A 56027-nucleotide genomic window follows, 5' to 3' on the forward strand; every position below is an offset into this window, starting at 1 on the left:
CGCGCCGGCCGCTGGCCTCGAGCGCCTGCACCACCGAGCGCAGCCAGATGCGGTTGCAGGCCGCGACCCACACCGGATCGCCGGCGCGCGCCTCGGGTTCGAGCGCGAAGTGCAGCGCCTCGGGGTCGTCGAGCAGGTGTTCCTCGAGCAGGCCGTCGAGCACGGCGCGCAGCTTGGAGGCGCTGCCCATGCTGCCCTTGGGCAGCGTGACGCGGTGCCACGAGAGCGCGGTCGACGGCACGCCGAGCGTGACCTCGCTGCCCGAGGGCAGCAGCGCGAGCAGTGCGCGGCCATGGTCGCGCAGCACGATGCCGTCGTCGCCGGCCTGGGCCCAGTCGTACTCGCCCGCGGCGTCGGCCGGAGGCAGGGGAGCGATGAGCAGCAGCGGGGTCATGGGGGTGTGGGGAAAAGCCGGTGATTGTAGGTGGGCGTCTTACAAAGGCGCACTACGTTTTTCATAGCGTACCTGACAGATATGACGGGCGTTGGAAGGCTTTTATGCTCGGAAAAATGTAACGGGCCTCAGGGTTTGACCGAGGTGTAGGTGGCGCCGGTGCCACGCGTGCGCCAGATGGTCTTGACGGTGACGCCGTCGCGCTGCAGCAGCGAGCGCTCGTCGACCCAGGTGCGGTCGATGCGCAGGCGGCCATAGACCTCGAAGAATTGCGTGCCGACGCTGTGCTGCTCGGCGTTGAACAGGATGCCGTCGGGCAGGCCGGCATTGGCGGCCGCGATGTCCTTGAAGTACGAGCGCGTGCGCCGCTCCACGAGCTGGCGCGCATCGGCGATGGTGAGCCGGGGCAGGCTGGCGGCGAGGACTTCGGCACTGGCGGTGTTGACGTTGATCGGCGTGCGGATCGGCAGCACCGTGACGTAGGGTTCGAGCGCCGCCGCGGTCGAGGGCGAGAGGCCGAGCCACACGAGCTGCGACACCTCCTGCGGCATCAGCGGCGCGCTGGCGCCGTCGTCGGCCGGCGCGCCGGCGGAGGCATCGGTGGTGGTGGCCAGCGTGCGCGCCAGCGAGGCGGTCATCGCGTTGAGCTCGGCGCCCGGCAGGTTCAGCAGCCCGAACAGCTTGGTGAAGGCGGCGAGCGCCGCCGGCACCGGCTTGCCGGCATTCACCAGCGACAGCACGTTGAGCTTGGACTGCGCATCGACGATTCGGCCCGAGAGGAAGGCATCGGGCAGGCCCTCGAGCTGGTCGCTCGAGACGTTCTTGTCGGCCGCCAAGAAGCTGGTGAGCCGCGCTTCCTCGAGCGGCACGGCCCAGGGCTCGGCCAGGTTGTCGGAGCCGCCGGCGCGGCCGTCCTCGCGCAGGATCAGGCGCGACCAGTCGAGCGCGCCGACCAGCACCCAGGCCGCCTGCACGCGCGCGCGCTCGGCCGATTCGACCTCGGACGCGCGCCACTGCTGCCACAGCGCGGCGGCGGCGAAGGTGGCGACCAGGGTCACGGTGAGCATCGCGGCCAGCAGCGCGGCGCCGGCCTGCCGATGGCGATAGCGGTGGCGTGGCGTCATGAGCGTTGCGATCCCACGGTGGGCCGCACCCAGTCGCGCGTGAGCGTGCCCGAGAGGCCGTCGCCCGGCGGCAGGGTGAGCACCAGCCGCACGCCGTCGGGCATGCTGACGATGGAGCCGATCGGGGCCTGCGGATTGGCCGGCGTGGCCTGCAGCTCGCCCGCGGGCACCCAGACGTCGTTGCGGAAGTAGTAGAGCTGCCAGTTCTGCACCGGGATCAGCACCGTGTCGCTGAAGCCGTTGGGGCCGCCGTAGCTGCCCTGCGCGCCGCCGTTCTCCTGCGCCCACGCGGCGGCCTGGGTCCAGGCCTGCTGCCAGGCGCCGCGCGTGCTGAAGGGCGGCGACTGCCAGCGGCGCCAGCGCACGCCGTCGGGGCCGGCGCGCAGCGTCCAGGCCACCACCAGCACGCTGGGGTTGGCGGCGTCGCCGCCGCTGCGCGTGAGGCGCAGCACGCGGCCGTCCCAGTCGATCGGGCGGGTCTGTGCGAGCGCGACCACCGCGTCGAGGTCGGCGCTCCATTGCGCCAGCGTGGTCTGCAGCGTGAGCACCGCGTCGGCGCGCAGCTGGTTCTGCGTGGTGGCGCGCGACATGCCGTCGAGCCCGCGCCAACTGACCAGCGCGAGCAGCGCCATCACGGCGAGCGCGACCAGCAGCTCGATCAGCGTGAAGCCACGCGCGGGCCGGGCGCGGGAGGGCGTGCGGTCCATCAGTAGCGCCCCACCACCGTCGACAGGCGCAGGATCGGCGCATCGACCGTGTCGCGCACCTGCACGTCGATGCGGTTGAAGTTGGGGTTCAGCGTGGGGGAGACGGTGGTCGTCACGTTGAAGCTCGTGCCGGCCTGGGCACAGATGGAGCCCGAGATGCCCACGCCCGGCATCTGGCGCGCGAGCCGGGCCTTGGCCAGTTCGTTCTCGGCGCACAGGTCGGCCAGCAGCAGGTCGGACTGGCGCTGCGCGTTGCGCGTGAGCGCCATCGTCGCCTCGGAACCGGCGGCCAGCGCGAGCGCGACGATGCCGAGCGCGATCAGCACCTCGATCAGCGTGAAGCCGCGACGGCGCCGCGCGGCGGCCGCGGCGCGGGGAGCGCGCTGCCTCATGGATTGCTGACCGAGAAGGGACGCAGGCCATCGGTCGCGATGCGCAGGGTGCGCGCGGGCGGGCCGTCGGAGGACAGCAGCACCTGCTGGGGCGCGATGATCGGATCGGGGCCGAGCAGCAGCGTGGCGACCGGAATGCCATTGGCGAAGAAGGCCTGCGCCGTCATGCCTTGCGAGGCCCAGCCATTGGGCAAGGTGCCGGGCGGCAGGCCGTCGAACACGAAGCTGCCGCCCTCGACCAGGCGCCAGCGCACCGCGATGCCGCTGGCGCGCGACTGGGCGCGGGCCGATTCGAGCAGCGCGGCGAGGCGGTCGGCTTCGCGGTCGAGGCGGGCCTGGCCGCTGTCGCGCATCGCGAAGCTCACGCCGGCCGTCGCGATCGCGATGATCGCGATCACCACGATCAGTTCGATCAGCGTGAAGCCGGCAGCCTGGCGGCCGCCGCGGCTACTGCCAGCTGCCGATGTCGGCATTCTTGCCCTCGCCGCCGGCCTGTCCATCGGCGCCGAGCGAGAGCACGTCGATTTCGCCCTTGATGCCCGGGTTCATGTACTGGTAGGGATGACCCCAGGGGTCGTTCGGGAGCTTCTCGACGTAGGGCTTCCAGTTGGGCGCGGCCGGGCCGGTGGTCGGGCGCACCAGCAGCGCCTGCAGGCCCTGCTCGCCCGTGGGGTAGCGCTGGTTGTCGAGGCGGTAGAGCTTGAGGGCCTGCATCAGGTTGTTGATGTCGGTCTTGGCGGCCGTCACACGGGCGTCATCGGCCCGTTCGATCACGTTCGGCACGATCAGCGCGGCCAGCACGCCGATGATGACGAGCACCACCATCAGCTCGATCAGCGTGAAGCCGCGCTGGGCGGAACGGGTGGCGGCGCGAAGGAGTTTGGTCATGGGTTTCGGTGACATGGTTCGGAAAGCGCGCTGCATGATAATCCGCGGCCATGACAAGTCCCTATACCGCCGCGCGCTGGCATGCGCCCCTCGCAACCACAGGCCTGTGGGCGCTCGCGGCCGGCGCGGCCGTGTTCTGGGGGCTGCGGCTGGCTTCGCCGGTGCAGACCGTGGCCGCCGCCGCTGCCGCCGGACGGCCCGCCGCGGCCGCCGACACCGACGCGGTGGCGCGGATCTTCGGCGTGCTGCCGGCCTCGAGCAACGCGCCGGTGGCGCCCGAGGCGGCCAGCCGCTTCGCGCTCGCGGGCGTGGTGGCCGACCCCTCGAGCCAGGGCGCGGCGCTGATCGCCGTCGACGGCAAGCCGCCCCGACCCTTCCGCGTGGGGGCGCGCGTCGGCGAAGGCTATGTGCTGCAGTCGGTCGGGCTGCGCTCGGCGACGCTGGGCACGCGGATGGACGCGCCGGCCGCCTTCACCTTGCAACTGCCGGTGAAGGCACCGATCAACGTGAGCGTGCCGCCGCCGATCGGTACGGCGCCCGTCATGCAGGCGCCGGCGAATGTGGGGGGCCTGCCCGCGACCATGCCTGCAATGGCGCCCGCCGCCAGCGCGCTGCAGCCGGATGGCGGGGCGCCGATGCCGCAGCCCGGGCAGGGCGGGGCGACCGCGCAGTAGCCTTCGCGCCGTCGCGCGTTCGGCAGGAAGAAAAAAAACCGGCATCGCGCCGGTTTTCTTTTTGGGGGGGCACCGCCGCGGCGCCTTCGGGCCTTCGGATCAGGCCTGGAGGAACAGGCGGTACGCGGGGTTCGCGGTTTCTTCCACGTAGGGATAGCCCAGCGTCTCGAGGAAGGCATCGAAGGCCTCGCCGTCGCCGGCCGGCACCTGCAGGCCGACCAGGATGCGGCCGTAATCCGCACCCTGGTTGCGATAGTGGAACAGGCTGATGTTCCAGTTCGGCCGCATCAGGCTCAGGAACTTGAGCAGCGCGCCGGGGCGCTCGGGGAAGATGAAGCGCAGCAGGCGCTCGTCGTGCGCGAGGCCGGTGCGGCCACCCACCAGGTGGCGCAGATGTTCCTTGGCGAGCTCGTCGTGCGTGAGGTCGAGCGCGTCGAAGCCGTTCTCGCCGAAGGCCTTGGCGATGACCGCCGACTCGCCGCGCGTCGAGGTCGTGAGGCCGACGAAGACGTGGGCCTGGGCCGCGTCGCTGATGCGGTAGTTGAACTCGGTCACGTTGCGCAAGCCGCCGCCCGGCGAGGCCGCGTTCGTGTCGGCATCGCCGATCGGCATCTGGCCGACCAGCTCGCACAGCCGGCGGAAGCTGCCGCGCTCCTCGGGGATCGTGACCGCGAACAGTGCCTCGCGCTCCTCGCCGACTTCCGCGCGTTCGGCCACGAAGCGCAGGCGGTCGAAGTTCATGTTCGCGCCGCTGAGGATCGCCGCGTAGGTCTCGCCATGGCGGCCGTGCCGCGCGGCGTACTGCTTGATCGCCGCCACCGCCAGCGCGCCCGAGGGCTCGACGATGCTGCGCGTGTCGACGAACACGTCCTTGATCGCGGCGCAGACCGCGTCGGTGTCGACCGAGACGTAGTCGTCGACGAGCTCGCTCGCGACGCGGAAGGTTTCCTCGCCCACCAGCTTGACCGCGGTGCCGTCGGCGAACAGGCCCACGTCGGTGAGCGTCACGCGCTGGCGCGCGGCGACCGATCGCATCATCGCGTCGGAGTCGTTCATCTGCACGCCGATCACCTTGATCTCGGGACGCACGGCCTTGATGTAGTTGGCCACGCCCGAGATCAGGCCACCGCCGCCGATCGCGACGAAGACCGCGTCGAGCCGGCCCTGGTGCTGCCGCAGGATCTCCATCGCGATCGTGCCCTGGCCCGCGATCACCTCGGGATCGTCGAAGGGATGGACGAAGGTCAGGTTCTGTTCGGCCTGCAGCTCGAGCGCGCGCGTGTAGGCATCGGAATAGCTGTCGCCGTGCAGCACGACCTCGCCGCCGAAACCGCGCACCGCATCGATCTTGAGCTTGGGCGTGGTCACCGGCATCACCACCACCGCGCGCGCGCCGAGCTTGCGCGCGCCGAGCGCCACGCCTTGCGCGTGGTTGCCGGCCGATGCGCAGATCACGCCGTTGGCGAGTTGCTCGGCGCTCAGGTGCGCCATCTTGTTGTAGGCCCCGCGCAATTTGAAGCTGAAGACCGGCTGTTGATCCTCGCGCTTGAGCAGCACGGTGTTGCCGATTCGCTCGCTCAGCGCGCGTGCTTTTTCGAGCGCCGATTCGACCGCCACGTCGTACACGCGGGCGTTAAGAATTTTTCGGAGATAGTCAGCAGGTGTCAGTGCCGACGGAGGTGCATGGCGCACGATTGTTCCTGGGGAGAATTTTGTTAACAACGAATGATAAGAGGCATCGGGATTGCATACGGGAGACGACATGGACACAAATGTCATAACTCTCTTTCCGAACGCGCCTGCCGCCAATGATTCCGGTTTTTTTGGACGCACCTATCCCGCAGTCCAACCGGCCGCCGAAAAGTTCAAAGACGGACAGAATCTGTTATCAATTTCTGTCAGTGATCTTTCCGAAAAGTTGATGCGCGCCGAGGCGGCGCGCGTTCAACGTGGGGAGATCGGACGGCCCACTTGGCAGGTGATGGGCAACAGATTGCGCGCGCATGTCCTTCCATTGCTGGGGGATTTGCCCGCGCAGGCCTTCACCACGCGCGATGCGCAACGGCTCATCGATCGGCTCGGCGACGAGGGCTTCACGAGCACGACCATCGCGCAGTACCTCGTGCTGCTGCGCAAGGTCGTGATGCATGGCGTGCACATCGGCGTGCTGCGCGAAGCGCCGCTGTTTCCGAAGGTGAAGGTGCGCAGCCGGCCGCGCGGCAGCTTCAGCGTGGCCGAGTACCGCGCGCTGATCGCCGCGGCGCGCAGGCTGCGCGGACGGTCGCATCCCGTGCTCGATGCACTGGCGCCCGGCGAGCGCTTCTGGATCGCGCGCGAACTGCTGGTGATGCCCGACGAGATGCCGTGGCTGATCCGCTGGATGGTCAACACCTTCGTGCGGCCGAGCGACATCAAGCTCATGAAGCACAAGCACATCGAGGTCGTGCGTGCGAAGCATGTCTACCTGCGCATGAACCTGCCGGAGACGAAGCGCCACAGCCAGCCCATCGTGAGCCTGCAGCCCGCGGTGCGCGTCTACGAGCGCCTGGTCGCGCACCGTGCGCGGCACGGCTTCGATGGCGCGGACGACTACATCTTCCTGCCGCAGCTCAAGAACCGCGAGCACGCGCTCGCGGTGCTCAACTTCCTCTTTCACTGGGTGCTCGAGGTCGAGGGCATCGAGAAGGGGCCGCTGGGGCAGGATCGCACGCTCTATTGCCTGCGCCATACCGCCATCACGTTGCGTTTGCTCTATGGACAGGGCATCGACATGCTGACCCTGGCGCGCAATGCGCGAACGAGCGTCAACATGGTCGAGCGCTTCTATGCGTCGGTGCTCAATGGAGAAATGAATGTGGGGCTGCTGCAAAGCCGTCGGGGGCGCACGGTGTAAGAGGGCTGCAATGAGCGCGCCGGTCCTCGAGGCTCGAGGCCGGTGCCGCAGGCACGTGAAGGGCGGGTTCGGGAAGAGGAAGAGCGTCGACGGAACGCTCGGCACATACGACCAAAAAGCCGCCCGGCGCGAACCGGGCGGCTTGGCATGAGAAGGATTCGATCTGGCGAGAGCCAGCATCGGAATCGGCTTCTTTCAGGTCAGCTTAGAACGCGTGGCGGATGCCGATGTCGTAGCCGGTGGCCGTGCGCGGAGCCCAGCCGAGGTTCTTGGTGGCATCCAGATAAGCCGGGGAACCGCCCGCGGTTGCGCCCATCACGCCGGGGTTGTTCTGGCCGTCCTTGATGCGGATGCGAGCCACCGTGGCGTACAGCGCCGTGCGCTTCGACAGGTTGTGCACGTAGCCGATCGCGAGCTTGTTCGCCGAGGCATCGCGGTTGCCGCCGAAGAGCGCTTCCGTGACGCTGAGCGGTGCGCCGTTCTTGAACTTGACGGTCGAGTACGAAGCGCGAATCAGGCCCGGGCCGACCGGCACCGTCACGCCCAGCAGGTAGCCGTTGTACTTGTCGCTCTGTGAGGTGGTGGCGAAGTAGGGGACCGACTGCAGCGTGAGGGGGTTCACGAAGCTCGAGCTCGCGCCCGTTTCGTTCTTGTCCTTCACGCGGGACACCTCGCCGAAGAGCTTGACCGGACCGAAGTCGTACGAAGCGCCGAGGTTGAAGGTGCTGATCTTGCGATCCTGCGAGCCGGTGATGAACGACAGGTTGCTGAGGGTCACGCTGTCGGCCGCGGTGCTCTGCCCATAGGCAGCAGCCACGTCGATCGGGCCGTTGGCGTAGCCGAAGCGACCACCGACGTAGCGACCCTTGGTCGACGGGCTTTCGGGCAGGCCGCTCGACTTCACGTTCTCGTGCAGCGCGTACTGGACCTGGCCGTAGAAGCCGCCCAGGTTCGGGGGCAGGAAGTAGCCGATGCTGTTGCTGGCGCGGTAGTAGTTGTCGGTCTTGTCCACGGCAGAGCCGGGGCCGGACGAGGTCGACAGGTTGCTGTTGATCGTGGCGATGAGGTTGGTGCCGACGCCATTGGTGCCGAACGGATCGAACACGGTGTCGTTCCAGAACGTCGAGGTGTAGTCGCGACCCAGGCGGACTTCACCGAAGCCACCCGACAGGCTCACGGTCGAGCGGCGGCTGAAGTCGGCGACGCCCTTGGAGCCGTCGTCGTTGCTGATGGGCGCTTCGAGCCAGAAGCTGGCGGCCAGGCCGCCACCGAGGTCTTCGGTGCCGCGGAAGCCCAGGCGACTGGAGTTGTAGCCCGAACGCGAGAGCGCGGTCTGGCTTTGCTTCACGCCGACGGGCGCCACGAGGAAGGGGTTCGCGAGCGGGCTGTAGTAGGTGCTCTTCGTCGAATAGTTGCTGATTGCGGCATCGACCACACCGAACAACGTGACGGAAGACTGGGCCGAGGCAACACCGGCAACAGCCAGGGCAGCCAGAGCAGCTGCCCTTCGGGGCGGTTGGCTAGAGTGGCCGGCCTCGGATGACTGGAGTGGGGGGAGCCGCCAAGAAAAAAGCCCCAAGCCTTGCGGCTCGGGGCTAAATCCACCAATTGGAAGGGTGGAGGAGACAACTTGCACGCACCGGGGTGCGCAATGAAATAAAGTATATCGGTTGTTTGTTGCGATGCAACAAGCGAGTGATGCTTTTCCCACACAGATAACGATGTCGGGTGTGATTTTTGCCAGACATCCGGAACCGGAGTTCAGAAAAAGATGGAATGCACTGTAAGTTGGACCGGCAATGCGGGTGCGCGCTCGTCCATGGGATTCGTGGCCGAGACGGGCAGCGGCCACGTCCTGATGATGGACGGTGCGCCCGACGCGGCGAAACCCGAGAACGGCGGCCAGAACCTGGCGGCGCGCCCCATGGAAACGGTGCTGGCGGGCACCGGCGGCTGCACGGCCTACGACGTGGTGCTGATCCTCAAGCGCGGCCGTCACCAGGTCGAGCGCTGCAGCGTCAAGCTGACCAGCGAGCGGGCCGAGAAGGATCCCAAGGTGTTCACCAAGATCCACATGCACTTCACGGTGGCCGGCAAGGGAATTCCGGCCTCCGCGGTGGAGCGAGCGATCGCTCTCAGTCACGAGACCTACTGCTCCGCCAGCATCATGCTGGCCAAGACCGCCGAGATCACGACCAGCTTCGACCTGATCGAAGCCTGATCCTTTCCGGGGTCAGATCCGGTGCGCCACGGTCGTCATCACCCGTGAGGCGACGCGCATCAGGGCCTTGGCGGGCGGCGGCAGCTCCGCGGCACCCGCCGCCACGGCATTCTCGGCATGCCGGGCCTCGTCGGCCTTCATCTGTTCGACCACGGCGCGCGAGGCGCTGTCCGCCGAGGGCAGCCGGTCCAGGTGGCTGTCGAGGTGCGCCTCGACCTGGCGCTCGGTTTCCGCCACGAAGCCCAGGCTCAGCGGGTCGCCGAGCCGCCCGGCGACCAGTCCCAGGCCGAATGCGCCCGCGTACCAGAGCGGATTGAGTACCGAAGGCCGCGCGCCGAGCACGTCCAGGCGCTCGCGCGTCCAGGCCAGGTGGTCCGTTTCCTCGTGTGCCGCCTCGAGCAACTGCGCACGCAGCACGGGGTCGCGCGCCACGGCGGCCTGCGCCGTGTAGAGCGCCTGCGCACAGACTTCCCCGACATGGTTGACGCGCATCAGCGCACCGGCTTCCCGTCGCTCCACATCGCTCAATTCCCCCGGAGCCAGGCTCGGGACGGGGGTGGCGCGGGTGGCATGCGGACGGGCAAAGAGCGTCCGGAGCGCGGAATCGGCGGCGGTCAGCAGGGGGTCGAGCGAAGTCGTCATGAAGGGATTGGAACGCAACTTGCCAAAGCACCAATCCTGGTGAGTTTGTTTCATATCGTGAGATCGAAAGACCCTAAGCCCTCTGTTGCATCACTGCAACGAAACGCGGCGGGGGTAGGAGATTTCGGCTGAATTGTTTTGCCCTGCCGCAGCGGCTCTGGTGCAATAGCGACAACTTCCCAAAAGGAGGTTGGCCCGGGGTCCGGTGGGAGCACAGAAGTGCCAGTCACGGTGAGCCCTTCGCGCCGGAGCCCTATGTTTAACCTTGGAGAAACTTGCAATGAAAAAATCTCTAGTTGCTCTGGCTGCCCTGGCTGTTGCCGGTGTTGCCTCGGCTCAATCGTCCGTGACGCTGTTCGGCGTGGTTGACGCTGCAGTCAGCGGCTATTCGACCAAGAGCAATCTGATCGTCGCCAACCCGTTCGCGATCCCCCCGTTCGGCGTTCCCGGCTCGCTGAAGCGCAGCCAGACCGCCCTGTCGAACTCGGGCTACAACTCCAGCCGCATCGGCTTCCGTGGTACGGAAGACCTCGGTGGTGGCCTGGCAGCCAGCTTCTGGCTCGAAGCCCCGATCACGAACGACGACGGCAAGGGTGGTATCTCCAACTTCGCTCGCCGCTCGACCGTGAGCCTGTCGGGTGGTTTCGGTGAAATTCGTCTGGGTCGTGACTACACCGCCACGTTCTGGAACGACACCGTGTTCGACCCCTTCGGCACCAACGGCGTGGGCTCCAGCGCGATCTTCCGTACCAACGTGAACCTGGCTTCGGTCCACGGTGGCGCACCGAACGGTGCAGCCGGCTCGGACAGCTATGTCCGTACCAGCAACGCGATCGCCTACTTCCTGCCCCCGAACCTGGGCGGTTTCTACGGTCAGTTCCAGTACGCTCTGCATGAGAACGTCAAGTCGGACGAAGTCCTGAACAGCCCGAGCAAGCGCGGTCGTTACGTCGGCGGTCGCTTCGGCTACGCCAACGGTCCCCTGGACGTTGCTGCCGCCTACGGCATCGACACCAAGGACGGCGCTCCTCTGCCTGGCCTGGCTTCGGGCTACTCGAAGGACCAGCTGAAGACCTTCAACCTGGGCGCTTCGTACGACTTCGGTCCGGTCAAGCTGTTCGGCGAAATCTCGCAAGTCAAGGATGCGTATGACCGCAGCCAGTCGCTGACGCTGCTGGGCCTGCCGTTCATCTACACCCAAGGCCTGTCGGACAAGTACAACGGCGTTCTGCTCGGCGCGACGGTCCCCGTCGGTCCTGGCCTGATCCGCGCTTCGTACTCGCAAGTCAAGTTCAAGCCTGACAGCGCTCTGGTTCCGCTGAACTTCTACAACGACGGCAGCGCTCGCGCCAGCCAGTTCGCTGTGGGCTACGTGCACAACCTGTCGAAGCGTACGGCTCTGTACGCTACGCTGTCGCGCATCAGCATCAAGAACGGTCAGAACAACAGCATCCTGGGCATCACCACCGGTGGCTCGCCTGGCTTCGGCACGATCGCTGGCCAAACGTACGCTCCGAAGAGCGCTACCGGCTACGACTTCGGTATCCGTCACGCTTTCTAATTTGACGCTGGCGCAAGCCAGCTTCGAATCGAAAGATCAAGAAGCCGCTCGACGCAAGTCGAGCGGCTTTTTTTCATGGGCTTTCCATCGGCACCGGGTCCGTCGAGTTACCCTCGCGCCGCTCTCGAAAGAGTACACGCACCAAGCGCGTGCACCCCGGGGGAACCCCCGTGCGGGCACGCAGTTTGCACTGCTAGCATGCCTGCTCTTTTTCAGAACTGAATGATTGCCTTCGTACTGCGCCGCCTGATCCAGGCCGTGATCGTGATGGTCGCGGTCGCGTTCATTGCCTTCCTTCTCTTCCAATACGTGGGTGACCCGGTCGTGTTCCTGCTGGGCCAGGACGCCCGGCCCGAGCAGATCCGCGAAATGCGCTCCGCGCTGGGGCTCGACCGTCCCTTCTTCGTGCAGTTCTGGCATTTCCTGGTGAATGCCGCGCAGGGCGAATTCGGCCTGAGCCTGCGCCAGGGCGCCAAGGTCTCGCGCCTGATCGGCGAGCGCTTCCCGGCCACGCTCGAGCTGGCCCTGGTCGCCGCGCTGCTCGCGTTGCTGGTCGGCATCCCGATGGGCGTGTACACCGCGCTGCGCCGCGGCACCTTCATGAGCCAGGTCTTCATGACCGTCTCGCTGCTCGGCGTGTCGCTGCCCACCTTCCTGATCGGCATCCTGCTGATCCTGGTCTTCGCCGTCACGCTCGGCTGGTTCCCGAGCTTCGGCCGCGGCGACACCGTGCAGCTCGGCTGGTGGTCCACCGGCCTGCTCAAGTCCGACGGCTGGATGCACATCGTGCTGCCGGCGATCACGCTCGCGATCTTCCAGCTCACGCTGATCATGCGGCTGGTGCGCGCCGAGATGCTCGAAGTGCTGCGCACCGACTACATCAAGTTCGCGCGCGCACGCGGCCTGTCGAACCGGGCCATCCACTTCGGCCACGCGCTCAAGAACACGCTGGTGCCCGTGATGACCATCACCGGCCTGCAGCTCGGCGGCCTCATCGCCTTCGCGATCATCACCGAGTCGGTGTTCCAGTGGCCCGGCATGGGCCTGCTGTTCATCCAGGCCGTGACCTTCGCCGACATCCCCGTGATGGCCGCCTACCTGTGCCTGATCGCGCTGATCTTCGTCACCATCAACCTCATCGTGGACCTGCTGTATTTCGTGGTCGATCCGCGGCTGCGCATCGGCAAGGCGGGAGGACACTGACATGAGCGCCACCTCGAAGACGAGCGCAACGCGACCCGCACCCGCGCCGCCTCCCGCGCCCGCCGCGCGCCTGCAGGCCAACGGCCGCGCCTTCGCCCACATCGCGAGCTTCTATCCCGAGATCGAGGCCTTCCGGCGCGACCTGCATGCGCATCCCGAACTGGGCTTCGAGGAGGTCTACACCTCGGGCCGCGTGCGCGAGGCGCTGCGCGCCTGCGGCGTCGACGAGATCCACGAGGGCATCGGCAAGACCGGCCTGGTCGGCGTGATCCGCGGCCGCTCCACCGCCAGCGGCCGCATGATCGGCCTGCGCGCCGACATGGATGCGCTGCCGATGCGCGAGGACAACGACTTCGGCTGGCGCTCCGCCACCGAGGGCCTGATGCACGGCTGCGGCCACGACGGCCACACGGCCATGCTCGTGGGCGCGGCGCGTTACCTCGCCGAAACGCGCAACTTCGACGGCACCGCGGTGCTGATCTTCCAGCCCGGCGAGGAAGGCTACGCCGGTGCGCGCGTGATGATCGAGGACGGCCTGTTCGACCGCTTCCCGGTGCAGTCGGTCTATGCCATGCACAACTGGCCCGCGATGCCGGCCGGCACCGTCGGCATCAACCGCGGCGCGATGATGGCCGCGGCCGACCGCATCACGATCGAGATCAAGGGCAAGGGCGGCCATGGCGCGCATGCCTACCTCACGGTCGATCCGGTGATCGCCGCCGCCCACATCATCACGGCCGCGCAGACCATCGTGTCGCGCAACGTGCGACCGATCGACGCCGCCGTCGTCAGCATCTGCGCGATGCAGGCCGGCGACCTCGGCGCGATGAGCGTGGTGCCCGGCGAGGCCACGCTGGTCGGCACCGTGCGCACCTTCAGCGCGCGCGTGCAGGCGCAGGTCGAGCAGCGCCTGGGCGAGCTGTGCACTTCGATCGCCGCGGGCTTCGGCGCCACCGCCAGCATCAAGTACGAGCGCATCTACCCGGCCACCATCAACACCACGCCCGAGGCCATGTTCGCGGCCGACGTGGCCGAGTCGCTGGTCGGCGCCTCCAACGTCGACCGCAACATGGAGCCCAGCATGGGCGCCGAGGACTTCTCCTTCATGCTGCAGAAGAAGGCCGGCGCCTACCTGCGCATCGGCCAGGACGCGCGCCGCGGCGCCTTCCTGCACAACAGCCGCTACGACTTCAACGATGAGATCCTGCCGCTCGGCGCCGCGTTGCACGCCGGCCTGATCGAGCAGGGCATGCCGCTCGCCGCGACCCGCGGCGAGCAGCCCGAGAGAGCTGCCGCCACCGCGGCGCCTTGATTGTTTTGATCCCAACCCGAGGAGTGTTTCCCATGAGTCTCAGAAGAAATGTGGCCGCGGCCGCGGTCGTGTGCGCCCTGGGCGCCGTCAGCATGGTCGCCGGCGCGCAGACCATTCGCATCGCCAACCAGGGCGACGCGCTGTCGCTCGATCCGCACTCGCTCAACGAATCGCTGCAGCTCAGCGTGACGGCGAACGTCTACGAAACCCTCGTGGGCCGCAACAAGGACCTGAGCCTCGCGCCGCTCTTGGCCACCAGCTGGAAACAGACCTCGCCCGACGTCTGGCGCTTCGAGCTGCGCAAGGGCGTGGTGTTCCACGACGGCACGCCGTTCACCGCCGACGACGTGGTGTTCAGCTTCGCGCGCGCGCAGGGCGACGGCTCCGACATGAAGGCCACCCTCAGCGAGATCAAGGCCGTGCGCAAGGTCGGCGAGCTCGCCGTCGAGATCGAGACCAACGGCCCGTTCCCGATCCTGCCCGACGTGATCTCGCTGACGATGATCATGAGCAAGAAGTGGTGCGAGGAGAACCAGGCCACCAAGCCGGTCGACCGCCGCAAGGGCATCGAGAACACGGCCTCGTTCAAGGCCAACGGCACCGGCCCGTTCCGCGTGCGCGAACGCCAGCCGAACGTGCGCACCGTGTTCACGCGCAACGGCACCTACTGGGGCAAGATCGAAGGCAACGCGCAGGAGATCGTCTTCACGCCGATCGCCAACCCCGCCACCCGCGTGGCGGCGCTGGTCTCGGGTGAGGTCGACGTGATGGAGCCGGTGCCCGTGCAGGACATCGCGCGCATCAACGCCGCGCCCAACGCGCGCGTCATCACCGGCCCCGAGCTGCGCACCATCTTCCTGGGCATGGACCAGAAGCGCGACGAGCTGCAGTACTCGAACATCAAGGGCAAGAACCCGTTCAAGGACAAGCGCGTGCGCCAGGCCTTCTACCAGGCCATCGACATCGCCGGCATCCAGCGCACCGTGATGCGCGGCGCCTCGCGGCCCACCGGCCTGCTGGTCGGCCCCGGCATCAACGGCTGGACCGCCGAGCAGGACAAGCGCCTGCCCTTCGACGTCGAGGCCGCCAAGAAGCTGCTGACCGAGGCCGGCTATCCGAACGGCTTCGAGGTCTCGCTCAACTGCCCGAACGACCGCTACGTCAACGACGGCCAGATCTGCCAGAGCGTGGCCGCCAACCTCGCGAAGATCGGCGTCAAGATCAACCTCGTGGCCGAGACCAAGGGCACCTACTTCCCGAAGATCCTGCGCCGCGACACCAGCTTCTACATGCTGGGCTGGACCCCGACCACCTACGACTCGCACAACGCGCTGAGCTCGCTGACCTCCTGCCCCGACGACAAGGGCACGGGCCAGTTCAACCTGGGCGCCTACTGCAATCCCAAGCTCGACGAGGTCACGAAGAAGATCCAGTCCGAGAGCGACAAGGCCAAGCGCAACGAGCTGATCAAGGAAGCCTTCAAGATCCATGCGGACGACGTCGGCACGCTGCCGCTGCATCAGCAGTCGCTGGCCTGGGGCGTGAGCAAGAAGGTCGAGCTGGTGCAGCTGGCCGACAACTTCATGTATTTCAAGTGGATGAGCGTCAAGCCCTGATGGGGCCCTTCGCTGCTCTTGCGGCCTGACCATGGGCCCGCTTCTTGCGGGCCCATTCCTTTTGCTTTCACGATGAAAAACAACCCCCACGCTCTCCTTGCTGCGCAAGGTCCGCTGCCCCCCGAGGGGGCCGCTTTTCCTCTTGGGGCGGCCCGGCGATGAAAAGAACCATAGCCCGCTGGTTCGACAGCGATGTCGGCTACAGCTTCCGCACCTCGCCGGTGGCGATCGTCGCGGCGCTGATCGCGCTGACCTGCCTGTTCTGCGCGGCCTTCGCCGGCTGGGTGTCGCCGCACAACCCCTTCGATCTCGCATCGCTCGAACTCGGCGATGCGCGCCTGCCGCCGGCCTGGACCACCGACGGTTCGGCCAAATACCTGCTGGGCACCGACGACCAGGGCCGCGACATCCTCTCGGCCGTGATCTACGGCGCACGCATCTCGCTGATCGTCGGCGTGGTGTCGGTGGTGCTGTCGGTCTTCGTCGGCGTCGTGCTGGGCCTGTTGGCCGGCTTCTTCGGCGGCTGGCTCGACACCTTCCTCATGCGCCTGTGCGACGTGATGCTCTCGTTCCCGCCGATCCTGGTCGCGCTGCTGATCGCCGGCGTGGGCCGCGCGCTGTTCCCGCATGCCAACGATTCGCTGGCCTTCGGCGTGCTCATCATCTCCATCTCGCTGACCGGCTGGGTGCAGTACGCACGCACCGTGCGCGGCTCCACGCTGGTGGAGCGCAGCAAGGAGTACGTGCAGGCCGCGCGCGTCACCGGCGTCGCGCCGATCCGCATCATGCTGCGCCACGTGCTGCCCAACGTGCTCGGGCCGGTGATGGTGCTGGCCACGATCCAGGTCGCGACCGCGATCATCACCGAGGCCACGCTGTCCTTCCTCGGCGTCGGCGTGCCGCCGACCTCGCCCTCGCTGGGCACGCTCATCAGCATCGGCAACCAGTACCTGTTCTCGGGCGAATGGTGGATCACCGTGTTCCCCGGCGCGATGCTGGTGCTGATCGCACTCAGCGTGAACCTGCTGGGCGACTGGCTGCGCGATGCGCTCAACCCGCGGCTGCGCTGAAGAAGCGGGAGACACGCCATGACACTGCTCCAGGTCAAGAACCTCGTCGTCGAATTTCCGAACCGCCGCGGCACGCTACGCGCGCTCGACGACATCTCCTTCGACATCGCGCCCGGCGAGATCCTCGGTGTGGTCGGCGAATCGGGTGCCGGTAAGTCGCTCACGGGCGCCTCGATCATCGGCCTGCTCGAACCGCCGGGCCGCGTGGCCGGCGGCCAGATCCTGCTCGAGGGCCAGCGCATCGACAACCTCGGCTTCGATGCGATGCGGCCGATCCGCGGCCGCAAGATCGGCGCGATCTTCCAGGACCCGCTGACCTCGCTGAACCCGCTCTACACGGTGGGCCGGCAGCTCATCGAAACCATCCGCACCCACCTGCCGGTAACCGAATCGGAAGCGCGCAAGCGCGCCATCGGCCTGCTGCAGGACACCGGCATTCCCGCCGCCGAGCAGCGCATCGACCACTTCCCGCACCAGTTCTCGGGCGGCATGCGCCAGCGCGTGGTGATCGCGCTCGCGCTCGCGGCCGAGCCCAAGCTGATCGTGGCCGACGAGCCGACCACCGCGCTCGACGTGTCGATCCAGGCGCAGATCATCCAGTTGCTCAAGCGCATCTGCAAGGACCGCGGCGCGGCCGTGATGCTGATCACGCACGACATGGGCGTGATCGCCGAGACCTGCGACCGCGTGGCCGTGATGTATGCGGGCCGCATCGCCGAGATCGGCCCGGTGCACGAGGTCATCCACCAGGCGGCGCATCCCTACACCGCGGGCCTGATGGCTTCCATCCCCGACATGGCGAGCGACCGCGAGCGCCTGAACCAGATCGACGGCGCGATGCCGCGGCTCAATGCGATCCCCAAGGGCTGCGCCTACAACCCGCGCTGCCCGCGCACCTTCGCGCGCTGCCTCGAGGAGCGGCCCGAGCTGATGCACGCGGGCGCCACGCGTGCCGCCTGCTGGCTGCACGACGCGACCGATCCGCACACCGGCCAGGCCGAGATCGCGGCGAAGCATCACGATGCGCTCGTGGCCGGCGAACGCGCCACGCCCGAGGCGGCCGAACCGATCGTGGAGGTGACGCGATGAGTGCCGTGATCGAACCCGGCGAGGCCACCGGCGGCGAGCCGCTCGTGGTGGCCCACGACCTCGCACGCACCTTCGACGTCTCGCCGCCCTGGCTCAACCGCGTGCTCGAGCGCAAGCCGCGCGTGCTGCTGCATGCGGTCGATGGCGTGAGCTTCTCGATCGAGCGCGGCAAGACGCTCGCGCTGGTCGGCGAATCGGGCTGTGGCAAGAGCACGGTCGCGCGCCTGCTCGTGGGCCTGTATGCGCCCACGCGCGGCGGGCTGCAGTTCGACGGCCAGGACGCGCACGCGGCCTTCAAGACCGCCGAGGGCCGCAAGCTGCGCCGCCGCATCCAGATGATCTTCCAGGACCCCTACGCGAGCCTCAACCCGCGCTGGATCGTCGAGGACATCATCGGCGAGCCGCTGCGCGAGCACGGCATCCTCAGCGACAAGGCCCAGCTGCGCGAGCGCGTGGGCCAACTGCTGCAGTCGGTGGGCCTGTCGCCGCTGGACATGAGCAAGTACCCGCACCAGTTCTCGGGCGGCCAGCGCCAGCGCATCTCGATCGCGCGCGCGCTGGCCACGCAGCCCGAGTTCCTGGTCTGCGACGAGCCCACCTCGGCGCTCGACGTGAGCGTGCAGGCGCAGGTGCTCAACATCATGAAGGACCTGCAGCGCGAACAGGGCCTGACCTACCTGTTCATCTCGCACAACCTCGCGGTGGTGCGCCACGTGGCCGACCAGGTGGGCGTGATGTACCTGGGGCGGCTGGTGGAGGTGGCGGACAAGCAGAAGCTGTTCGCGACGCCGCAGCATCCGTACACGCGCATGCTGCTCGACGCGATTCCGCAGATGAAGCACACGGGGCGAGCGCGCACGCCGGTGCAGGGCGAGGTGCCGAATCCGCTGAACCCGCCCGCGGGTTGCGCTTTTCATCCGCGCTGCCCGCATGCCAATGCGCGCTGCTCGGCCGAGCGGCCGAAGCTCCAGAGCATCCGTGGCGTGCAGGTGGCCTGCCATGCGGCGGAGGAGGGGCGAATCTGAAGATCGGGTCGGGCGCACGAAGATGTGCGCAAAGGCACAGCCGGGCGCGCCGCATCGCGGCACAGTGGCGCGGCCTCTTTTGCACCGCGCCATGCCCCTTCCGATGACACCTCTTCCTTCCGACGCCGGCGCGCTGCGTGCGCTTGGCCGCCGCGGCTTCCTCATGGGCTCGGCGCTCGGCGCGACCGCCGTGCTGGGCACGCTGGCCTCGGTCTCTCAGGCGGTGTCGGCCGCCGGTGGTACGCCCGCGCGGCGCATGCCGGTGATCTTCATCGGCCACGGTTCGCCGATGAATGCGCTGGCCGACAACGCCTTCACGCGCCGGCTCGTCGCCTGGGGCCACGAACTGCCGCGGCCCACGGCCATCCTCAGCGTCTCGGCGCACTGGCTCAGCAGCGGCGCGACCGGCGTCGGCGTGCAGGCCCGGCCCCGGACCATCCACGACTTCGGCGGCTTTCCGCAGGCGCTGCACGACATCGACTACCCCGCACCCGGCCATCCCGCGCTCGCGCGCGACGCGGCCGCGGCGGTGAAGCAGTCACCGGTGGTCGCCACCGAGCAATGGGGCCTGGACCACGGCACCTGGACCGTGCTCAGGCATCTCTATCCGAAGGCCGACGTGCCGGTGTTCCAGCTCAGCATCGACTACGACAAGCCCGCGGCCTTCCATTACGCGGTGGGGCGCGACCTCGCCGCGCTGCGCGACAAGGGCGTGCTGGTGATGGGCAGCGGCAACGTGGTGCACAACCTGCGCGCCACCGACCGCGGCACGCCCGACGGCCCGGCAGCGAGCCGGCCCTGGGCCCAGTCCTTCGACGATGCGGTGAAGGCCGCGCTGGCCGGCCGCGACGACCGCGCGCTGATCGGCTATGAAAGGCTTACGGGCGCATCGACCGCGGTGGCCACGCCCGATCACTACTTTCCGTTTCTCTACGCGCTCGGCGCCGCGGGGGCGGGCGAGCGCGCGAAGACGGTCTACGAGGGCTTCCAGTCGGGCACGCTCGGCATGCGCTGCGTGCAGTTCGGCTGAGCTACTGCTCCTCGCCCCACGAGAACCCGTCGCGCGCGATCATCGCGCTCGATGCGCTCGGGCCCCAGGTGCCGGCCGCATAGGGGCGTGGTCCGCCGTCGCTGGCCCAGCTGTCGATCAGCGGCTCGACCCAGCGCCATGCCTCTTCCTGCTCGTCGCTGCGCACGAACAGGTTGAGCCGGCCGTCGATCACGTCGAGCAGCAGCCGTTCGTAGGCACCCACGCGCTCGGAACCGAAGCGCTTGTCGAAGTCGAGGTCGAGCTGCACCGGTGCGAGCTGGGGCGCGCTGTCCTGGCGGCCGTTGCTGCGGCGGTTGTCCTGCGCCTGCGCGAGCATGTGCAGCTCGAGCCCGTCCTTGGGCTGCAGGTTGATCACGAACTTGTTCGCGCTGCCGGACGGCGCGCGGAAGATCGCGTGCGGCGTCGGGCGGAAGTTGACCTCGATGCGCGCGTCGCGCGAGGCCAGCCGCTTGCCGGTGCGGATGTAGAAGGGCACGCCGGCCCAGCGCCAGTTGGCGATCTCGGTGCGCAGCGCGACGAAGGTCTCGGTGCGGCTCTCGCGGTCGACGCCGGGTTCGTCGCGGTAGCCCGGCACGCGCTCGCCGTAGGCCGTGCCGGCCGTGTACTGGCCGCGCACCGTGTGCAGGCCCAGCGTCTCGGGCGTCCAGGGCTTGAGGGCGCGCAGCACCTTGAGCTTCTCGTCGCGGATCGCGTCGGCGTGCGAGTTGATCGGCGGCTCCATGCCGATCGCGCACAGCAGCTGCAGCGCATGGTTCTGCACCATGTCGCGCAGCGCGCCGGTCTGGTCGTAGAAGGCGCCGCGCTTTTCCACGCCCAGGTCCTCGGCGATGGTGATCTGGATGTTGGCGATGTGCTCGCGGCGCCAGATGGGTTCGAACAGCGCGTTGCCGAAGCGCATCGCGAACAGGTTCTGCACCGAGGGCTTGCCGAGGTAGTGGTCGATGCGGAAGACCTGCTTCTCCTCGAGCACCTTGCCCACCGCGGCGTTGATCGCGCGGTTGGAGGCCAGGTCGTGGCCCAGCGGCTTCTCGAGCACGATGCGGGTGCGCGCGCCGTTGAGGCCGGCGGCCGCGATCTGCTCGACCACCTGCGTGAACAGGCCCGGCGCGGTGGCGACATACATCACGACCGTGTCGGCATCGCGCTGCTTGAGCAGGTCGGACAGGCGCGCATAGTCGTCGGGCTTCGACAGGTCCATGCGCAGGTAGTGCAGCATCGAGGCGAACTTCTCGAACTCCTCGGGCGAGGGCCGCTTGGCGCCTTCGACGGCATTGAAGCGCGACTGGATCAGCTCGCGGTACTGGTCGTCCGACAGGTTGTCCCGCGCCACGCCGACGATGCGCCCGTCCTTCGGTAGGCTCCCGTGCCGGAAGGCCTGGAACAGAGCGGGCATCAGCTTGCGCCATGCGAGATCGCCGGTGCCGCCGAACAGAACGAGATCGAAGCTCATGGGGAACACTTTCCTTGGGTCTGTGGGGCGAGCAGGCAATGTGCCGGCCCGCCAATCGCGATGGTACTTGTACCAATTCCATGCACTTGTACTAAAGCTACGCTGAACCCATGGCCGGGAGGCCTTTTTTTATTGAACGAAGCGGAGAACTCCATGAAGAAGCTTTTTGTTGCGGCAGCGCTGCTGGGTGGATCGGCGATGGCATCGGCCCAGGGCACGGTCAACGTGATCTGCTCGGTGCAGGCCGAGTGGTGCAGCGTGATCTCGACCGTGTATGCGCGCACCACCGGCACCCGCATCAACATGGCGCTCAAGGGCTCGGGCGAGGCACTGGCCCAGCTCATCGCCGAGAAGGACAACCCCAAGACCGACGTCTGGTTCGGCGGCACCGGCGACCCGCACCTGCAGGCGGCCGAGCAGGGCCTGACGCTCGAGTACAAGTCGCCCTCGCTGTCGCAGCTGCATGCCTGGGCCCAGCAGCAGGCGAAGCAGTCGGGCTACAGGACCGTGGGCATCTACTCGGGCCCGCTGGGCTTCGGCTACAACCCCGAGCTGTTGGCCAAGAAGAAGCTGCCCGTGCCCAGGACCTGGGCCGACCTGCTCAAGCCCGAGTACAAGGGCGACATCCAGGTGGCCAACCCCGCCTCGAGCGGCACGGCCTACACCATGATCGCCACGCTGGTGCAGCTCATGGGCGAGGACAAGGCCTTCGACTACCTCAAGGCGCTGCACAGGAACGTTGGCCAGTACACGCGCTCGGGCACCGGCCCGATCAAGGCCGTGGCGCGCGGCGAGACCGCGGTGTCGATCAGCTTCGTGCACGACGGCCCGGGCGAGAAGATGCAGGGCTTCCCGGTCGAGACCATCACGCCGAGCGACGGCACCGGCGCCGAGATCGGCTCCATGAGCATCATCAAGGGCGCGCGCAACCTCGAGGCCGCGAAGAAGTTCTACGAATGGGCGCTCACGCCGGCCGCGCAGGAGCTCGGCGCCGCCAACAAGCAGTTCCAGCTGCCGAGCAATGCCGCCGCCAAGCTCGATCCGCGCATCCCCGACTTCAAGAAGATCAAGTTCATCGACTACGACTACGCCAAGTACGGCGCCAGCGCCGAGCGCCGCCGCCTGATCGCGCGCTGGGAGAAGGACGTCAACTCGCTGCCGCGCTAAGTGGAAGCGCGTTCCATCGGGGCCTCGCCCCGCGCGGCGGTCCCGCGCAATCCGGCGTCGGAGGCCGCGGCGCGGCGCACCCAGCGCTGGATCCGCGCCTGGGTGCTGCTGGGCCTCGCGGCCTACCTGCTGCTGCCCTGGTATGCGATCCAGGATGCGACCTGGTACGAGGCCGTTCCGCAGGTCTTCGGCAACGCCGAGGGCGCCAATGGCCTGATGCAGGCCGCCACGCAGGGGCGCGTGTGGCTGTTCGTCGGGCTGGCGGGCCTGCTGGTCTGCGCCGTCGGCGCCTGGCTGCCGCCAGGCCGCGCGCAGGGCCGCTGGCTGCTGGCCGGCGGCGCGGGCGGTGCCCTGGGGCTCGCGCTCGCGGGCTTCGCGATCGGCGCGCGCGGCTGGGCCTTCGCGGCGCTCGAGGCGCGCTTCGGTGAGCTCGGGGTCAACCAGTTCGGCATCGGCGCCGGCGGCTTCGTGGCGCTCGTTGCGCTGGTGCTGCTCGCGGCCTTCGGCGTCGCGCGGCTCGGCCGCTTCAAGGGCGACCTGTTCGTGGCCGCCTCGGTGCTCGGCTGCGGCGTGTTGATGGCGCTGTTCATCGCCTACCCGGTGAGCCGCGCGCTGTCGGGCGCCTTCCTCGACGAGGACGGCCGCGTGTCGATCGCCGCCTTCCTCGCGCGCGTCTTCACCGAGCGCATCTGGGGCCTGGGCTGCCTCGCGGGCGGGGTGCGCTGCGGCGTGGCCTGGAACACGCTGGTGCTGGCGCTGCTGACGGCCGCGGGCACCACCTTCCTCGGCACGCTGATGGCGCTGATGGCCGAGCGCGGCAGCCGGCGCGGACAGGGCGCGTTGCGGGTGCTGGCGCTGCTGCCGATCATCACGCCGCCCTTCGTGGTGGGCCTCGGCCTGATCCTGCTGTTCGGCCGCGCGGGCATCGTCAACCAGGGGCTCGAAAGCGTGTTCGGCATCGAGCCCACGCGCTGGTTCTACGGCATGCCCGGCGTGCTGGTGGCGCAGCTGTTCGCCTTCACGCCGATCGCCTTCATGATCATGCGCGGCGTGGTGCAGGGCATCGCGCCCAGCCTCGAGGAGGCCGCGCAGATGCTGCGCGCCGACCGGCGCCGCGCCTTCTTCACCATCACGCTGCCGCTGCTCAAGCCCGGGCTGGCCAATGCCTTCCTGGTGGGCTTCATCGAGAGCATCGCCGACTTCGGCAACCCGGTGGTGGTGGGCGGCCAGTTCTCGGTGCTGTCGACCGACATCTTCTTCGCCATCGTCGGCGCGCAGTACGACCAGGGCCGCGCGGCCTCGCTGGCCTGGGTGCTGACCTTGTTCGCGCTCGGCGTGTTCGCGCTGCAGCGCGGCCTGCTCGGCAGGCAGAACTACACCACCGTCAGCGGCAAGGGCGACGCCGGCATCCCGATGGCGCTGCCCGATGGCGTGCGCCGCACCATCCACTGCATCGCGCTGCCGTGGATCGCCTTCACGGCCGTGGTCTACCTGTTCGCCTTCGCGGGCGGCTTCGTGCAGACCTGGGGGCGCGACTACAGCTTCACCTTGCAGCATTTCAAGACCGCGTTCGCGCTCGAGTGGGGCCAGTTCGGGCTGGTGTGGGCCGGCACGGCCTGGAACTCGCTGCTCACCACGCTCAAGCTCGCGGGCATCTCGGCGCCGATCACCGCGGCACTGGGCCTGCTGATCGCCTGGCTGCTGGCGCGCAACGAGTTCAAGGGGCAGGGCGCCTTCGAGTTCGGCGCGCTGCTGGCCTTCGCGATCCCGGGCACGGTGCTCGGCGTGAGCTACATCCTGGCCTTCAACGTGCCGCCGTTCGAGCTCACGGGCACCGGGCTCATCATCGTGCTGTGCTTCATGTTCCGCAACCTGCCGGTGGGCGTGCGCGCGGGCACCGCGGCCTTCAAGCAGCTCGACCGCTCGCTCGACGAGGCCTCGCTGATGCTGCGCGCCTCGACCTCGCAGACGCTGTTCAAGGTGGTGCTGCCGCTGCTCAAGCCGGCGCTGGTGGCGGCGCTGGTCTACAGCTTCGTGCGCGCGATGACGACCGTGAGCGCGGTGATCTTCCTGGTCACGGCCGAGAACGAACTGGCCACCACCTACATCATCGGCCGCGTCGGCAATGGCGACTACGGCATCGCGCTGGCCTACTGCACGGTGCTGATGATCCTGATGTCGCTCGCGATCGCGCTGGTGCAATGGGTGGTGGGCGAACGCAGGCTGGGACGGCGCGGCACGGCGCCCGGGCACCAGGGGCATCACAAGATGGAGGGGCTGGCATGAACACGGGGATCGAATTTCGCGATGTCACCAAGCGCTATGGCGCCGACCGCAACGCGCCGCTGGCGGTCAAGGGCATCAGCTTCGAGGTGCCCGAGGGCACGCTGACCACCATCCTCGGCCCCTCGGGCTGCGGCAAGACCACCACCCTGCGCATGATCGCGGGGCTCGAGTCGCCGACCTCGGGCGCGATCTTCATGGGCGGGCGCGACGTCACCACGCTCGGGCCGGCCGAGCGCAACGTCAGCATGATGTTCCAGAGCTATGCGCTGTTCCCGCATATGGACGTGATCGGCAACGTGGGCTATGGCCTGCGCATGAGCGGCGTGAAGAAGGACGAGGCCACGGCGCGTGCGCGCGAGGCGCTGCGCGGCGTGGGCCTGGTGGGCTTCGACCAGCGGCTGCCGAGCGAGCTCTCGGGCGGCCAGCAGCAGCGCGTGGCGCTGGCGCGCGCGCTGGTGCTCGAGCCCGCGGTGCTGCTGTTCGACGAGCCGCTGTCGAACCTCGACGCGCGGCTGCGGCGCGAGATGCGCGAGGAGATCCGCTCACTGCAGCAGCGGCTCAAGCTCACGGTGGCCTATGTCACGCACGACCAGAGCGAGGCGCTGGCCGTGAGCGACCAGATCATCGTGATGGACCACGGCGTGATCGCCCAGCGCGGCACGCCCGAGCAGCTCTACGGCCGGCCCGAGAGCGAGTTCGTCGCGGGCTTCATGGGCGAGGCGATGGTGTTCCCGGCCGTGGCCGGCGCCGACGGCGACGTCACGCTCGGGCCGCTGCGGCTGCGGCCGCGCCATGCGGTGGCGCCGGGCGCGGTCAAGGTGGCGGTGCGGCCCGAGGCCTGGCGCATCGGCGAAGCCTCGGCGGCCGACACCGGCCTGCCGGCCACGCTGCGGAAAGTGGCCTACCTCGGCAGCTTCTACGAGTACGGCTTCGACACGCCGCTGGGCGCGGTCTTCGTGGTCTCGACCGACCTGTCGAACCCGCTGGCCGCGGGCGCGCAGACCCGGCTCTCCCTGGGGACGCACGGCGTCAGCGTGGTGTAGCGCGCGCATGGAACAATGGCGCCATGAACGTGGTTTTCGATCTTGGCGCCGTGCTCTTCACCTGGGAGCCCACCCGGCTGGTCCAGGCCCATCTGGCGGAGCATGCGCCCACTGAATCCGCCGCAGCGGCCCTGGGCCGCGCGCTTTTCCATCACGACGACTGGACCAGCTTCGACTGCGGCACCCGCACGCTCGAGGAAGCCGTCGCCCGCATGGCGGCCCGGCTCTCGCTGCCGGCCGACCGGCTGCTGGCCATGCTCGACGGACTCGGCGAACGGCTGGCGCCCATCGATGTCACGGTGGCGCTGCTCGAGGATCTGTTCGAGCGCCGCGAGGCCGGCGAGCCGCTGAAGCTCTACTACCTCTCGAACATGCCCGCGCCCTATGCACGCGCGATCATGGCGCGCCATGGCTTCATGCGGCGTTTCGACGGCGGCGTGTTCTCGGGCGACGTGAAGTTCCTGAAGCCGCATCGCGAGATCTACGAACTGCTCGCGGTGCGCCATGCGCTGGCGGCGGAGCAGACGGTGTTCATCGACGATTCGGCCCCCAACGTGGAAGCCGCGCGCGCCTTCGGCTGGCACGCGATCCACTGCACCGCGCCGGCCACGCTCGCGACCCAGCTCTCGCGCTACCTGCCGGTGCGCTCGACCTTGTCGATGTCGAAGCCCAGGCTGCCCGCGTAGTCGAGTTCGGCCTGCAGCGTTGCGTCGTCCAGGCAGGGGGCGCGCGACAGCACCCACAGGTACTCGCGATTCGGCGTGCCGACCAGCGCCACCTGGTAGTCGCGGTCCAGCTTCAGGATCCAGTAGTCGCCCCACACCACCGGCAGCCAGGCCAGCCACGAGGGCGCGAAGCGCACCTCGAGCCGGCCCGCGCCGGGCTGGCCCGCCACCGGCACCACGCGCGCGGTGCCCAGCGATTCCTCGAAATTGCCGTCGGCGCGTTCGCAGCGGTTGAGCACCTCGATCGTGCCGTCGGGCCGCGGCGTGTAATTGGCCGTGACCGGGCCGGCGCAGGATTTCTGGAAGCGGTTCGGAAGCCGCGCCTGTTCGTGCCAGAGGCCGGCATAGCGGTGCAGGTCCACCGGCGCCACCACCTGCAGCGGCGCGCGCATCAGCGGGGCGCCGTCGGCCGGGCCGGCCAACTTGACGCGCGAGCGGCGCGCGGCATCCAGCGCGAGCCAGGCCGCCGCGCCGCCGATCACGAAGGCCGTGGCCAGCGTGCCGATGGCGGCACTGGTGCGGCGGTCGTCGAAGGTGGCGAGGTCGGTGGAGGCTGCGGGAGGAAGTCTGCGCTGCATGTAGGGGGCTCCTGGGGGTCGGGACGGCGAATCCGGCGATTCGCAAAGGAAAGGATTCTTCAGCCTAGGCGGGTCCGCGGGCCGGCGCCGTCAGCCGTGGACCACAGCGCCTGTAGGGCGGCATGGGGCCGAAACCCTGCTGGCCGCATGTTGTTCGCGCCGTCATGGAACAGGGTGCCAAGCCGTGCTACGGTGCGCATGAAAGCATCGGCCCGCATGCAACAGCGTGCAGGCCCCGTCGCCATCACCGCAACATAATCATTGCCATGAACCAACTCGATGCACTCCGTCAATGGACCACCGTGGTCGCCGACACCGGCGACTTCAAGCAGCTCAGCGCCTCCAAGCCGCAGGACGCGACCACCAATCCGTCGCTGATCCTCAAGGCGGTCCAGAAGCCCGAGTACCGTCCGCTGCTCGACGAGGGCGTGAAGAAGCATGCGGGCAAGCCGCTCGACGAGGTCATCGACCGCCTGCTGGTGCGCTTCGGCACCGAGATCCTCTCGATCATCCCGGGCCGCGTTTCCACCGAGGTCGATGCGCGCCTGTCCTTCGACACCGCCGCCACCGTGGCGCGCGGCGAGCGCATCACGGAGCTCTACAAGGCCGAGGGCATCGACACCGAGAAGCGCCTGCTGATCAAGGTCGCCTCCACCTGGGAAGGCATCGAGGCCGCGCGCCAGCTCGAGAGCAAGGGCATCCGCACCAACCTCACGCTGCTGTTCTCGTTCGCGCAGGCCGTGGCCTGCGGCGCGGCCGGCGTGCAGCTGATCTCGCCCTTCGTCGGCCGCATCTACGACTGGTACAAGAAGTCCGCGGGCGCCAAGTGGGACGAGGCCGCCAACGCCGGCGCCAACGACCCCGGCGTGAAGTCGGTGCGCCAGATCTTCGAGTACTACAAGGCCAACGGCATCAAGACCGAGGTGATGGGCGCGAGCTTCCGCAACGTGGGCCAGATCCAGGCGCTCGCCGGCTGCGACCTGCTGACCATCAGCCCCGAGCTGCTGGCCGAGCTGGCCGCGAGCAACGAGCCGCTCGAGCATGCGCTCGATGCCAAGGCCGCCGCGCAGGGCAAGGCCGAGAAAATCGCCTACGACGAGGCCGGCTTCCGCTTCGCGCTCAACGAGGACGCGATGGCCACCGAGAAGCTCGCCGAGGGCATCCGCGCCTTCGCGGCCGATGCGATCAAGCTCGAGAAGCTGATGCAGGAAAGCGGCCGCTGATCATGACGACCCCGCTTCGCTGCGACCGCGCACCGGCCTGGGCGCAGCTGCAGTCGTACTTCGAGACCGCGGGCCGCCAGTTCGACCTGCGCCATGCCTTCGTCGACGACGCCGGCCGCTTCGCGCACTTCAGCCAGGAGGCGCCGTACCTGTTCGCCGACCTGTCGAAGAACCTGATCGATGCGCGCGTGGAAGCGCTGCTGTTCGCGCTCGCGCGCGAGTGCGGCCTCGAGGCGCACCGCGACGCGATGTTCGCGGGCGAGCACATCAACAACACGGAAGACCGCGCGGTGCTGCACACGCTGCTGCGCGCGCCGGCCGATGCCAAGGTCGGCAAGACAGCGCCGCAATTGCGCGAGGTCCACGAAACGCTCGACGCCATGCTCGCCTACGCCGAGAAGGTGCGCGGCGACCACACCATCACCGACGTGGTCAACATCGGCATCGGCGGTTCCGACCTCGGCCCGCAGATGGCGGTGCTCGCGCTCGCGGAATTCGCGGCGCCGGGCAAGCACTTCCATTTCGTCTCGAACGTCGACGGCCACGAGCTCGACGGCGTGCTCGAGGGCCTCGCGCCCGAGCACACGCTGTTCCTGATCGCCTCGAAGACCTTCACCACGGCCGAGACGATGACCAACGCGCAGTCCGCCAGGCGCTGGTACGAGCAGTCGGGCGGCAACGACATCGCGGGCCACTTCGCGGCGCTCACCACCAACGTGGAAGCGGCCAACAAGTTCGGCATCGAGACCACCTTCGGCTTCTGGGACTGGGTGGGCGGGCGCTATTCGCTGTGGTCGGCCATCGGCCTGCCGATCGCGCTGGCCATCGGCGCCGAGGGCTTCCGCCGGCTGCTGGCGGGCGCGCATGCGATGGACGAGCACTTCCGCACCGCGCCGCTGGCGCAGAACCTGCCGATGCGCCTCGGCCTGCTCGACGTCTGGTATCGCAACTTCCACCGCTTCACCAGCCGCAGCATCGCGCCCTATCACAGCGCATTGAAGCGGCTGCCGGCCTACCTGCAGCAGCTCGAGATGGAGAGCAACGGCAAGCAGGTCGACGCGACCGGTGCCGCGCTGCCGCCGGGCCTGGGCACCTCGCCCGTGCTGTGGGGCGAGCCGGGCACCAACGGCCAGCATGCCTACTTCCAGATGCTGCACCAGGGCACCGACGTGATCCCGCTGGAGTTCCTCGCGGTGCGCGATGCCTCGCACGACCTCGAGGGCCACCACCCGAAGCTGCTGGCCAACGCGCTCGCGCAGGCGCAGGCGCTGATGGTGGGCAAGCTCGACGCGGGCGGGCACAAGAACTTCCCGGGCAACCGGCCCAGCAGCTTCTTCGTGTTCGAGAAGCTCACGCCCGAGGCGCTCGGCGCCTTCATCGCGCTGTACGAACACCGCGTGTTCACCAGCGGCGCGCTGTGGGGCATCAACAGCTTCGACCAGTGGGGCGTGGAGCTCGGCAAGGTGCTCGCGCGGGACATCGAGCCGCGGCTTTCCTCGGGCGACGTCACGGGCCTCGATGCCTCGACCGCGGGCCTGCTGCAGCGGCTGAGCCCGCCCGCGCAGTGAGCGCTTGGCCATTCGAAGTACGCCATTCGTTGCCATTGCCGTTGAAGAAGGCGCCGATATGATGGCCCCGGGAAATTTCCCGGGGACCTCAAGAGGAGCCGATCAAATGGATTTTCAAACAGCGGTCAAGACCTGCTTTCAGAAGTACACGGATTTCAGTGGGCGCGCCTCGCGCTCCGAGTTCTGGTGGTTCATATTGGCCGAGGTGGTCGTTCTGATCGTCGCCAGCTTCATCCACCAGATCGTCTACCTGGTCGCCGCGCTGGGCTTCCTGCTGCCCGTGCTGGCCGCGGGCTCGCGCCGCCTGCACGACATCGGCAAGAGCGGCTGGTTCCAGCTGCTGATGATCATTCCGCTGATCAACCTGGTGCTGATCTATTTCTTCGTCCAGCCCAGCCAGCCCGAGGCCAACGCCTACGGCCAGCCGCCGGGCGTCTGAAGACCCGGGACTCGCAGAACAACGATTCGACAGGGCCGCGCATGCGGCCCTTTTTTCTGGCCACCGCCGATTCAGGCCTCGGCCGTCGCGGCCGCGCGCACCGGCGCACCGCTGGCCATGCGCAGGCACAGGTCGAAGGCCTGCTGCAAGCCCTCGATCTGCGCGATGCCCTGGCCCGCGATGTCGAAGGCGCTGCCGCTGGCCGAGGTGGCCACCGGCACGGGCAGGCCGCCGTGCAGGGTCACGCCCTGCTCGAAGCCCATGAGCTTCATCGCGATCTGGCCCTGGTCGTGGTACATCGAAACCACCGCATCGACGTCGCCGCGCCGCGCGCCGATGAACACCGTGTCGGGCGAGAACGGGCCGCGCGCGTCGTAGCCCTCGGCGCGCAGCCGTTCGATGGCCGGGCCGATGATCTCGATCTCCTCCATGCCGATCGAGCCGCCGTCGCCGGCATGCGGGTTGAGCCCCGAGACCGCGATGCGCGGCTGCGCCACGCCCGACTGTCGCAGTGCCGCGGCGATGATCTTCACCGCGTCGCGCACGCCTTCGCCCGTGATGTGGCTCGCCACGTCCTTGAGCGGAATGTGCGAGGTCACGCGCGAGGTCCACAGCGCGCCCGTGAGGTTGAACTCGCAGACGAAGCCCGGCACCGCGAAGCGCGCCTGCATGTAGCGCAGCTCGTCCTCGTGCACCAGGCCGCCCAGGCGCAGCGAATGCTTGTTGAGCGGCGCGAACAGGATCGCGTCGACCTGGCCGCGGCGCACGGCCGCGGTCGCGAGCTCGAGCGCCTCGAAGGAGGCACGGCCCGAGGCCTCGTTCGATTCGCCGAGCACCGGCTCGGCGCCCTCCATCCAGTCGCAGGCCAGCAGCGAGGGCCGGCCGTCCTCGAAGCGCAGCGTGTCGAGGCTCTCGGCCGCGAGCGGATCGAGCCTGGCGCCGGCGATGCGCTCGCCCGCGGCCAGCACCACCGGGTCGGCGATCAGCAGCACGCGCGCGGCGTCGAGGTTGCGCTGGCGCGCGAGCAGCTTGACCGCCATCTCGGGGCCGACCCCGCTGGGGTCGCCGAGCAGCACGGCGATGCGGGGCTTGGCGGAGGTCACGGTCGGAATCTTCGAAGGAGTGGACATGGCGATCGTCGGTGGAGAAAAAGCGGGGGACGGCCTCATTCGGCCTTGATGTTGGCGGCGCGCACGAGCTGGCCGTAGTGCTCGAACTCCTGCCGGTTCATGGCGGCGAAGGGTTCGCCGATCAGGTTGCCGGGCTCGCCGCCCAGGGCCTTGATGCGGGCCTGCACGTCGGGCAGCTGCAGGCTGCGCGCGAGCTCGGCGCTCAGGCGCTCGACGGCCGGGCGCGGCGTGCCGGCGGTCACGTAGAGGCCGTACCAGGTCGAGACGTCGGCGCCCTTGACGCCCTGTTCGGCCAGCGTGGGCACGTCGGGCAGTTCGGGCGAGCGCTGCGGCGCGCTCACGGCCAGCGCGCGGAACTTGCCGGCCTTGATCTGGCCCATGGCCGAGGAGGTGCTGTCGAACATCATCTCGACCTCGCCCGAGATGATGTCGATGTGCGCCTGCGAGCTGCCCTTGTAGGGCACGTGCACCGACTTCATGCCGGTGGCCAGGTTGAAGGCCTCGCCGCCCACGTGCTGCGTGCTGCCGATGCCCGAGGAGGCGTACTTGAAGCCGCCGGGCCGGGCCGCCATCGCGGCCAGTAGGTCCTTCACCGACTTGTAGGGCGAGCTGGCCGACACCACCAGCACGTTGGGCATCACGGCCACCAGGCCCAGCGGCTGCAGGTCCTTGAGCGGGTCGTACTTGAGCTTGAGGATGTGCGGCGCCACCGCCTGCGCGGTGTTGGTGGCCAGGAGCAGCGTGGCGCCGTCGGCCGGCGCGCGCGCCGTGAGCTCGCCCGCGATGGTGTTGGAGGCGCCGGGCCGGTTCTCGACCACCACCGGCTGCTTGAGCGCGGGCGAGAGCTTGTCGGCCAGCACGCGCGCCAGGATGTCGGTGCCGCCGCCCGGCGAGGCGCCGACCATGATGCGCAGCGGCTTGTCGGGGTAGGCGGGCGCAGTCTGGGCTGAGGCGAGGCCGGTGGCCAGCGCGAACGCGGCGGCGAAGAAGGCGGCGCGTCGGTGCCGGAAGGCCAGGGAAAAGGGGCGCATCGGGGTTGTCTCCTGCTTGTTGGTCTTGAGCGCCATTGCTTTCCATGCATGGCGAAGCCGCAGGGTAGGCCGTTCGCTCCTCGCGATCCAATCGAAATTGCCGCGGGCTTCATATACTTTTAGTGATGACCGTCCAGAAAACCTCGCCCGATGCCTCGCTGATGCTGCAGGTGCGACCGCGCCAGCTGCTGCTGCTGGTGCGCCTCGACGCCCACCGCCACCTGGGCCGCGCGGCCGAGGCCATGAACATCAGCCAGCCCGCGGCCACCAAGCTGTTGCAGCAGCTCGAGGATTCGCTCGGCGAGAAGCTGTTCGAGCGGCTGGCGCGCGGCATGGAGCCCACCGCCTACGGCGAGATCCTGGTGCGCTACGCCCACCGCGTGGTCAGCGACTTCGGCAGCGCGCGCGAGGAGATGCTGGCGCTGCGCTCCGGCCTCAGCGGCGCGCTGCGCGTGGGCAGCGTGCCGGGCGCCGTGCCCGAGCTGCTGGCGCCGGCGCTGGTCGAATACCGCCGGCGCCATCCGCAGGTGGCGGTGTCGGTGGTGGTCGAGACCAGCGACGTGATGCAGGCCCAGCTCGAGCAGGGCGACGTCGACCTGGTGCTGGGCCGGCTCACCGACGGGCACGACGAATCGCGCTACGCCAGCGTGCCGCTGCTCGGCGAATCGCAGGTGGTGGTGGTGCGCGGCGGCCATCCGGCCTTCGAGCGCGAGGGCCTCACGCTGGCCGACCTGGCGGCCTGGCAGTGGGTGCTGCAGCCGCCGGGCTCGCCGCAGCGCGGGCGCTTCGAGGCCGCGATGCGCGAGGCCGGCGTGCAGGCGCGGCTCGACATCCTCGAGACCGCCTCGCCGATCGCCATCACCGCGCTGCTCGAGAGCTCCGACATGGCGGCCGTCATGCCCGCCTCGCAGGCCCGGCACTACGCGCGGCTGGGCCTGCTGCGGGTGGTGCCGATCGAGCTGCCGGTGCGCGTGCCGCCGATCTGCCTGGTCACGCGCGAGGGGCGGGCGCTCTCGCCCGCGGCGGCCCAGTTCCGCCGGCAGCTGCTGGGCACCGGCTGAACGCTTTGGATTGCCTGTGGCACATGCTGTATTGCGTTGATTAGGGAATTCACTAGCCAATCGGTGCATGAAAGTACCGTCGTTGACATTCGAAGTACCAAAACCGCAAGCATGTTTATCCAGAATCCGGGCACGGCGACCCGAGGGGGCGTCGCTCACCCTCTAGGAGACAACATGCAGCGTTTTCTGAAAGCGGGCCTCGTCCTCGCACTCGCCGGCACCGGGCTCGTCGCCCAGGCTGCCACCGAACTCGTGATCGCGACCGTCAACAACGGCCACATGATCGAGATGCAGAAGCTCACGCCCTTCTTCGAGAAGGCCAATCCCGATATCAAGCTCAAGTGGGTCACGCTGGAAGAGGGCACGCTGCGCCAGCGCGTGACCACCGACATCGCCACCAAGGGCGGCCAGTTCGACGTGATGACCATCGGCCTCTACGAAGCGCCGATCTGGTCGAAGAAGGGCTGGCTGCAGCCCATCGCCACCGACGCCGCCTACGACGCCGACGACCTGCTGCCCGCGATCCGCGACGGCCTGTCGTACCAGGGCAAGCTCTACGCCGCGCCGTTCTACGGCGAGAGCTCGATGCTCATGTACCGCAAGGACCTGGCCGACAAGGTCGGCTTCCAGATGCCCGAGCAGCCGACCTGGAACCAGGTGAAGGAGCTGGCCGGCAAGATCCACGACCCGAAGGCCGGCGTCTACGGCATGTGCCTGCGCGGCAAGCCGGGTTGGGGCGACAACATGGCCTTCCTGACCACGCTGGTCAACACCAACGGCGGCCAGTGGTTCGACATGCAGTGGAAGCCGCAGATCGACACCAAGCCCTGGAAGGACGCGATCGGCTTCTACGTCGACCTGATGAAGGCCTACGGCCCGCCGGGCGCTTCGGCCAACAGCTTCAACGAGAACCTCGCGCTGTTCAATGAAGGCAAGTGCGGCATGTGGGTCGACGCGACCATCGCGGCCTCGTTCATCAGCGATCCCAAGCAGTCGAAGGTGGCCGACAAGGTGGCTTTCGCGCAGGCACCCGTTGCTGTCACGCCCAAGGGCGCCAACTGGCTGTGGACCTGGAACCTGGCGATCCCCGCCAGCTCGACCAAGGCCGCCGCCGCCCAGACCTTCGTGAAGTGGGCCACCTCGAAGGACTACGTCAACCTCGTCGCCAAGGAGCACGGCTGGGGCGCGGTGCCCACCGGCACGCGCAAGTCGACCTACGCGAACCCCGAGTTCCAGAAGGTCGCGAAGTTCGCTGCCGCCGAGAAGAAGGCCATCGACGGCGCCAACCTCAGCGACAGCACGCTGCCGAAGTCGCCCTACGTCGGCGTGCAGTACGCGGCCATCCCCGAGTTCCAGGCCATCGGCGTGGCGGTGGGCCAGCAGATGAGCGCGGCACTCGCGGGCAAGGTCACGGTCGACCAGGCGCTGAAGACTTCGCAGACCACGGCCGAGCGTGAGATGAAGAAGGCCGGCTACTACAAGTAAGCCTCGTGGCTTGCTCCCTCCCCTCCGGGGGAGGGCCGGGGTGGGGGCACGCACGGCGCGTCGTCCGTTGCCGCGCTCGATCGCAGCAGCCCCCATCCCCACCTTCCCCCAGAGGGGGAAGGTGCCAGACAGAAGAGAGAAGGGACCACCCATGAAAAGACTCCTGCCCCGCGCACTCATGGCGCCGGCCGTGCTCACGCTCTTCCTCTGGATGATCGTGCCGCTCGCGATGACGTTGTACTTCTCGTTCGTGAACTACAACCTCATGCAGCCCGGCGACCATCCCTTCGCGGGCCTCGCCAACTTCGAGTACTTCGTCACCGACCCGGACTTCTGGCCCGCGACCTGGAACACGCTGCTGCTGATCGGCAGCGTGATCGGCATCACCGTGGTGCTCGGCGTGCTGCTCGCGCTGCTGGTCAACGAACCCTTCCCGGGCCGCGGCATCGTGCGCGTGCTGCTGATCTCGCCCTTCTTCGTCATGCCCGCGGTCAACGCGCTGCTGTGGAAGCACATGATGATGAACCCGATCTACGGCATCCTGGCCGACGTGTGGCGCGCCTTCGGCGCCCAGCCGATCGACTGGCTCACCGACGTGCCCCTGCTGTCGGTGATCATCATGGTGGCCTGGCAATGGCTGCCGTTCGCCTGCCTGATCTTCATCACCTCGCTGCAGTCGCTCGACCGCGAGCAGATGGAGGCCGCGCGCATGGACGGCGCGAGCGCGTTCCAGCGCTTCTTCTACCTCACCGTGCCGCACCTCGCGCGCCCGATGGCGGTGGTGATCATGATCGAGATGATCTTCCTGCTCAGCGTGTTCGCCGAGATCGCCATCACCACCAATGGCGGCCCGGGCAACGAGAGCACGAACATGACCTACATGATCTTCAAGCAGTCGCTCATGAACTTCGACGTGGGCGTGGCCTCGGCCGGCGCGCTGTTCGCGGTGGTGCTGGCCAACATCGTGGCCGTGTTCCTGATCCGCATCATCGGCAAGAACCTGGACTAGTCATGTTGCACCCCCCCAGTCTTCGCGCACTTCGTGTCGCTTCGCCAACCCCCTTGCAGGGGGCAACACCAACGGCCCGGCAAAGCCGGTTCCGTGGTGTTCCTGGAATGGGCCGTGTCTTGCCCACCGCACGATGGAGTAGCTGAACCATGCAACAACAAGCTCCCAGCAACTTCCTGCCGCAACTGCTGCGCACCGTCGGTGCCTGGGCCGTCGCGCTGCTGCTGTTCTTCCCGCTCGGCTGGCTGTTCCTCACGGCCTTCAAGACCGAGCTGCAGGCGATCCACGTGCCGCCGCTGTTCATCTTCGAGCCCACGCTCGACAACTTCGGCGAGGTGCAACGGCGCAGCGACTACCTGCTGTACGCGCGCAACTCGCTGATCACCAGCCTGGGCTCGACCATCCTCGGCCTGTTGATCGCGGCGCCGGCCGCGTACTCGATGGCCTTCTTCCGCACCAAGAAGACGCGCGACATCCTGATGTGGATGCTCTCGACCAAGATGATGCCGGCCGTGGGCGCGCTGGTGCCGATCTACGTGCTCGCGCAGACCGCGGGCCTGCTGGATTCGCTGAGCGCGTTGACCATCGTGTTCACGCTGTCGAACCTGCCGATCATGGTGTGGATGCTCTACAGCGCCTACAAGGACATCCCGAACGAGATCCTCGAGGCCGCGCGCATGGACGGCGCGAGCCTGTGGACCGAGTTCCGCCATGTCGTGCTGCCGCTGTCGGTCGGCGGCCTCGCCTCCACCGGCCTGCTGTGCCTGGTGCTGAGCTGGAACGAGGCCTTCTGGGCGCTCAACCTCACCTCCGCCAAGGCCGGCACGCTGGCCACGCTGATCGCCTCGTACTCGAGCCCCGAGGGCCTGTTCTGGGCCAAGTTGTCGGCGGCCTCGCTGATGGCCATCGCGCCCATCGTCGTGTTCGGCTGGTTCAGCCAGAAGCAACTGGTGCAAGGCCTGACCTTCGGCGCCGTCAAGTAAAGAAAGGGAGACACCCCATGGCCTACCTCCAACTGAAGAACATCAAGAAGAGCTTCGGCGAAGTCGACATCATCAAGGGCGTCGACCTCGAGATCCAGAAAGGCGAGTTCATCGTCTTCGTCGGTCCCTCGGGCTGCGGCAAGTCCACCCTGCTGCGGCTGATCGCGGGGCTCGAGCCGATCAGCAGCGGCAACCTGCTGCTCGACGGCAAGGACATCACCTGGGCGCCCTCGGGCAAGCGCGACCTCGCGATGGTGTTCCAGAGCTATGCGCTCTATCCGCACATGAGCGTGTACGACAACATGTCCTTCGCGCTCAAGCTCGCGGGCACGAGCAAGTCCGAGATCAAGACCAAGGTCGAGTACGCGGCGAAGACGCTGAACCTCACGCAGTACCTCGACCGCCTGCCCAAGGACCTCTCGGGCGGCCAGCGCCAGCGCGTGGCCATCGGCCGTGCCATCGTGCGCGCGCCCAAGGTGTTCCTGTTCGACGAGCCGCTGTCCAACCTCGACGCCGCGCTGCGCGGCAACACGCGGGTGGAGATCCACAAGCTGCACCGCGCGCTCGGTGCGACCACCATCTACGTCACGCACGACCAGGTCGAGGCCATGACCCTGGCCGACCGCGTGGTGGTGCTCAAGGACGGGCTGATCGAGCAGGTCGGCACGCCGCTCGAGCTCTACGACCGCCCGGCCAACCAGTTCGTCGCGCAGTTCATCGGCATGCCCTCGATGAACATGGTGGCGGCCAGCGCCATCCCGAGCTTCTCGGCCGCCACCGGCGGCCGGCTGCCGAGCGACGGCTTCCTCGGCGTGCGGCCCGAGGGCCTGCGCGTGCATGCGAAGGCCGGTGCACCGGTGTCGGACGTGCAGGGCCGCGTCGAGCTGATCGAGGCGCTGGGCGCCGACACGCTGATCCACGTCGACGTGGGCGGCGTGCCGCTGGTGGCGCGCCAGAACGATCGCACGCCGCTGCAGGCCGGCGACGACGTGGCGGTCGAGCTCGATCCCTCCGTGCTGCACCTGTTCACGCGCGACGGGCGCGCGGTCGCGGCCTGAACCTCTTCTCTCGTTTCATTCCTCTTCCGGGACATTCTTCGTGACTCTCGCAGCAGCGCCCCTTCCACCCGCTCCCTCGGAGTTCACGGTGCTCCACCTCGGCCTCGGGTCCTTCCACCGGGCGCACCAGGCGGTCTACCTGCAGCGGCTGATCGACGCGGGCGACACGCGCTGGTCGATCTCGGGCGCCAACATCCGGCCCGACATGGCCGAGGTCGTCGAGGCGCTGCGCGCCCAGGGCGGCCGCTACACGCTCGAGACCGTCTCGCCCGCGGGCGAGTACCGCTACGAGCAGATCGAGGCCATCCGCGAGGTGCTGCCCTACGAGCCTTCGCTCGCCGGCCCGATCGCGCGCGGCGCCGCGCCCTCGACGCGCATCGTCTCCTTCACCGTCACCGAGGCCGGCTACTACCTCGACACCAAGGGCCGGCTCGACCTGTCCTTCGCCGACCTGGTGGCCGACATCGCGCGTGCCGCCAAGGGCGAGGCCGGCGGCGCGGGCGTGACCATCTACGGCGCCGTCTGCGCGATCCTGCGCGCGCGCAAGGCCGCCGACGCAGGGCCGCTCACGCTGCTGAACTGCGACAACCTGCGCCACAACGGCGAGCGCTTCCGCGCCGGCCTGCTCGAGTTCATCGAGCGCGCGGGCGATATCGAGCTGCTGGCCTGGACGCAGGCGAACACGCGCTGCCCCAATGCCATGGTCGACCGCATCACGCCGCGCCCGCCGCCCGAGCTGCGCGCGCGCGTGAAGGCCGCCACCGGTCGCGACGACGCGGCCGCGATCACCGGCGAGAGCTTCATCCAATGGGTCATCGAGGACGACTTCGCGGCCGGCCGCCCCGACTGGGCGCGCGTGGGTGTCGAACTGGTCGACTCGGTGCAGCCCTACGAGGAAGCCAAGATCCGCATCCTCAACGCCACCCACAGCTGCATCGCCTGGGCCGGCACGCTGGTGGGCCTCGGCTTCATCCACGAGGGCACGCACGACGCCGCCATCCGCAAGATGGCCTTCGACTACGTGAGCGACGACGTCATTCCCTGCCTGAGCCCGAGCCCGATCGACCTCGCGGCCTACCGCGACGTGGTGCTCGACCGCTTCGGCAACCCCGCCATCCGCGACACCAACCAGCGCGTGGCCGCCGACGGCTTCTCGAAGATCCCGGGCTTCATCGCACCGACCGTGCGCGAGCGGCTGGCCGCGGGCCAGCCCATCGACAGCGTGGCGATGCTGCCCGCGCTGTTCCTGGCCTTCCTGCAGCGCTGGCACCGCGGCACCTTGCCCTATGCCTACCAGGACCAGGGCATGGACGAAGCCGTGGCGCATGCCATCTGCGACGCGGCCGACCCGGTCGCCGCGCTGTGCGCGGACGCGGGCCTGTGGGGCGCTATCGCGGGCGACGCGCGGCTGGTCGATGCGGTGCGCCGTGCGAGCGGGCGTGTCGCGAGTTTCATCGGCGACAAGGCATGAGCACGCGGCTGCAGGACCGCCATGTGCTGCTGACCGGCGCCGGCGGCGGCATCGGCCTGGCGGTCGCCGAGGCCTGCATCGCCGAGGGCGCACGCTGCAGCGTGGTCGATCGCGCGGCCGCGCCTTCCGAGGCGGTGCGCGCACTGCAGCAGCGCCATCCCGATCGCCTGGCCTACATCGCCGCCGACGTGACCGACATGCAGGCCATCGCGCGCCTGCTGGTGGAGGCGCAGGTGGCTTTCGGGCCGATCCACGTGCTGTTCAACAACGCCGCCGTGTTCGATCTCGCGCCGCTGCTCGACAGCGACGAGGCCTCGTTCGACCGCTTGTTCGCGGTCAACGTGAAGGGCATGTTCTTCGTCATGCAGGCCGTGCTGCGTCACATGATCGAGGCCGGCACCCGCGGCGCCTCGGTCATCAACATGGCCTCGCAAGCGGGGCGCCGCGGCGAGGCGCTGGTGTCGCACTACTGCGCCACCAAGGCGGCCGTGATCAGCTACACCCAGAGCGCGGCGCTCGCGATGGCGCCGCACGGCATCCGCGTCAACGGCATCGCGCCCGGCGTGGTCGACACGCCGATGTGGGACCAGGTCGACAGCCTGTTCGCCAGGGCCGAGGGACTGGCCCTCGGCGAGAAGAAGCGGCGCGTGGGGCTCGAGGTGCCGCTGGGCCGCATGGGCCTGCCGGGCGACATCGCGGGCGCGGCCGTGTTCCTGGCCAGCGACGAGGCGCGCTACATCACGGCGCAGACCTTGAACGTCGATGGCGGCAACGTCATGGGCTGAGATGGCGATGCATGCCGCAGTGAAGTCAGGAAAGTATCGGAGCGCTTGCCTTCCTTGCGGTGAAGCGCGGGCCGCCCGGTGAGAAGATAGCCGACCTCGCCGCACGCGATCCATGAACGACGATTTCCATCTCTACCTCGACAGCGCCGACCTGGCGGCGCTGCGGGCCTGCCTGCCGCACCCGGTCGTCCATGGCGTGACGACCAACCCGACCTTGCTCCAGCGCGCCGGTGTCGGCCGCGCCGACGTGCCCGGCCTGCTGCAGCGCTGCATCGAACTGGGCGCGCGCCAGGTGCAGGCGCAGGTGTACTCGAGCGAGGTCGACGGCATGCTCGAGGACGCGCAGGCGCTGCTGCCCAAGTTCGACGCCGGCCAGCTCGTCATCAAGATTCCCGCCACGCGCCAGGGCCTGGTGGCCGGCGCGCGGCTGATCGCGCAGGGCGTGCCCGTGACCTGGACCGCCGTCTACGCGCCCGAGCAGGCGCACTTCGCGGCGCAATTGGGCGCGGCCTATGCGGCGCCGTACCTCGGGCGGCTCGAGGATGCCGGCCAGGACGGGCTCGCGCTGATCGCGCGCATGCAGTCGCTGGTCGCGCGGCGGCCCGCGGCGGGCACGCGGCTGCTGGTGGCGAGCATCCGCTCGCGCGAGGCCTACCTGTCGCTGCTCGCGCTGGGCGTCGGCGCCATCACGATCCCGCCGCGCCTGTTCGCCGAACTGCTCGACCATCCCGCCACCTTGGCTGCCGAACGCGGCTTCCTGGACGACGCCGGCGCCCTGAACTGACCGAAGAAAATCCTGTCCTCACCATGCGCATTGCACTCACGGGCGAAGCCCTGATCGATTTCACCGCCAGCGAGGCCGGCGCGCTGGCCTTCCTCGGCCACGAGGGCGGCTCGCCGCTCAACACGGCCGTGGCCTGCGCGCGGCTGGGCCAGCACACCGGCTTCTTCACGCAGCTGTCGACCGACCTGTTCGGCGAGCGGCTGATGGCCTTCCTCGAACGCAACGGCGTCGACACCGGCTTCATCCTGCGCAGCAGCGCGCCCTCGACCCTGGCCTTCGTCGAGCGCACGCCGCAGACCAACCGCTATGCCTTCTACACGCACGGCAGTGCCGACGCGACCTGGGCACCCGAGCCGCTGCCGCAGCTGCCGGCCGACTGCCGCTTCCTGCACTTCGGCTCGATCTCGCTGCTGCAGGAGCCGGCCGCGACGCGCATCGCCGACCTGGTGAGCGCCAGCGCGGGCCGCTGCGTGATCGTGTTCGATCCCAATGTGCGGCCCAGCCTGATCCCCGACCTCGCGGCCTATCGCCTGCGTGTCGCCAACTGGTTCGCGATGGCCGACCTGGTGAAGCTCAGCGACGAGGATGCCGCGCTGCTGGCGCCGGACCGCCCGGTCGATGCGCTGGCGGCCGAGATCCTGGCCGCGGGCGCGCGCGCCGTCATCGTCACGCGCGGCGGCGAGGGCGCCACGCTCTGGCGCGCGGGCAAGGCGCCGCTGTCGGTGGCCGCGCCGCGCGTGCAGGTGGTCGACACCATCGGCGCCGGCGACACCTTCACGGCCGGCCTGTCGGTCGCGCTGCTCGAGCAGGGCGTGGAGCACCGCGACCAGCTCGCGGCGCTCGGCGACGACGGCTGGCGCGCGGTGATGCGCTTCGCCGCCACCGCCGCGGCCCTGAACTGCACCCGCGAGGGTGCCGATCCACCGGTGCTGGCGGCCGTGCAGGCGGCGCTGGCGCAGGGAGACAATCGCTAGTCGTTCTGGCAGCGGGCGCGGCCCGCGAGCGAGCATGCAGCCATGACCACCACCACCCGCAAGCGTTCGATTCCCCGCCAGCGCCAGCCCGAGCTGGAGCGCGACTTCGCGCGCTCGCCCTCGTTGGGCTACGAGGCGCCCGAGGAGACCGGCCTGGTGCGATGCCTGGCGCACGGTTTCCCGAGCCCGCTGGTGCGCTGGCACTTCCACGAGGACTACGAGCTGCACCTGATCACCGAGACCTCGGGCAAGGCCTTCATCGGCGACTGGATCGGGCCGTTCCAGCCCGGCCACCTGGTGCTGTGCGGCCCGCGGCTGCCGCACAACTGGATCTCGCTCGACGTGCCCGAGGGCGGCGCCGCCGGGCGCGACCGCGTGATCCAGTTCCGCCACGAGCCGATCGAACAGGCCGCGGCCCAGATTCCCGAACTGCGCGAGGTCATGCAGCTGCTCGAGCGCGCGCGCCACGGCATCGAGTTCTTCGGCCTCTCGCAGCAGGCGCAGCAGCACTGGGACGACATCAAGGCCGCGCGCGGCGTGCGCCGGCTCGGGCTGTTCCTGGGCTTCCTGGCCGACCTCGCGCAGTGCACCGACTACCGGCTGCTGTCGAGCGTGCAGATGCAGGGCGCGCAGGGCGCCGACGGCGATGCGCAGGTCGACCAGATCAACGGCATCGTCAACCGCATCACCAACAACATGACCGAGCAGCTCTCGATGGCCGACCTGGCCGCCGAACTCGGCATGAGCGAGAGCCGCTTCAGCCGCTTCTTCCGGCGTTCCACCGGCAACAGCTTCACCGACTTCGTCAACCGCGTGCGCATCAACAGCGCCTGCCACCTGCTGATGCAGACCGACCACTACGTGACCGACATCTGCTACCAGGTCGGCTTCAACAACGTGGCGAACTTCAACCGGCGCTTTCTCGAGATCAAGGGCATGACGCCCAGCGAGTTCAGGCGCCAGGCCGACACCCGCTTCGGCAACGGCATGGCCTGAACGCCGCCTTTCATCCAAACCCACCGGGAGCTTCTCTTGTATCTGGGACTCGACCTCGGCACGTCCGAGCTCAAGGCGCTGCTGCTCGCCGACGATCACCGCATCGTCGGCGTGGCGCGCGCATCGCTGACCGTGGACCGGCCGCATCCGCTGTGGTCCGAACAATCGCCCGCGCAATGGTGGCAGGCGCTCGAGCAGGTGATGGCGCAACTGCGCGCCGACCAGCCAGCCGCGCTCGCGCAGGTGCGCGCCATCGGGCTGTCGGGCCAGATGCACGGCGCCACCTTGCTCGACGCGGCCGGCGAGGTGCTGCGTCCGGCCATCCTCTGGAACGACGGCCGCAGCGGCGCGCAGTGCGAGGCGCTGACGCGCGCGGTGCCGCGCCTGGGCGAGATCGCGGGCAACCTCGCGATGCCGGGCTTCACCGCGCCCAAGCTGCTGTGGGTGCGCGAGCACGAGCCCGAGCTCTTCGCGCGCGTGGCGCGCGTGCTGCTGCCCAAGGACTGGCTGCGCTTCATGCTCAGCGGCGAGGCGGTCGGCGAGATGTCCGATGCGGCCGGCACGCTGTGGCTCGACGTCGGTGCGCGCGACTGGTCCGACGAGCTGCTCGCGGCCACCGGCCTCACGCGTGCGCAGATGCCGCGGCTGGTGGAAGGCAGCGAGGTCTCGGCCACGCTGAAGCCCGCGCTCGCCGAACGCTGGGGCCTGGGCGCGGAGGTGAAGATCGCCGGCGGCGCGGGCGACAACGCCGCCAGCGCGGTCGGCATGGGCATCGTGGAGCCGGGGCAGGGCTTCGTCTCGCTCGGCACCTCGGGTGTGATCTTCGTGGCCTCGAGCCGCTTCGAACCGAATCCCGCGCAGGCGGTGCATGCCTTCTGCCATGCGTTGCCGGGCCGCTGGCACCAGATGTCGGTGATGCTCTCGGCCGCGAGCGCCGTGAGCTGGGCCTCGCGGCACCTGGGCTTCGGCGACGAGGCCACGCTGCTGGCGGCGGCCGCGCGGCTCGACGACGCGGCGCGTGCGCGCGCGCCTATCTTCCTGCCCTACCTGTCGGGCGAGCGATCGCCGCACAACAACGCGAACGCGCAGGGCGTGCTGTTCGGGCTCACGCAGGCGCATGGCGCCGACGACATCGCCTATGCGTTGGTCGAGGGCGTGAGCTTCGGCCTGCGCGACGGGCTCGACACGCTGGCGCGGCCCGCGGGCGCGCTGGCGCTGGTGGGGGGCGGTGCGCGCAGCAGCTGGTGGGCGCAGCTGCTGGCCGACATCCTCGAAGTGCCGCTGACGCTGGCCGAGGGTGGCGAGGCCGGCGGCGCGCTGGGCGCCGCGCGGCTGGCCTGGCTGGCCGATGGTGGTGCCATCGCCGCGGTGTGCACCGCGCCCGCGGTGCGGCAGCGCTTCGATCCGAAGGCCGAGGCCGCGGCGGGGCACCGCGCGCGGCATGCGCGCTTTCGCAAGCTCTATCCGCTGCTGCGCGCGTCGTTCGAGGCCTGAGCGCCTGGTCTTTTCCCTCTCCCTCTGGGAGAGGGTCAGGGTGAGGGCACCGGGCCTCACCATGGCCCTGACGGTATCCGTCGCCCAGAGCCCTCACCCCGGCCCTCTCCCAGAGGGAGAGGGAGCCGGAGCGTTCAGTGCGCCGCGACGATCGCGATGCCCTTGATCTGCCCCGCGGCCTTGGTCGAGGCCGGCGCCGGATAGCGCTGCGGCCGCAGCCGGTGCAGCAGCTCGGCTTCGCGCGCACGCGCCAGCGCGAGGTTGCCGATCTTCACGTGGCCGTAGCCGCGAATCGTCATCGGCAGCGCGGCGATGTCGGCCAGCAGCTTCTGGTCGGCGGCCGCCATGTCCTGCGCCAGTTCGTCGAGCCGGGCCTCGAAGTGGGCGATCAGCTCGCGTTCCAGCCGCCGCTCCTGCGTACGGCCGAAGGGATCGAAGGGCGTGTGGCGCAGCGCCTTGCCGTGCGCGAGCACGCGCATCGCCGGCAGCATCCAGGCGCCGAAGCGGATCTTGCGCGGGGCCTGGCCATTCTTCGGCGGTGCGAGGAAGGGCGGGGCCATGTGGAACTCGAGCTTGATCTTCTCGCCCTCGAACTGCTCCATCAGGCTGCGCTGGAAGCTGCCGTCGGTGTACAGGCGCGCGACCTCGTACTCGTCCTTGTAGCTCATGAGCTTGAGCAGGCTGCGCGCCGCGTTGCGCGTGAAGGGCAGCGAGGCATCGCCGCCGAGCGCCGATTCGCGCTGCTGCAGCGCGCGGATGCGGGTCTCGAAGCGTCGCGCCCAGGCGGCGTTCTGGTAGCCCGAGAGATGCGCCACGCCGCGCGCGACGATGGCCTCGAGGTCGTTGCCGTCGGCCGCGTTCGCGAGGTCCATCGCCGACGCGGGCTGCAGCGTGTCGCCCAGGCGCTTGAGCCCTTCGGGATCGGCCGCGGCCATGCGACCCAGCGCGAAGGCCAGGCGATTGGCGGCGACCGCCACGCCGTTGAGCTCGATGGCGCGCATCAGCGCCTCGAAGCCCAGCGGCACCAGGCCAAGCTGCCACGCATAGCCCACGGCGAGGATGTTGGCGGCCAGCGTGTCGCCGATGAACTCCTCGGCCAGCGCCTGCGCGTCGAAGGTCTTCACCTGTTCCTCGCCTGCCGCGAACTGCAGCTTCTCGAGCAGCAGGTCGATGTGCAGCTCGGCGTCGGGATTGCGCAGCGACTCGGCGACCGGGATCTCGTGCAGGTTCGCGAGGATGCGCGTGCGGCCGTGGCGCACCGCCTGCAGCGCCTCGGGCGAGGCACCGACGACGAGGTCGCAGGCCAGCACGGCATCGGCCTGCTGGGTGTCGATGCGGGCCTGGTTCAGGCGCTCCGGATGGCTCGCCATGCGCACGAAGCTCAGCACCGAGCCGCCCTTCTGCGCGAAGCCCATGAAGTCGAGCACGCTCGCGGCCTTGCCCTCGAGGTGCGCGGCCATCGCGACCAGCGCGCCCACGGTCACCACGCCGGTGCCGCCGACGCCGGTGACCAGCAGGTCGTAGGGCGCGTTGTCCCAGTCGTGGCCCGGGGGCTGCGGCAGCGCGGCGGCGCGTGCCAGCACGGCGTCCTTCTCGCGCTGCAGCGCGCCGGCCTTGCGGCGCAGCGAGGCACCGGTGACGCCCACGAAGCTCGGGCAGAAGCCCTGGGCGCACGAATAGTCCTTGTTGCAGTGGGTCTGGTCGATCTGGCGCTTGCGGCCCAGCGGCGTCTCGTGCGGCACCACGGCCACGCAGTTGCTCTGCACCGTGCAGTCGCCGCAGCCTTCGCACACCGCCTGGTTGATGAACAGGCGCTTGGGCGGATCGGCCAGTTCGCCCTTCTTGCGCCGGCGGCGCTTCTCGGCGGCGCAGGTCTGCTCGTAGATCAACACGGTGACGCCCGCGACCTCGCGCAGTTCGCGCTGCACCGTGTCGAGCAGGCTGCGGTCGTGGAAGCCGGTGCCGGCCGGGAAGCGGTCCTTCTGGCCGTCGTACTTGCGGATGTCGTCGCTGACCACCACCACGCGCATCACGCCTTCCGATTCGACCTGGCGCGCGATCGCGTCGACGGTGATCACGCCGTCCACCGGCTGGCCGCCGGTCATCGCGACCGCGTCGTTGAACAGGATCTTGTAGGTCATGGTGGCCTTGGCCGCCACCGCCTGGCGGATCGCCAGGTAGCCCGAGTGGTAGTAGGTGCCGTCGCCGAGGTTCTGGAACACGTGCGGCACGCGCGTGAACTTGGAATGCGAGATCCAGTCCACGCCCTCGCCGCCCATCTGCACCAGGCCCGCGGTGCCGCGCTCCATCCAGCTGGCCATGAAGTGGCAGCCGATGCCGGCGCGCGCGGTCGAGCCCTCGGGCACCTTGGTGCTGGTGTTGTGCGGGCAGCCGGCGCAGAAGTAGGGCAGGCGCTTGACCGCATCGCTGGCGTTGGCCAGCAGGTCGGGCGGCGTGAAGTCGCGCACGCGCTCGGTCGGGCGGCCGATGCCGTCGGCGCCGCCGACGTGGCGCTCGAGCCATTCGGCCACGCGCTCGATCAGCCGCGAGGGCCGCAGTTCGCCGAGTGCCGAGATGAAGGGGCGGCCGTCGCGGTCGTGCTTGCCGACCAGCGCCGGGCGTGCGTCGGCCGGCGCGTTGTAGAACATGTCGCGCAGCTGGCTTTCGACGAAGGCGCCTTTCTCCTCGATCACCAGCACCTCGGCCAGGCCCGCGGTGAAGGCGCGCATGCGCGTCTGCTCGAGCGGGAAGCTCAGGCCCACCTTGTAGATGCGCACGCCGGCCGCGGCCAGGCGCTCGGTCGAGATCTCGAGCCGGCGCAGCACTTCCATCAGGTCGTAGTGGGCCTTGCCGCAGGTCACGATGCCGACCCGGGCGTCGGGGCTCTCGACCGCCACGCGGTCGATGCTGTTGACGCGCGCGAACGCGGCCACCGCCTCGTGCTTGTCGGCCAGCCGCGACTCGATGCGCAGCGAGGGCAGGTCGGGCCAGCGGTAGTGCAGGCCGTCGGCCGGCGCGCGGTGGCCGGTGGCCTCGCGCACGCCGTCGGCATCGAGCCAGGCGGCGCTGCGCGCGAGGATCAGGTCGAGGTCGACCGTGCTCGAGCTCTCGACCACCTCCGACAGCGCCGGCATGCCGACCCAGGTGCCCGAGTAGCGCGAGAGCGCATAGCCGTAGAGCCCGAACTCCACCAGCTCGGCCACGTTGGCCGGCTGCACCACCGGCATGCCCCAGGCCGCGAAGGCCTGGTCGGACTGGTGCGGCATCGACGAGGACACGCAGCCGTGGTCGTCGCCCGCCACCACCAGCACGCCGCCGTTGGGCGAGGCGCCGTAGGCATTGCCGTGCTTGATCGCGTCGCCCGCGCGGTCCACGCCCGGGCCCTTGCCGTACCACATGCCGAACACGGCCTCGACCTCGCGCTCGGGGTCGGACTCCACGCGCTGGGTGCCGAGCACCTGGGTGGCGGCCAGTTCCTCGTTGATGGCGGGCACGAAGCGCACGCCTTCCTGCTCGAAGCGGCTGCCGGCCTTCCAGATCGCCTGGTCGACCATGCCGAGCGGCGAGCCGCGGTAGCCGCTGACGAAGCCGCGGCTGTCGAGGCCGCGCGCGGCATCGCGCTGGCGCTGCATGCACAAGAGGCGCACCAGCGCCTGCGTGCCGGTGAGGAAGACCACGCCCGAGCTCGCCCAGAGGTTGTCGGCGAGCTGGTAGCCCGGACGGGCGAGGGTGGTCGTGGCGGCGGTTTCGGCGGCGCGGGTGGGGGCTGCGGCCGAAGAGAGGTCATTCGAATTCATTGCGAGATTGTTGTTCTCGCTCAGGAGGAATATTCTCTTGAATCACTACAGGGTGACCCTGGAATCAGGAATATCCATCTCGAAAATCGCCATGAACGACGAATTCATCCCTCTCGACCATCATTCGCTGCGCATCCTCGACGAACTGCAGCGCGACGCGCGCCAGACCGTGCAGCAGATCGCCGACGCGGTGGGGCTGTCGCCCACGCCGTGCTGGCGCCGCATCAAGGACATGGAGGCCAGCGGCGTGATCCGCGGCTACACGGTGATCGTCGACCGAGAGAAGGTGGGGCTCAACCTCGCGGCCGTGACGGAGGTGAACCTCGACCGCCACAGCGAGGCCAAGGTGCGCGACTTCGAGCGTGCCGTGGCCGCGAGTCCGCAGGTGGTGCGCTGCGCCTCGGCCACCGGGCCGGCCGACTACATCCTCACGGTGCTGGTGCCCGACATCAAGCACTACGAGCAGTTCCTGCACACCACGCTGTTCGAGCAGGCCGGCGTGACGCACGTGCGCTCGGCGATCGTGCTGCGCGAGGTCAAGGCCGACGCGCCGCTGCCGATCGACATGGCGTCGACCGCGGCGGGGCCGCGGCGCAGGGCGCGCGGCTGAAGCGGCGCGCCCAAAGAAAAAGGCCGGGGCGAACCCCGGCCTTCCGTCGTGTCTGAACGACCCGCCCGTCGAACGCCGAAGCGCTCGCCGGGCGAGAGGCAATTACATGCCCATGCCGCCCATGCCACCCATGCCGCCCATGTCGGGCATGCCGCCGCCGGCAGGAGCGTCGTCCTTCGGAGCGTCAGCCACCATGGCTTCGGTCGTCAGCAGCAGCGAGGCCACCGAAGCGGCGTTCTGCAGCGCGGTGCGGGTCACCTTGGTCGGGTCCAGGATGCCCAGCTCGAGCATGTCGCCGTACGAGTCGTTGGCGGCATTGAAGCCGTAGTTGCCCTTGCCGGCCAGCACCGCGTTCACCACCACCGAGGCTTCGCCGCCGGCGTTGTTCACGATTTCGCGCAGGGGGGCTTCGATGGCCTTCAGGACCAGCTTGATGCCGGCGTCCTGGTCGGCGTTGTCGCCCTTCACGCGGTCGCCCACGGCTTGCTTGGCGCGCAGCAGGGCCACGCCACCACCGGCAACCACGCCTTCTTCCACTGCAGCGCGGGTGGCGTGCAGGGCGTCTTCGACGCGAGCCTTCTTTTCCTTCATTTCGACTTCGGTGGCAGCGCCGACCTTGATCACTGCAACGCCGCCGGCCAGCTTGGCCACGCGCTCTTGCAGCTTTTCACGGTCGTAGTCGCTGGTCGCTTCCTCGATCTGCACGCGCACTTGCTTCACGCGGGCTTCGATGTCGGCAGCAGCGCCCGAACCGTCGATGATGATGGTGTTTTCCTTGCCCACTTCGATGCGCTTGGCTTGACCCAGGTCGGCCAGCGTCACCTTCTCGAGGGTCAGGCCGACTTCTTCGGCGATGACCTTGCCGCCCGTCAGGATGGCGATGTCTTCGAGCATGGCCTTGCGGCGGTCGCCGAAGCCAGGCGCCTTGACGGCCACGACCTTCAGGATGCCGCGGATCGTGTTCACGACCAGCGTCGCCAGGGCTTCGCCCTCGACTTCTTCGGCAATGATCAGCAGCGGACGACCGGCCTTGGCGACTTGTTCCAGCGTGGGGAGCAGGTCACGGATGTTGCTGATCTTCTTGTCGAACAGCAGCACGAAGGGGTTGTCGAGCAGCGCCGATTGCTTCTCGGGGTTGTTGATGAAGTAGGGCGACAGGTAGCCGCGGTCGAATTGCATGCCTTCGACGACGTCCAGTTCGCTGTCCAGCGACTTGCCGTCTTCGACGGTGATCACGCCTTCCTTGCCGACCTTGTCCATCGCGTCGGCGATGAGCTTGCCGATGGTTTCGTCGCTGTTGGCCGAGATCGAGCCGACTTGAGCGATTTCCTTCGACGTGGTGGTGGGCTTCGAAGCCTTCTTCAGCTCTTCGACCAGGGCCGTCACGGCCTTGTCGATGCCGCGCTTCAGGTCCATCGGGTTGATGCCGGCGGCCACGTACTTGAAGCCTTCGCGAACGATGGCTTGCGCCAGCACGGTCGCGGTGGTGGTGCCGTCACCGGCGTTGTCCGAAGTCTTGGAAGCCACTTCCTTCACGAGCTGGGCGCCCATGTTCTGCAGCTTGTCCTTGAGTTCGATTTCCTTGGCGACCGACACACCGTCCTTGGTCACGGTGGGGGCGCCGAACGAGCGCTCGAGCACCACGTTGCGGCCCTTGGGGCCCAGGGTCACTTTGACCGCGTTGGCCAGGATGTTCACACCCTCGACCATGCGTGCGCGGGCTTCTCCGCCGAAGACGACGTCTTTTGCTGCCATGTTTGTTTACTCCGAATGGGATGGGTGGATTACTTCTCGACGACCGCGAACAGGTCGTCTTCCTTCATGACGAGCAGCTCGTCGCCATCGACCTTGACGGTCTGGCCGCTGTACTTGCCGAACAGGACGCGGTCGCCGACCTTCACGGTCAGGGCCGACAGGTCGCCCTTGTCATTGCGCTTGCCCGGGCCCACGGCCAGGACTTCACCCTGATCGGGCTTCTCGGCGGCGGCGTCGGGGATGACGATGCCCGAGGCAGTCTTGGTTTCGCTGTCGATACGCTTGACGATCACGCGATCGGCCAAAGGACGAAGTTTCATTGCATCTCCTGGATAAGAAACTGGGTGGTGGTTTTTTGGGCGCCCATCCTGCAGGACCGGTTGCCCGTCGACTGGAGGCGAGGCTTGTTAGCACTCAACCACAGCGAGTGCTAATCATAAGGGCAATCGCCGGGGTTTCAAGCGCCGGGACGGGTTGCGCGGGAAGTCGGTTGCCACGATTCAATATTTCAACGATGATTGAAATATGGAAGAAGAAGCCGTCATCCGTTCTCTCATGGCCCTCGCGCAGAGCGTGCGCCTGCGTGTGTTTCGCGCCCTGGTCGTGGCCGGCCCGCAGGGCATGACGCCCGGCGCGCTGACCGAAACGCTGGGCGTTCCGGCCACGGGCCTGTCGTTCCATCTCAAGGAACTGGGCCGCGCGGGCCTGGTGTCGCAGGAGCGGCAGGGGCGCCACCTGATCTACCGCGCCTCGTTCGACCAGATGAACGGGCTGCTGGCCTATCTGAGCGAGAACTGCTGCCAGGGGCAGCCCTGCGAAGTCGATGCGCAAGGCGCGTCCTGCGGCTGCTGACGGTCGGCGCCGCATCGTTTCCTCGCCCCATGCTCACCGCCGTTCTCATCTTCCTCGCGACCCTGGTGCTCGTCATCTGGCAGCCGCGCGGCCTCGGCATCGGATGGAGCGCCGCGCTGGGCGCGCTGGTGGCCCTGGCCCTCGGCGTGGTGCATCTGCCCGACGTCGTGCGGGTCTGGCAGATCGTCTGGAATGCCACCGGGACCTTCATCGCCGTGATCGTCATCAGCCTGCTGCTCGACGAGGCCGGCTTCTTCGAATGGGCCGCGCTGCACGTCGCGCGCTGGGGCGGCGGCAGCGGCGGCCGGCTGTTCGTCTTCATCGTGCTGCTCGGCGCGGCCGTCTCGGCGCTGTTCGCCAACGACGGCGCCGCGCTGATCCTCACGCCGATCGTGATGGCCATGCTGGTGGCGCTGGGCTTCACGCCGGCCACCACCCTGGCCTTCGTGATGGCAGCCGGCTTCATCGCCGACACCGCGAGCCTGCCGCTGATCGTCTCGAACCTCGTCAACATCGTCTCGGCCGACTTCTTCGGGATCGGCTTCAACGCCTATGCGGCGGTGATGGTGCCGGTCAATCTCGCCGCGGTGGTCGCCAGCCTGCTGGCCTTGCTGCTTTATTTCCGTCGCGACATTCCCGCGCGCTACGACGCCAGCCGCTTGAAGCGCCCGGCCGATGCCATCCGCGACCCGGCCACCTTTCGCGCGGGCTGGGTCGTGCTGGCGCTGCTGCTCGTCGGTTTCTTCGGCCTGGAGCCGCTCGGCGTGCCGGTCAGCGCCGTGGCGGCCGTTGGCGCGCTGCTGCTGCTGGCCGTGGCGGCCCGCGGCGAGGTCATCGCCACGCGCAAGGTGCTGCGCGGCGCGCCCTGGCAGATCGTCGTGTTCTCGCTGGGCATGTACCTGGTGGTCTACGGCCTGCGCAATGCCGGCCTGACCGAGCAGATCTCGACGCTGCTCGACGTGTTCGCGCAAGGCGGCATCTGGGGCGCGGCCCTGGGCACGGGCTTCCTGGCGGCCGCGCTGTCTTCCGTGATGAACAACATGCCGACGGTGCTGATCGGCGCGCTCTCCATCGATGCCTCGGGCGCCACCGGCGTGGTGAAGGAGGCGATGGTCTACGCCAACGTCATCGGCTGCGACCTGGGCCCGAAGATCACGCCGATCGGCAGCCTGGCCACCCTGCTGTGGCTGCATGTGCTCGCGAAGAAGGGCACCACCATCGGCTGGGGCTACTACTTCAAGGTGGGCGTCGTCATGACGGTGCCCGTGCTCGCCCTGACCCTCGCCGCGCTCGCACTGCGCCTGAGCTTCGGCTGATCTGCTTTCTCACCAGCGACATCCCTCCCTTCCATGAGCGACATCACGATCTATCACAACCCCGACTGCGGCACCTCGCGCAACGTGCTCGCGCTGATCCGCAACAGCGGCGAGGAGCCGACCGTCATCGAGTACCTCAAGCATCCGCCGGACCGCGCAACGCTCGAGCAACTGGTCGCCGACATGGGCATCGGCGTGCGCGACCTGCTGCGCCAGAAAGGCACGCCCCACGACGAGCTCGGGCTGGCCGATGCGAAGTGGACCGATGCGGAACTGATCGGCTTCATGCTCGCGCACCCGATCCTCATCAACCGCCCGATCGTCGTCACGCCGTTGGGCACGCGCCTGTGCCGGCCATCGGAGGCCGTGCTCGACCTGCTGCCGCACGCCCAGCGCGGCGCGTTCTCGAAGGAAGACGGCGAGCCCGTCATCGATGCGAAAGGCCAGCGTGTCGCCAAGCCCTGACCTGTTGAACCTGGATGCGGAGGCCTTCCGGCTGCCGGACCCACGGCACCTGTGGCCCGCCGAGCGCTCGACGCATGCGCCGCGCATCCTGCTGCTCTACGGCTCGGTCCGCGAGCGTTCGTACAGCCGCCTGCTGACCGAAGAGGCCGAGCGGCTGCTGTGCGCGCTGGGCGCGCAGACCCGCGTCTTCGATCCGCGCGGCCTGCCGCTGCCCGACAGCGAACCCGAGGACCATCCGAAGGTGCAGGAGCTGCGTGCGCTCGCGCAGTGGTCCGAAGGCATGGTCTGGTGCTCGCCGGAACGCCATGGCGCGATGACCGGCATCATGAAGGCGCAGCTCGACTGGATCCCGTTGTCGGTCGGCTCCGTACGGCCGACCCAGGGCAAGACGCTGGCCGTGATGGAGGTCTCGGGCGGCTCGCAGTCCTTCAATGCGGTGAACCAGCTGCGCGTGCTCGGACGCTGGATGCGCATGATCACCATCCCGAACCAGTCCTCGGTCGCCAAGGCCTACCTCGAGTTCGACGAAGCCGGGCGCATGAAGCCCTCGCCGTACTACGAACGCGTGGTCGACGTCATGGAGGAGCTGGTCAAGTTCACGCTGCTGACGCGCGATTGCGCCGGCCATCTGGTCGATCGCTACAGCGAGCGGCGCGAGAGTGCCGAGGCCCTGTCGCGGCGCGTGAACCTGCGAAGCATCTAGCGCCGTGCCTTGCCGGGCGCGGTCCAGCCCGACGGCAGGGCCGGCGCGCCCGCGACCAGCGCATCCCAGAGATGGCGCGACGCGTTCGTGTGATGGCGCGTGCGCGAACGCACGAGGCAGGCCTTGCGCTGCAGTTCGACGCAGTCGATCGGCACCGCGTCGTGCACCGCCAGGCTCGATGCGGCCGCGGCGTTGAGGATCGCGACCATGCCGCTCTCGCGCGCGGCGGCCACCAGGTCTTCGAGTGCATCCGATTCGAGCCGGACCTGCGGCTTGAGGCCCTGCGAGGCAAAGGCCGCGTCGAGCTCGCGGCGCATCATGTATTCGCTCGGCAGCAGCGCGAGCCTGCAGGGCGCGAGCTGCGCCAGCGTGAGCCGCCGCGCGCGCCGCGGCAGGGCGCCGACGGCGACGGCCCGCTCGACGAAGCACTGCGCGATCTCGAGGTCGACATGGGGATGCGGATCGAAGCTCACCGCGAACTCGAAGTCGCCGCGCAGCACGCCTTCCTCGAGCGCGTGCGCGGTGCGCCGCCGCAGCGCCACGGACAGCGCGGGCCAGCGCGCCTGTGCCGCGCGCATCACCGGCACCACCCAGCAGGCGCCGTAGGACTGCACGAGTCCCACGCGCACCAGGCCCGAGATGGTGTCGGCCCGCTCGGGCACCTCGCGCAAGGCCGACTGCAGTTCGAGCAGGCTGCCCGCGATGCGGCGTTCGAGTTCGTGCCCCGACAGCGTGGGGACCGCGCGGCCGCCGGTGCGGTCGAAGAGCGGCACGCCCAGCACCTGTTCGAGCAGCGCGATCTGTTCCGACAACGCGGGCTGCGAGATCGAGCATTCGCGCGCCGCCTCGTTGAAGCTGGGCGCGCGCATCGCGGCGCTGAAGTAGCGCAGCTGCCGCAGCGAAACGAGCTCGAGGGGATCGCGTGCGCGCTGGGCGCGGCTGCTGGGGCGTGCGGTCATGGCGATCGGATTATCCGATGGGGCGTGCCGAAAAATGCGATTTGCCGCGGCCGGCGCATCCTCTGAAACTGCCTCCCAAGACGAGACATCAGGAAGCACCGATTCATGCAGCGACGAAATTTCCTCCAGGCCGGCGCGGCCCTTGCCATCCCCGGCCTTGCCGGCGCGTCGCACGCACGGGCCTTTCCCTCCAAGCCGATCCGCATCGTCTGCCCGTACCCGGCCGGCGCCACCACCGACGCGATCTCTCGCCTGATGGCGCATGCGCTGCAGACGGAGAGCGGCGCCACGGTGCTCGTGGACAACCGCGGCGGCGCGGGCGGCAACATCGGCACCGAAGCCGTGGCGCGCGGCGAGGCCGACGGCCACACGCTGCTGCTCGCGGCGCTCGGCCCGATGGCGGCGAATGCCGCGCTCTATCCCAAGCTCAACTACGACCCGGCCAAGGACTTCGCGTCGCTGGCCTGGGCCGCGTCGGTGCCGCTGGTGATGGTGGCGCATCCCTCGTTCCCCGCGCCGAACCTGCGCGCGGCGCTCGAGGTGCTGCGCAAGGCGCCGGGCCGCTACTCCTACGCCTCGGCGGGCAACGGCACGCCGCAGCACCTGGCGGCCGAACTCTTCAAGCGCGAGGCGCAGGTGTCGATCCTGCACGTGCCGTACCGTGGCTCGGCGCCGGCGCTCAACGATCTGATGGGCGGCACCGTGCAACTGCTGTTCGAGGCCACGCCGGCGGTGCTGCAGCACATCGTGTCGGGCCGGCTCAAGGCGCTCGCCGTGACCAGCCCCGCGCGCATCCCCGCGCTGCCCGAGGTCCCGACGCTCAAGGAGAGCGGCGTCGATGCGCAGATCGGCGGCTGGTACGGCTTCGTCGCGCCCGCGGCCACGCCGAGCGAACGCCAGGCCTGGCTGGTCGACCACATGCGCCGCGCGCTGGCGCAGAAGAACACCCGCGACAAGCTCGCGGAACT

General features: G+C 68.9%; 52 protein-coding genes (2 of these 52 cut by a window edge). 35 read left to right on the forward strand and 17 right to left on the reverse strand.

Annotation, left to right across the window (positions count from 1 at the left end):
* The 6 genes from gspL to gspG form a co-directional block, all read right to left on the reverse strand.
* A protein-coding gene (gene gspL, locus R0232_RS07225) for a type II secretion system protein GspL (protein WP_431511706.1) crosses the window boundary here: on the reverse strand, positions 1–394 show its 5' end (the start). The gene continues 818 nt to the left of window position 1, outside the view; only the first 394 of its 1212 coding nucleotides appear in the window; its start codon is at positions 392–394; its stop codon lies off the left edge, out of view.
* Positions 395–522: 128 nt separating this feature from the next.
* A complete protein-coding gene (gspK, locus tag R0232_RS07230) occupies positions 523–1518 on the reverse strand; it encodes a type II secretion system minor pseudopilin GspK (protein WP_431511707.1) in 996 nt (331 codons plus the stop codon).
* Positions 1515–2225, reverse strand: a complete 711-nt coding sequence (locus tag R0232_RS07235) for a PulJ/GspJ family protein (protein WP_431511708.1) — start codon at positions 2223–2225, stop codon at positions 1515–1517. The genes gspK and R0232_RS07235 overlap by 4 nt, the downstream gene beginning before the upstream one ends.
* Positions 2225–2617, reverse strand: a complete 393-nt coding sequence (gene gspI, locus R0232_RS07240; RefSeq protein ID WP_093355458.1) for a type II secretion system minor pseudopilin GspI — start codon at positions 2615–2617, stop codon at positions 2225–2227. The genes R0232_RS07235 and gspI overlap by 1 nt, the downstream gene beginning before the upstream one ends.
* Positions 2614–3090 carry a prepilin-type N-terminal cleavage/methylation domain-containing protein gene (locus R0232_RS07245; RefSeq protein ID WP_208508453.1) on the reverse strand — a complete coding sequence of 159 codons (477 nt, stop codon included), beginning with the start codon at positions 3088–3090 and terminating at the stop codon, positions 2614–2616. Before R0232_RS07245 ends, gspI begins: the two co-directional genes overlap by 4 nt.
* Positions 3065–3505: a type II secretion system major pseudopilin GspG gene (gene gspG, locus R0232_RS07250; RefSeq protein ID WP_093355462.1), complete on the reverse strand. Its 441-nt coding sequence runs from the start codon at positions 3503–3505 to the stop codon at positions 3065–3067. The genes R0232_RS07245 and gspG overlap by 26 nt, the downstream gene beginning before the upstream one ends.
* A 50-nt stretch (positions 3506–3555) precedes the next feature.
* On the opposite strand from gspG, the gene R0232_RS07255 reads away from it, so the two are divergent.
* Positions 3556–4179: a type II secretion system protein N gene (locus tag R0232_RS07255; protein ID WP_431511709.1), complete on the forward strand. Its 624-nt coding sequence runs from the start codon at positions 3556–3558 to the stop codon at positions 4177–4179.
* Positions 4180–4278: 99 nt separating this feature from the next.
* Here R0232_RS07255 and ilvA read toward each other — a convergent pair whose 3' ends face one another.
* Entirely contained in the window at positions 4279–5871 is a 1593-nt protein-coding gene (gene ilvA / locus R0232_RS07260) for a threonine ammonia-lyase, biosynthetic (protein ID WP_431511710.1), read from the reverse strand.
* Between the two features lie 322 nt (positions 5872–6193).
* Between ilvA and R0232_RS07265 the strand changes: the two genes are divergently transcribed.
* On the forward strand, positions 6194–7072 hold the full coding sequence (locus tag R0232_RS07265; RefSeq protein WP_431511711.1) for a hypothetical protein: 879 nt from the start codon (positions 6194–6196) through the stop codon (positions 7070–7072).
* A gap of 205 nt (positions 7073–7277) precedes the next feature.
* Here the strand turns inward: R0232_RS07265 and R0232_RS07270 are convergent, their stop codons facing one another.
* Positions 7278–8567 carry a porin gene (locus tag R0232_RS07270; RefSeq protein WP_431512871.1) on the reverse strand — a complete coding sequence of 430 codons (1290 nt, stop codon included), beginning with the start codon at positions 8565–8567 and terminating at the stop codon, positions 7278–7280.
* Between the two features lie 276 nt (positions 8568–8843).
* On the opposite strand from R0232_RS07270, the gene R0232_RS07275 reads away from it, so the two are divergent.
* Positions 8844–9293 carry an OsmC family protein gene (locus tag R0232_RS07275; protein ID WP_057594099.1) on the forward strand — a complete coding sequence of 150 codons (450 nt, stop codon included), beginning with the start codon at positions 8844–8846 and terminating at the stop codon, positions 9291–9293.
* Positions 9294–9305: 12 nt separating this feature from the next.
* Here the strand turns inward: R0232_RS07275 and coq7 are convergent, their stop codons facing one another.
* Positions 9306–9935, reverse strand: a complete 630-nt coding sequence (gene coq7, locus R0232_RS07280; protein WP_431511712.1) for a 2-polyprenyl-3-methyl-6-methoxy-1,4-benzoquinone monooxygenase — start codon at positions 9933–9935, stop codon at positions 9306–9308.
* A gap of 280 nt (positions 9936–10215) precedes the next feature.
* Between coq7 and R0232_RS07285 the strand changes: the two genes are divergently transcribed.
* The 8 genes from R0232_RS07285 to ygiD all read left to right on the forward strand — a co-directional run bounded on the left by R0232_RS07285 (position 10216) and on the right by ygiD (position 19841).
* Positions 10216–11496 (forward strand): porin, encoded by a 1281-nt coding sequence (locus R0232_RS07285; protein ID WP_208508449.1) that lies wholly within the window; start codon positions 10216–10218, stop codon positions 11494–11496.
* A gap of 222 nt (positions 11497–11718) precedes the next feature.
* On the forward strand, positions 11719–12699 hold the full coding sequence (locus R0232_RS07290) for an ABC transporter permease (protein ID WP_093355481.1): 981 nt from the start codon (positions 11719–11721) through the stop codon (positions 12697–12699).
* A gap of 1 nt (position 12700) precedes the next feature.
* Positions 12701–14011, forward strand: coding sequence for a M20 aminoacylase family protein (locus tag R0232_RS07295; protein WP_431511713.1), 1311 nt, complete (start codon positions 12701–12703; stop codon positions 14009–14011).
* 32 nt (positions 14012–14043) lie between these two features.
* Positions 14044–15627: an ABC transporter substrate-binding protein gene (locus tag R0232_RS07300; protein WP_093355484.1), complete on the forward strand. Its 1584-nt coding sequence runs from the start codon at positions 14044–14046 to the stop codon at positions 15625–15627.
* A gap of 158 nt (positions 15628–15785) precedes the next feature.
* A complete protein-coding gene (locus tag R0232_RS07305; RefSeq protein WP_208508448.1) occupies positions 15786–16697 on the forward strand; it encodes an ABC transporter permease in 912 nt (303 codons plus the stop codon).
* An 18-nt stretch (positions 16698–16715) separates the two neighbouring features.
* Positions 16716–17786, forward strand: a complete 1071-nt coding sequence (locus R0232_RS07310) for an ABC transporter ATP-binding protein (RefSeq protein WP_296780711.1) — start codon at positions 16716–16718, stop codon at positions 17784–17786.
* Positions 17783–18811: an ABC transporter ATP-binding protein gene (locus R0232_RS07315; protein ID WP_431511714.1), complete on the forward strand. Its 1029-nt coding sequence runs from the start codon at positions 17783–17785 to the stop codon at positions 18809–18811. The genes R0232_RS07310 and R0232_RS07315 overlap by 4 nt, the downstream gene beginning before the upstream one ends.
* 103 nt (positions 18812–18914) lie before the next feature.
* On the forward strand, positions 18915–19841 hold the full coding sequence (gene ygiD / locus R0232_RS07320) for a 4,5-DOPA dioxygenase extradiol (RefSeq protein WP_431511715.1): 927 nt from the start codon (positions 18915–18917) through the stop codon (positions 19839–19841).
* Between the two features lies 1 nt (position 19842).
* Here the strand turns inward: ygiD and zwf are convergent, their stop codons facing one another.
* Entirely contained in the window at positions 19843–21312 is a 1470-nt protein-coding gene (zwf, locus tag R0232_RS07325; protein ID WP_296783216.1) for a glucose-6-phosphate dehydrogenase, read from the reverse strand.
* Between the two features lie 153 nt (positions 21313–21465).
* On the opposite strand from zwf, the gene R0232_RS07330 reads away from it, so the two are divergent.
* The 4 genes from R0232_RS07330 to R0232_RS07345 are packed head-to-tail and all read left to right on the forward strand — an operon-like array spanning position 21466 to position 26494.
* Positions 21466–22479, forward strand: coding sequence for an ABC transporter substrate-binding protein (locus R0232_RS07330; protein WP_398501326.1), 1014 nt, complete (start codon positions 21466–21468; stop codon positions 22477–22479).
* Complete coding sequence (locus tag R0232_RS07335; RefSeq protein ID WP_431511716.1) at positions 22480–24765, forward strand: ABC transporter permease; 2286 nt, start codon at positions 22480–22482, stop codon at positions 24763–24765.
* The gene (locus R0232_RS07340) at positions 24762–25808 is read left to right on the forward strand and encodes an ABC transporter ATP-binding protein (RefSeq protein WP_431511717.1); all 1047 of its coding nucleotides are present in this window, start codon (positions 24762–24764) and stop codon (positions 25806–25808) included. The genes R0232_RS07335 and R0232_RS07340 overlap by 4 nt, the downstream gene beginning before the upstream one ends.
* 23 nt (positions 25809–25831) lie before the next feature.
* Positions 25832–26494: an HAD family hydrolase gene (locus tag R0232_RS07345; protein ID WP_431511718.1), complete on the forward strand. Its 663-nt coding sequence runs from the start codon at positions 25832–25834 to the stop codon at positions 26492–26494.
* Here R0232_RS07345 and R0232_RS07350 read toward each other — a convergent pair.
* Positions 26440–27111: a lipocalin family protein gene (locus R0232_RS07350; RefSeq protein ID WP_431511719.1), complete on the reverse strand. Its 672-nt coding sequence runs from the start codon at positions 27109–27111 to the stop codon at positions 26440–26442. The two genes, R0232_RS07345 and R0232_RS07350, sit on opposite strands and share 55 nt — an antisense overlap.
* Before the next feature lie 266 nt (positions 27112–27377).
* Between R0232_RS07350 and tal the strand changes: the two genes are divergently transcribed.
* From tal to R0232_RS07365, 3 genes are all read left to right on the forward strand, one after another.
* On the forward strand, positions 27378–28334 hold the full coding sequence (tal, locus tag R0232_RS07355) for a transaldolase (protein WP_431511720.1): 957 nt from the start codon (positions 27378–27380) through the stop codon (positions 28332–28334).
* A 2-nt stretch (positions 28335–28336) separates the two neighbouring features.
* On the forward strand, positions 28337–29902 hold the full coding sequence (pgi, locus tag R0232_RS07360; protein ID WP_431511721.1) for a glucose-6-phosphate isomerase: 1566 nt from the start codon (positions 28337–28339) through the stop codon (positions 29900–29902).
* Positions 29903–30008: 106 nt separating this feature from the next.
* Entirely contained in the window at positions 30009–30341 is a 333-nt protein-coding gene (locus R0232_RS07365) for a DUF805 domain-containing protein (RefSeq protein ID WP_431511722.1), read from the forward strand.
* A 71-nt stretch (positions 30342–30412) separates the two neighbouring features.
* Here the strand turns inward: R0232_RS07365 and R0232_RS07370 are convergent, their stop codons facing one another.
* Positions 30413–31471: a 4-hydroxythreonine-4-phosphate dehydrogenase PdxA gene (locus R0232_RS07370; protein ID WP_431511723.1), complete on the reverse strand. Its 1059-nt coding sequence runs from the start codon at positions 31469–31471 to the stop codon at positions 30413–30415.
* Positions 31472–31506: 35 nt separating this feature from the next.
* Entirely contained in the window at positions 31507–32502 is a 996-nt protein-coding gene (locus R0232_RS07375) for a Bug family tripartite tricarboxylate transporter substrate binding protein (RefSeq protein ID WP_431511724.1), read from the reverse strand.
* A 125-nt stretch (positions 32503–32627) separates the two neighbouring features.
* Between R0232_RS07375 and R0232_RS07380 the strand changes: the two genes are divergently transcribed.
* The 11 genes from R0232_RS07380 (at position 32628) to xylB (ending at position 44602) form a co-directional block, all read left to right on the forward strand.
* A complete protein-coding gene (locus tag R0232_RS07380) occupies positions 32628–33563 on the forward strand; it encodes a LysR family transcriptional regulator (RefSeq protein WP_256222905.1) in 936 nt (311 codons plus the stop codon).
* 174 nt (positions 33564–33737) lie between these two features.
* Complete coding sequence (locus R0232_RS07385) at positions 33738–35048, forward strand: ABC transporter substrate-binding protein (protein ID WP_296783187.1); 1311 nt, start codon at positions 33738–33740, stop codon at positions 35046–35048.
* Between the two features lie 151 nt (positions 35049–35199).
* Positions 35200–36057 (forward strand): carbohydrate ABC transporter permease, encoded by an 858-nt coding sequence (locus R0232_RS07390; RefSeq protein ID WP_093352146.1) that lies wholly within the window; start codon positions 35200–35202, stop codon positions 36055–36057.
* A gap of 149 nt (positions 36058–36206) precedes the next feature.
* The gene (locus R0232_RS07395; RefSeq protein ID WP_093352143.1) at positions 36207–37040 is read left to right on the forward strand and encodes a carbohydrate ABC transporter permease; all 834 of its coding nucleotides are present in this window, start codon (positions 36207–36209) and stop codon (positions 37038–37040) included.
* A 17-nt stretch (positions 37041–37057) separates the two neighbouring features.
* Positions 37058–38098 carry an ABC transporter ATP-binding protein gene (locus R0232_RS07400; protein ID WP_208509899.1) on the forward strand — a complete coding sequence of 347 codons (1041 nt, stop codon included), beginning with the start codon at positions 37058–37060 and terminating at the stop codon, positions 38096–38098.
* A gap of 88 nt (positions 38099–38186) precedes the next feature.
* Positions 38187–39569, forward strand: a complete 1383-nt coding sequence (gene dalD / locus R0232_RS07405; protein WP_431512872.1) for a D-arabinitol 4-dehydrogenase — start codon at positions 38187–38189, stop codon at positions 39567–39569.
* The gene (locus tag R0232_RS07410; protein ID WP_431511725.1) at positions 39566–40354 is read left to right on the forward strand and encodes an L-iditol 2-dehydrogenase; all 789 of its coding nucleotides are present in this window, start codon (positions 39566–39568) and stop codon (positions 40352–40354) included. Before dalD ends, R0232_RS07410 begins: the two co-directional genes overlap by 4 nt.
* Before the next feature lie 112 nt (positions 40355–40466).
* Positions 40467–41138: a transaldolase family protein gene (locus R0232_RS07415; RefSeq protein WP_093352136.1), complete on the forward strand. Its 672-nt coding sequence runs from the start codon at positions 40467–40469 to the stop codon at positions 41136–41138.
* A 23-nt stretch (positions 41139–41161) separates the two neighbouring features.
* A complete protein-coding gene (locus R0232_RS07420) occupies positions 41162–42112 on the forward strand; it encodes a carbohydrate kinase family protein (RefSeq protein ID WP_431511726.1) in 951 nt (316 codons plus the stop codon).
* A gap of 42 nt (positions 42113–42154) precedes the next feature.
* Positions 42155–43108 (forward strand): AraC family transcriptional regulator, encoded by a 954-nt coding sequence (locus tag R0232_RS07425; RefSeq protein ID WP_057594072.1) that lies wholly within the window; start codon positions 42155–42157, stop codon positions 43106–43108.
* Between the two features lie 36 nt (positions 43109–43144).
* Positions 43145–44602 (forward strand): xylulokinase, encoded by a 1458-nt coding sequence (xylB, locus tag R0232_RS07430; RefSeq protein ID WP_431511727.1) that lies wholly within the window; start codon positions 43145–43147, stop codon positions 44600–44602.
* Positions 44603–44736: 134 nt separating this feature from the next.
* Here xylB and R0232_RS07435 read toward each other — a convergent pair whose 3' ends face one another.
* Positions 44737–48399: an indolepyruvate ferredoxin oxidoreductase family protein gene (locus R0232_RS07435; protein ID WP_431511728.1), complete on the reverse strand. Its 3663-nt coding sequence runs from the start codon at positions 48397–48399 to the stop codon at positions 44737–44739.
* Positions 48400–48490: 91 nt separating this feature from the next.
* On the opposite strand from R0232_RS07435, the gene R0232_RS07440 reads away from it, so the two are divergent.
* Entirely contained in the window at positions 48491–49009 is a 519-nt protein-coding gene (locus R0232_RS07440; protein WP_057597712.1) for an Lrp/AsnC family transcriptional regulator, read from the forward strand.
* Between the two features lie 102 nt (positions 49010–49111).
* On the opposite strand, the gene groL is transcribed toward R0232_RS07440, so the two are convergent.
* Together groL and R0232_RS07450 are read right to left on the reverse strand one after the other, a co-directional pair.
* Positions 49112–50764 (reverse strand): chaperonin GroEL, encoded by a 1653-nt coding sequence (gene groL / locus R0232_RS07445; RefSeq protein WP_057597713.1) that lies wholly within the window; start codon positions 50762–50764, stop codon positions 49112–49114.
* Between the two features lie 29 nt (positions 50765–50793).
* Positions 50794–51084: a co-chaperone GroES gene (locus R0232_RS07450; RefSeq protein ID WP_057597714.1), complete on the reverse strand. Its 291-nt coding sequence runs from the start codon at positions 51082–51084 to the stop codon at positions 50794–50796.
* Between the two features lie 205 nt (positions 51085–51289).
* Here R0232_RS07450 and R0232_RS07455 point away from each other — a divergent pair, with 205 nt between their 5' ends.
* From R0232_RS07455 to arsH, 4 genes are read left to right on the forward strand one after another with little or no spacing between them, the layout of a single operon-like run.
* On the forward strand, positions 51290–51616 hold the full coding sequence (locus R0232_RS07455) for an ArsR/SmtB family transcription factor (protein ID WP_431511729.1): 327 nt from the start codon (positions 51290–51292) through the stop codon (positions 51614–51616).
* A 29-nt stretch (positions 51617–51645) separates the two neighbouring features.
* A complete protein-coding gene (locus R0232_RS07460; RefSeq protein ID WP_431511730.1) occupies positions 51646–52932 on the forward strand; it encodes an arsenic transporter in 1287 nt (428 codons plus the stop codon).
* A 33-nt stretch (positions 52933–52965) separates the two neighbouring features.
* Positions 52966–53397, forward strand: a complete 432-nt coding sequence (gene arsC, locus R0232_RS07465) for an arsenate reductase (glutaredoxin) (RefSeq protein WP_057596046.1) — start codon at positions 52966–52968, stop codon at positions 53395–53397.
* Positions 53366–54100 (forward strand): arsenical resistance protein ArsH, encoded by a 735-nt coding sequence (arsH, locus tag R0232_RS07470; protein ID WP_431511731.1) that lies wholly within the window; start codon positions 53366–53368, stop codon positions 54098–54100. Before arsC ends, arsH begins: the two co-directional genes overlap by 32 nt.
* Here arsH and R0232_RS07475 read toward each other — a convergent pair.
* Complete coding sequence (locus tag R0232_RS07475; RefSeq protein ID WP_431511732.1) at positions 54097–55059, reverse strand: LysR family transcriptional regulator; 963 nt, start codon at positions 55057–55059, stop codon at positions 54097–54099. The two genes, arsH and R0232_RS07475, sit on opposite strands and share 4 nt — an antisense overlap.
* A 105-nt stretch (positions 55060–55164) precedes the next feature.
* Here R0232_RS07475 and R0232_RS07480 point away from each other — a divergent pair, with 105 nt between their 5' ends.
* Positions 55165–56027, forward strand: the 5' portion of a protein-coding gene (locus R0232_RS07480) for a Bug family tripartite tricarboxylate transporter substrate binding protein (RefSeq protein WP_431511733.1). The gene runs 109 nt beyond the window's last position; the window shows 863 of its 972 coding nt (coding positions 1–863); the start codon lies at positions 55165–55167; its stop codon lies off the right edge, out of view.

It is taken from the genome of Variovorax sp. DAIF25 (genome assembly GCF_050711835.1).
Taxonomy (GTDB): Bacteria; Pseudomonadota; Gammaproteobacteria; order Burkholderiales; family Burkholderiaceae_C; genus Variovorax.

Coding starts and splice junctions, on each gene's coding strand:
- gspK (WP_431511707.1), bottom strand. CDS start 1,518: ATGACGCCACGCCACCGCTATCGCCATCGGCAGGCCGGCGCCGCGCTG.
- R0232_RS07235 (WP_431511708.1), bottom strand. CDS start 2,225: ATGGACCGCACGCCCTCCCGCGCCCGGCCCGCGCGTGGCTTCACGCTG.
- gspI (WP_093355458.1), bottom strand. CDS start 2,617: ATGAGGCAGCGCGCTCCCCGCGCCGCGGCCGCCGCGCGGCGCCGTCGC.
- R0232_RS07245 (WP_208508453.1), bottom strand. CDS start 3,090: ATGCCGACATCGGCAGCTGGCAGTAGCCGCGGCGGCCGCCAGGCTGCC.
- gspG (WP_093355462.1), bottom strand. CDS start 3,505: ATGACCAAACTCCTTCGCGCCGCCACCCGTTCCGCCCAGCGCGGCTTC.
- R0232_RS07255 (WP_431511709.1), top strand. CDS start 3,556: ATGACAAGTCCCTATACCGCCGCGCGCTGGCATGCGCCCCTCGCAACC.
- R0232_RS07275 (WP_057594099.1), top strand. CDS start 8,844: ATGGAATGCACTGTAAGTTGGACCGGCAATGCGGGTGCGCGCTCGTCC.
- coq7 (WP_431511712.1), bottom strand. CDS start 9,935: ATGACGACTTCGCTCGACCCCCTGCTGACCGCCGCCGATTCCGCGCTC.
- R0232_RS07285 (WP_208508449.1), top strand. CDS start 10,216: ATGAAAAAATCTCTAGTTGCTCTGGCTGCCCTGGCTGTTGCCGGTGTT.
- R0232_RS07290 (WP_093355481.1), top strand. CDS start 11,719: ATGATTGCCTTCGTACTGCGCCGCCTGATCCAGGCCGTGATCGTGATG.
- R0232_RS07295 (WP_431511713.1), top strand. CDS start 12,701: ATGAGCGCCACCTCGAAGACGAGCGCAACGCGACCCGCACCCGCGCCG.
- R0232_RS07300 (WP_093355484.1), top strand. CDS start 14,044: ATGAGTCTCAGAAGAAATGTGGCCGCGGCCGCGGTCGTGTGCGCCCTG.
- R0232_RS07305 (WP_208508448.1), top strand. CDS start 15,786: ATGAAAAGAACCATAGCCCGCTGGTTCGACAGCGATGTCGGCTACAGC.
- R0232_RS07310 (WP_296780711.1), top strand. CDS start 16,716: ATGACACTGCTCCAGGTCAAGAACCTCGTCGTCGAATTTCCGAACCGC.
- R0232_RS07315 (WP_431511714.1), top strand. CDS start 17,783: ATGAGTGCCGTGATCGAACCCGGCGAGGCCACCGGCGGCGAGCCGCTC.
- ygiD (WP_431511715.1), top strand. CDS start 18,915: ATGACACCTCTTCCTTCCGACGCCGGCGCGCTGCGTGCGCTTGGCCGC.
- zwf (WP_296783216.1), bottom strand. CDS start 21,312: ATGAGCTTCGATCTCGTTCTGTTCGGCGGCACCGGCGATCTCGCATGG.
- R0232_RS07330 (WP_398501326.1), top strand. CDS start 21,466: ATGAAGAAGCTTTTTGTTGCGGCAGCGCTGCTGGGTGGATCGGCGATG.
- R0232_RS07340 (WP_431511717.1), top strand. CDS start 24,762: ATGAACACGGGGATCGAATTTCGCGATGTCACCAAGCGCTATGGCGCC.
- R0232_RS07345 (WP_431511718.1), top strand. CDS start 25,832: ATGAACGTGGTTTTCGATCTTGGCGCCGTGCTCTTCACCTGGGAGCCC.
- R0232_RS07350 (WP_431511719.1), bottom strand. CDS start 27,111: ATGCAGCGCAGACTTCCTCCCGCAGCCTCCACCGACCTCGCCACCTTC.
- tal (WP_431511720.1), top strand. CDS start 27,378: ATGAACCAACTCGATGCACTCCGTCAATGGACCACCGTGGTCGCCGAC.
- pgi (WP_431511721.1), top strand. CDS start 28,337: ATGACGACCCCGCTTCGCTGCGACCGCGCACCGGCCTGGGCGCAGCTG.
- R0232_RS07365 (WP_431511722.1), top strand. CDS start 30,009: ATGGATTTTCAAACAGCGGTCAAGACCTGCTTTCAGAAGTACACGGAT.
- R0232_RS07370 (WP_431511723.1), bottom strand. CDS start 31,471: ATGTCCACTCCTTCGAAGATTCCGACCGTGACCTCCGCCAAGCCCCGC.
- R0232_RS07375 (WP_431511724.1), bottom strand. CDS start 32,502: ATGCGCCCCTTTTCCCTGGCCTTCCGGCACCGACGCGCCGCCTTCTTC.
- R0232_RS07380 (WP_256222905.1), top strand. CDS start 32,628: ATGACCGTCCAGAAAACCTCGCCCGATGCCTCGCTGATGCTGCAGGTG.
- R0232_RS07385 (WP_296783187.1), top strand. CDS start 33,738: ATGCAGCGTTTTCTGAAAGCGGGCCTCGTCCTCGCACTCGCCGGCACC.
- R0232_RS07390 (WP_093352146.1), top strand. CDS start 35,200: ATGAAAAGACTCCTGCCCCGCGCACTCATGGCGCCGGCCGTGCTCACG.
- R0232_RS07395 (WP_093352143.1), top strand. CDS start 36,207: ATGCAACAACAAGCTCCCAGCAACTTCCTGCCGCAACTGCTGCGCACC.
- R0232_RS07400 (WP_208509899.1), top strand. CDS start 37,058: ATGGCCTACCTCCAACTGAAGAACATCAAGAAGAGCTTCGGCGAAGTC.
- R0232_RS07410 (WP_431511725.1), top strand. CDS start 39,566: ATGAGCACGCGGCTGCAGGACCGCCATGTGCTGCTGACCGGCGCCGGC.
- R0232_RS07415 (WP_093352136.1), top strand. CDS start 40,467: ATGAACGACGATTTCCATCTCTACCTCGACAGCGCCGACCTGGCGGCG.
- R0232_RS07420 (WP_431511726.1), top strand. CDS start 41,162: ATGCGCATTGCACTCACGGGCGAAGCCCTGATCGATTTCACCGCCAGC.
- R0232_RS07425 (WP_057594072.1), top strand. CDS start 42,155: ATGACCACCACCACCCGCAAGCGTTCGATTCCCCGCCAGCGCCAGCCC.
- R0232_RS07435 (WP_431511728.1), bottom strand. CDS start 48,399: ATGAATTCGAATGACCTCTCTTCGGCCGCAGCCCCCACCCGCGCCGCC.
- R0232_RS07440 (WP_057597712.1), top strand. CDS start 48,491: ATGAACGACGAATTCATCCCTCTCGACCATCATTCGCTGCGCATCCTC.
- groL (WP_057597713.1), bottom strand. CDS start 50,764: ATGGCAGCAAAAGACGTCGTCTTCGGCGGAGAAGCCCGCGCACGCATG.
- R0232_RS07450 (WP_057597714.1), bottom strand. CDS start 51,084: ATGAAACTTCGTCCTTTGGCCGATCGCGTGATCGTCAAGCGTATCGAC.
- R0232_RS07455 (WP_431511729.1), top strand. CDS start 51,290: ATGGAAGAAGAAGCCGTCATCCGTTCTCTCATGGCCCTCGCGCAGAGC.
- R0232_RS07460 (WP_431511730.1), top strand. CDS start 51,646: ATGCTCACCGCCGTTCTCATCTTCCTCGCGACCCTGGTGCTCGTCATC.
- arsC (WP_057596046.1), top strand. CDS start 52,966: ATGAGCGACATCACGATCTATCACAACCCCGACTGCGGCACCTCGCGC.
- arsH (WP_431511731.1), top strand. CDS start 53,366: ATGCGAAAGGCCAGCGTGTCGCCAAGCCCTGACCTGTTGAACCTGGAT.
- R0232_RS07475 (WP_431511732.1), bottom strand. CDS start 55,059: ATGACCGCACGCCCCAGCAGCCGCGCCCAGCGCGCACGCGATCCCCTC.